The sequence below is a fragment of the Paenibacillus sp. FSL P2-0136 genome, assembly GCF_037975325.1.
Taxonomy (GTDB): domain Bacteria; phylum Bacillota; class Bacilli; order Paenibacillales; family Paenibacillaceae; genus Paenibacillus_AQ; species Paenibacillus_AQ silagei.
Map to the genome: position 1 here is coordinate 5245182 of NZ_CP150244.1, position 57671 is coordinate 5302852.

54 protein-coding genes and 1 other RNA gene (2 of these 55 cut by a window edge) are annotated in these 57671 nt (G+C 53.0%); 6 read left to right on the plus strand and 49 right to left on the minus strand.

The annotated features are described in order from the left end of the window. The 18 genes from mraY to NYE26_RS22360 form a co-directional block, all read right to left on the minus strand. Positions 1-660, minus strand: the 5' portion of a protein-coding gene (gene mraY, locus NYE26_RS22275) for a phospho-N-acetylmuramoyl-pentapeptide-transferase (protein ID WP_036724278.1). 306 nt of this gene lie to the left of the window's left edge; 660 of the gene's 966 nt are visible here — the first part of the coding sequence; its start codon is at positions 658-660; the stop codon falls past the left edge of the window. Between the two features lie 14 nt (positions 661-674). Continuing rightward, positions 675-2087, minus strand: coding sequence for a UDP-N-acetylmuramoyl-tripeptide--D-alanyl-D-alanine ligase (murF, locus tag NYE26_RS22280; protein ID WP_339250209.1), 1413 nt, complete (start codon positions 2085-2087; stop codon positions 675-677). Continuing rightward, entirely contained in the window at positions 2084-3571 is a 1488-nt protein-coding gene (locus tag NYE26_RS22285; RefSeq protein WP_339250211.1) for a UDP-N-acetylmuramoyl-L-alanyl-D-glutamate--2,6-diaminopimelate ligase, read from the minus strand. The genes murF and NYE26_RS22285 overlap by 4 nt, the downstream gene beginning before the upstream one ends. A 247-nt stretch (positions 3572-3818) precedes the next feature. Next, on the minus strand, positions 3819-5747 hold the full coding sequence (locus NYE26_RS22290) for a stage V sporulation protein D (protein ID WP_036724385.1): 1929 nt from the start codon (positions 5745-5747) through the stop codon (positions 3819-3821). Positions 5748-5837: 90 nt separating this feature from the next. Beyond that, positions 5838-8069 carry a penicillin-binding transpeptidase domain-containing protein gene (locus NYE26_RS22295; protein WP_339250213.1) on the minus strand — a complete coding sequence of 744 codons (2232 nt, stop codon included), beginning with the start codon at positions 8067-8069 and terminating at the stop codon, positions 5838-5840. Positions 8070-8111: 42 nt separating this feature from the next. Then, the gene (locus NYE26_RS22300; protein ID WP_036724284.1) at positions 8112-8510 is read right to left on the minus strand and encodes a hypothetical protein; all 399 of its coding nucleotides are present in this window, start codon (positions 8508-8510) and stop codon (positions 8112-8114) included. A gap of 23 nt (positions 8511-8533) precedes the next feature. Further along, positions 8534-9487 carry a 16S rRNA (cytosine(1402)-N(4))-methyltransferase RsmH gene (rsmH, locus tag NYE26_RS22305; RefSeq protein WP_339250216.1) on the minus strand — a complete coding sequence of 318 codons (954 nt, stop codon included), beginning with the start codon at positions 9485-9487 and terminating at the stop codon, positions 8534-8536. A 39-nt stretch (positions 9488-9526) separates the two neighbouring features. Further along, on the minus strand, positions 9527-9964 hold the full coding sequence (mraZ, locus tag NYE26_RS22310) for a division/cell wall cluster transcriptional repressor MraZ (protein WP_036724286.1): 438 nt from the start codon (positions 9962-9964) through the stop codon (positions 9527-9529). A 209-nt stretch (positions 9965-10173) separates the two neighbouring features. After that, positions 10174-11445: an adenosylhomocysteinase gene (locus tag NYE26_RS22315; RefSeq protein ID WP_339250218.1), complete on the minus strand. Its 1272-nt coding sequence runs from the start codon at positions 11443-11445 to the stop codon at positions 10174-10176. Positions 11446-11470: 25 nt separating this feature from the next. Next, positions 11471-13102, minus strand: coding sequence for a bacillithiol biosynthesis cysteine-adding enzyme BshC (gene bshC / locus NYE26_RS22320; RefSeq protein ID WP_339250220.1), 1632 nt, complete (start codon positions 13100-13102; stop codon positions 11471-11473). 194 nt (positions 13103-13296) lie between these two features. Further along, entirely contained in the window at positions 13297-14217 is a 921-nt protein-coding gene (locus tag NYE26_RS22325; RefSeq protein ID WP_036724386.1) for an ATP-binding cassette domain-containing protein, read from the minus strand. 8 nt (positions 14218-14225) lie between these two features. Next, positions 14226-14450 carry a hypothetical protein gene (locus NYE26_RS22330; protein WP_051477945.1) on the minus strand — a complete coding sequence of 75 codons (225 nt, stop codon included), beginning with the start codon at positions 14448-14450 and terminating at the stop codon, positions 14226-14228. Between the two features lie 333 nt (positions 14451-14783). After that, on the minus strand, positions 14784-15731 hold the full coding sequence (locus NYE26_RS22335; RefSeq protein WP_036724290.1) for an ABC transporter permease: 948 nt from the start codon (positions 15729-15731) through the stop codon (positions 14784-14786). 3 nt (positions 15732-15734) lie between these two features. Beyond that, a complete protein-coding gene (locus NYE26_RS22340; protein ID WP_036724388.1) occupies positions 15735-16667 on the minus strand; it encodes an ABC transporter permease in 933 nt (310 codons plus the stop codon). 226 nt (positions 16668-16893) lie between these two features. Further along, positions 16894-18612 (minus strand): peptide ABC transporter substrate-binding protein, encoded by a 1719-nt coding sequence (locus NYE26_RS22345; RefSeq protein WP_036724292.1) that lies wholly within the window; start codon positions 18610-18612, stop codon positions 16894-16896. 150 nt (positions 18613-18762) lie between these two features. Next, positions 18763-19149, minus strand: coding sequence for a DUF3397 domain-containing protein (locus tag NYE26_RS22350; RefSeq protein ID WP_036690228.1), 387 nt, complete (start codon positions 19147-19149; stop codon positions 18763-18765). Between the two features lie 6 nt (positions 19150-19155). Further along, positions 19156-20136 carry a ketopantoate reductase family protein gene (locus NYE26_RS22355; protein ID WP_339250224.1) on the minus strand — a complete coding sequence of 327 codons (981 nt, stop codon included), beginning with the start codon at positions 20134-20136 and terminating at the stop codon, positions 19156-19158. A 137-nt stretch (positions 20137-20273) separates the two neighbouring features. Beyond that, a complete protein-coding gene (locus NYE26_RS22360) occupies positions 20274-20921 on the minus strand; it encodes an RsfA family transcriptional regulator (protein WP_036724294.1) in 648 nt (215 codons plus the stop codon). Between the two features lie 345 nt (positions 20922-21266). On the opposite strand from NYE26_RS22360, the gene NYE26_RS22365 reads away from it, so the two are divergent. Both NYE26_RS22365 and NYE26_RS22370 read left to right on the plus strand, forming a co-directional pair. Beyond that, positions 21267-21503 carry a DUF2626 family protein gene (locus NYE26_RS22365; RefSeq protein ID WP_036724295.1) on the plus strand — a complete coding sequence of 79 codons (237 nt, stop codon included), beginning with the start codon at positions 21267-21269 and terminating at the stop codon, positions 21501-21503. A 173-nt stretch (positions 21504-21676) separates the two neighbouring features. Then, positions 21677-22813, plus strand: coding sequence for a hypothetical protein (locus NYE26_RS22370; RefSeq protein ID WP_339250226.1), 1137 nt, complete (start codon positions 21677-21679; stop codon positions 22811-22813). Here NYE26_RS22370 and NYE26_RS22375 read toward each other — a convergent pair. Together NYE26_RS22375 and NYE26_RS22380 are read right to left on the minus strand one after the other, a co-directional pair. After that, complete coding sequence (locus tag NYE26_RS22375; protein ID WP_339250228.1) at positions 22805-24037, minus strand: extracellular solute-binding protein; 1233 nt, start codon at positions 24035-24037, stop codon at positions 22805-22807. The genes NYE26_RS22370 and NYE26_RS22375 overlap by 9 nt on opposite strands. Positions 24038-24422: 385 nt before the next feature. Continuing rightward, a complete protein-coding gene (locus NYE26_RS22380) occupies positions 24423-25754 on the minus strand; it encodes a PhoH family protein (RefSeq protein ID WP_036724299.1) in 1332 nt (443 codons plus the stop codon). Positions 25755-25860: 106 nt separating this feature from the next. Here NYE26_RS22380 and NYE26_RS22385 point away from each other — a divergent pair, with 106 nt between their 5' ends. Continuing rightward, entirely contained in the window at positions 25861-26436 is a 576-nt protein-coding gene (locus NYE26_RS22385) for a YhcN/YlaJ family sporulation lipoprotein (RefSeq protein WP_339250230.1), read from the plus strand. Between the two features lie 34 nt (positions 26437-26470). On the opposite strand, the gene NYE26_RS22390 is transcribed toward NYE26_RS22385, so the two are convergent. From NYE26_RS22390 to NYE26_RS22415, 6 genes are all read right to left on the minus strand, one after another. Further along, positions 26471-26923: a pyridoxamine 5'-phosphate oxidase family protein gene (locus NYE26_RS22390; RefSeq protein WP_036690242.1), complete on the minus strand. Its 453-nt coding sequence runs from the start codon at positions 26921-26923 to the stop codon at positions 26471-26473. A 100-nt stretch (positions 26924-27023) separates the two neighbouring features. After that, positions 27024-28127: an LCP family protein gene (locus tag NYE26_RS22395; RefSeq protein WP_339250232.1), complete on the minus strand. Its 1104-nt coding sequence runs from the start codon at positions 28125-28127 to the stop codon at positions 27024-27026. Positions 28128-28214: 87 nt separating this feature from the next. Next, positions 28215-28511 carry a YlaH-like family protein gene (locus tag NYE26_RS22400; protein ID WP_036724304.1) on the minus strand — a complete coding sequence of 99 codons (297 nt, stop codon included), beginning with the start codon at positions 28509-28511 and terminating at the stop codon, positions 28215-28217. A gap of 151 nt (positions 28512-28662) precedes the next feature. Continuing rightward, positions 28663-30507: a translational GTPase TypA gene (gene typA / locus NYE26_RS22405; protein ID WP_036724305.1), complete on the minus strand. Its 1845-nt coding sequence runs from the start codon at positions 30505-30507 to the stop codon at positions 28663-28665. A gap of 255 nt (positions 30508-30762) precedes the next feature. Then, a complete protein-coding gene (locus NYE26_RS22410; RefSeq protein ID WP_076075875.1) occupies positions 30763-31275 on the minus strand; it encodes a hypothetical protein in 513 nt (170 codons plus the stop codon). A 212-nt stretch (positions 31276-31487) separates the two neighbouring features. Continuing rightward, on the minus strand, positions 31488-32147 hold the full coding sequence (locus NYE26_RS22415) for a TerC family protein (RefSeq protein WP_209872023.1): 660 nt from the start codon (positions 32145-32147) through the stop codon (positions 31488-31490). A 183-nt stretch (positions 32148-32330) separates the two neighbouring features. On the opposite strand from NYE26_RS22415, the gene NYE26_RS22420 reads away from it, so the two are divergent. Further along, positions 32331-33020 carry a TerC family protein gene (locus NYE26_RS22420; RefSeq protein WP_339250237.1) on the plus strand — a complete coding sequence of 230 codons (690 nt, stop codon included), beginning with the start codon at positions 32331-32333 and terminating at the stop codon, positions 33018-33020. Here NYE26_RS22420 and thiI read toward each other — a convergent pair. The 6 genes from thiI to NYE26_RS22450 form a co-directional block, all read right to left on the minus strand. Then, positions 33002-34243 carry a tRNA uracil 4-sulfurtransferase ThiI gene (gene thiI / locus NYE26_RS22425; RefSeq protein ID WP_339257586.1) on the minus strand — a complete coding sequence of 414 codons (1242 nt, stop codon included), beginning with the start codon at positions 34241-34243 and terminating at the stop codon, positions 33002-33004. The genes NYE26_RS22420 and thiI overlap by 19 nt on opposite strands. 57 nt (positions 34244-34300) lie before the next feature. After that, positions 34301-35452: a cysteine desulfurase family protein gene (locus NYE26_RS22430; protein WP_339250239.1), complete on the minus strand. Its 1152-nt coding sequence runs from the start codon at positions 35450-35452 to the stop codon at positions 34301-34303. 114 nt (positions 35453-35566) lie between these two features. Next, positions 35567-36277 carry a lytic transglycosylase domain-containing protein gene (locus NYE26_RS22435; RefSeq protein ID WP_339250241.1) on the minus strand — a complete coding sequence of 237 codons (711 nt, stop codon included), beginning with the start codon at positions 36275-36277 and terminating at the stop codon, positions 35567-35569. Between the two features lie 155 nt (positions 36278-36432). After that, positions 36433-36843: a hypothetical protein gene (locus NYE26_RS22440; RefSeq protein WP_339250243.1), complete on the minus strand. Its 411-nt coding sequence runs from the start codon at positions 36841-36843 to the stop codon at positions 36433-36435. A 13-nt stretch (positions 36844-36856) separates the two neighbouring features. After that, on the minus strand, positions 36857-37081 hold the full coding sequence (locus NYE26_RS22445; protein WP_339257588.1) for a DUF1540 domain-containing protein: 225 nt from the start codon (positions 37079-37081) through the stop codon (positions 36857-36859). Between the two features lie 246 nt (positions 37082-37327). Beyond that, positions 37328-37825 carry a YpuI family protein gene (locus tag NYE26_RS22450; RefSeq protein WP_036724316.1) on the minus strand — a complete coding sequence of 166 codons (498 nt, stop codon included), beginning with the start codon at positions 37823-37825 and terminating at the stop codon, positions 37328-37330. Positions 37826-38112: 287 nt separating this feature from the next. On the opposite strand from NYE26_RS22450, the gene NYE26_RS22455 reads away from it, so the two are divergent. Continuing rightward, positions 38113-39984 carry a S8 family peptidase gene (locus tag NYE26_RS22455; RefSeq protein ID WP_339250245.1) on the plus strand — a complete coding sequence of 624 codons (1872 nt, stop codon included), beginning with the start codon at positions 38113-38115 and terminating at the stop codon, positions 39982-39984. 17 nt (positions 39985-40001) lie between these two features. On the opposite strand, the gene NYE26_RS22460 is transcribed toward NYE26_RS22455, so the two are convergent. After that, on the minus strand, positions 40002-41435 hold the full coding sequence (locus NYE26_RS22460) for a PLP-dependent aminotransferase family protein (RefSeq protein ID WP_339250247.1): 1434 nt from the start codon (positions 41433-41435) through the stop codon (positions 40002-40004). A 96-nt stretch (positions 41436-41531) separates the two neighbouring features. On the opposite strand from NYE26_RS22460, the gene NYE26_RS22465 reads away from it, so the two are divergent. Continuing rightward, the gene (locus NYE26_RS22465) at positions 41532-42746 is read left to right on the plus strand and encodes a PLP-dependent aminotransferase family protein (RefSeq protein WP_339250249.1); all 1215 of its coding nucleotides are present in this window, start codon (positions 41532-41534) and stop codon (positions 42744-42746) included. A gap of 154 nt (positions 42747-42900) precedes the next feature. On the opposite strand, the gene rnpB is transcribed toward NYE26_RS22465, so the two are convergent. From rnpB to NYE26_RS22545, 16 genes are all read right to left on the minus strand, one after another. Then, positions 42901-43316, minus strand: an RNA gene (gene rnpB, locus NYE26_RS22470) — RNase P RNA component class A. Between the two features lie 63 nt (positions 43317-43379). Then, complete coding sequence (locus NYE26_RS22475) at positions 43380-44495, minus strand: Nif3-like dinuclear metal center hexameric protein (protein WP_339250251.1); 1116 nt, start codon at positions 44493-44495, stop codon at positions 43380-43382. Beyond that, positions 44471-45250 carry a class I SAM-dependent methyltransferase gene (locus tag NYE26_RS22480; RefSeq protein ID WP_339250253.1) on the minus strand — a complete coding sequence of 260 codons (780 nt, stop codon included), beginning with the start codon at positions 45248-45250 and terminating at the stop codon, positions 44471-44473. The genes NYE26_RS22475 and NYE26_RS22480 overlap by 25 nt, the downstream gene beginning before the upstream one ends. Beyond that, the gene (locus NYE26_RS22485; RefSeq protein ID WP_339250255.1) at positions 45247-46164 is read right to left on the minus strand and encodes a hypothetical protein; all 918 of its coding nucleotides are present in this window, start codon (positions 46162-46164) and stop codon (positions 45247-45249) included. Before NYE26_RS22485 ends, NYE26_RS22480 begins: the two co-directional genes overlap by 4 nt. A gap of 47 nt (positions 46165-46211) precedes the next feature. Further along, positions 46212-47345, minus strand: coding sequence for an RNA polymerase sigma factor RpoD (gene rpoD, locus NYE26_RS22490; protein ID WP_036690273.1), 1134 nt, complete (start codon positions 47343-47345; stop codon positions 46212-46214). Positions 47346-47385: 40 nt separating this feature from the next. After that, positions 47386-49221 carry a DNA primase gene (gene dnaG / locus NYE26_RS22495; protein ID WP_339250256.1) on the minus strand — a complete coding sequence of 612 codons (1836 nt, stop codon included), beginning with the start codon at positions 49219-49221 and terminating at the stop codon, positions 47386-47388. A 24-nt stretch (positions 49222-49245) separates the two neighbouring features. Further along, on the minus strand, positions 49246-49725 hold the full coding sequence (locus NYE26_RS22500) for a YaiI/YqxD family protein (protein ID WP_339250257.1): 480 nt from the start codon (positions 49723-49725) through the stop codon (positions 49246-49248). Between the two features lie 177 nt (positions 49726-49902). After that, on the minus strand, positions 49903-51984 hold the full coding sequence (gene glyS, locus NYE26_RS22505) for a glycine--tRNA ligase subunit beta (protein ID WP_339250258.1): 2082 nt from the start codon (positions 51982-51984) through the stop codon (positions 49903-49905). Further along, a complete protein-coding gene (glyQ, locus tag NYE26_RS22510; RefSeq protein WP_339250259.1) occupies positions 51977-52864 on the minus strand; it encodes a glycine--tRNA ligase subunit alpha in 888 nt (295 codons plus the stop codon). Before glyQ ends, glyS begins: the two co-directional genes overlap by 8 nt. Positions 52865-53310: 446 nt before the next feature. Next, on the minus strand, positions 53311-54066 hold the full coding sequence (gene recO / locus NYE26_RS22515; protein ID WP_036724335.1) for a DNA repair protein RecO: 756 nt from the start codon (positions 54064-54066) through the stop codon (positions 53311-53313). 36 nt (positions 54067-54102) lie between these two features. Then, complete coding sequence (locus NYE26_RS22520) at positions 54103-54246, minus strand: YqzL family protein (protein WP_076075837.1); 144 nt, start codon at positions 54244-54246, stop codon at positions 54103-54105. A 110-nt stretch (positions 54247-54356) separates the two neighbouring features. After that, positions 54357-55247 (minus strand): GTPase Era, encoded by an 891-nt coding sequence (era, locus tag NYE26_RS22525; RefSeq protein ID WP_036724337.1) that lies wholly within the window; start codon positions 55245-55247, stop codon positions 54357-54359. Between the two features lie 662 nt (positions 55248-55909). Further along, positions 55910-56329 carry a cytidine deaminase gene (locus NYE26_RS22530; RefSeq protein ID WP_076075831.1) on the minus strand — a complete coding sequence of 140 codons (420 nt, stop codon included), beginning with the start codon at positions 56327-56329 and terminating at the stop codon, positions 55910-55912. Positions 56330-56575: 246 nt separating this feature from the next. Continuing rightward, on the minus strand, positions 56576-56971 hold the full coding sequence (locus NYE26_RS22535; protein WP_036724339.1) for a diacylglycerol kinase family protein: 396 nt from the start codon (positions 56969-56971) through the stop codon (positions 56576-56578). Then, positions 56971-57471, minus strand: a complete 501-nt coding sequence (gene ybeY, locus NYE26_RS22540) for an rRNA maturation RNase YbeY (protein WP_339250260.1) — start codon at positions 57469-57471, stop codon at positions 56971-56973. Before ybeY ends, NYE26_RS22535 begins: the two co-directional genes overlap by 1 nt. Further along, on the minus strand, positions 57443-57671 hold the end of the coding sequence (locus tag NYE26_RS22545; protein ID WP_339250261.1) for an HDIG domain-containing metalloprotein. The gene runs 2051 nt beyond the window's last position; 229 of the gene's 2280 nt are visible here — the last part of the coding sequence; its start codon lies off the right edge, out of view; the stop codon is at positions 57443-57445. The genes ybeY and NYE26_RS22545 overlap by 29 nt, the downstream gene beginning before the upstream one ends.

The following is a 57671-nucleotide window of genomic DNA, read 5'->3' on the forward strand; positions in this document are numbered from 1 at the left end:
ATGGGCATTGAATACGAGAAAGCCAAGCACTGCGCCAATCATCGCAGCGGCACAGACACCAGCGGCAATCGAGGTTGCCTGCATCGCTACCACCGCGAAGGCAGCGAGCGCAATTGCGCTTACGCCTGATAACAGACCATCCACACCGTCCGTGAAGTTAACGGCATTCGTGACCGCCATCATCATCAGCACAATGAACGGATAATAGAACCAGGGGCCCCAGTCGAAGCTGAAGGAGGTTCCCGGAACGCTGATATTCGTACTATGCCCGGCCGAGATCAGCAGGACGCTGAGCACGACACCGACCAGCAGCTGGCCCAGCAGCTTCTGGCGCGCCGTAAGGCCGAGGGAGCGCTTGAACACAATTTTGATATAATCATCCAGGAATCCAATGAGTCCATAACCCAGTGTAGCGGCCAGCAGTACATAGAAATCCGAATTAATGACCGAGAATTTCAGAAAAGACAGCGTGAACGCGACCATGATAATTACGCCGCCCATGGTAGGGGTTCCCGCCTTTTTCAAATGAGTCTGGGGCCCGTCGTCACGAACCTGCTGTCCCAGCTTAAGCCGGCGCAGCAGCGGTATGATCAGCGGAGCGGCAATGACCGCAAGGATAAAGGACACAGCAATAGTCAGCAGAAGTAATTGATAATCCATGGGTACACCCCTCCTTAGTTAGCATTCGCTTCAGAATGTTCTTTCAAGCGGTGGAGCACTTCTTCCAGCCGCATCCCTCTGGATGCTTTGAACAACACAACATCATCATTGCCGCACATCGCAGTCAAGGCATTGATCAAGGCTTCTTTATCTGTAAAAGCATAGATATGCCCGGCCTCGAACCGCTCCGAGGCCGCCGCCGCAAGCTGCGCCGACAGCGGCCCGAAGGTGAATACATCATCCGTCAGCTCCGGGTCGAGATAGCTGCCGATCTGCCGGTGGAACTGAAGCTCCTCCGGCCCGAGTTCCAGCATGTCCCCCAGCACCGCGATTCTGCGGCCGCTGCATTTCATGGACTGCAGCACATCAATCGCCGCTCTCATGGACGTAGGGCTGGCATTATAGGCATCATTCAAGAGCACCAGCCCGCTTGCCGCCTGAATAACCTCAATCCGCATACCGGTCAGCTTGAGGCCGCTTAGTCCTTCTGCCATATTCTCATCGGTCACCTTATAATGACGCGCCACTGCAAGCGCAGCGAGCGCATTAATTACATTATGCTGCCCCGGCAGCGGAAGGGTGAAGGCACGCTCCCCATGCTGCAGCGAGGTGAAGGTCATTCCCCCGCTGTGGGTCATCAGGCCGGTCGGATAATCATCATTGTCATCCGACTGCCCGAAGCGGAAGGTTAGCAGCCCTTCAGGCGTGCGGAAGCCTGGCTCTGCCAGAACCTCGGCAAGCAGCGGCTCATCCCCGTTATAGATCAGCAGCCCGCCCGGCTGAAGTCCGTCCACAATCTCCAGCTTAGCTCTGGCAATCTCCTTGCGGGAGCCAAGCTGAAGCAGATGGGATTCGCCGACATTGGTAATTACCGCTACGTCAGGAGAAGCGAGCAGAGACAGCAGGGCGATCTCTCCCCGTGAGCTCATGCCCATCTCCAGCACAGCGATCTCAACATCGCTGTCCATGGAGAGAATCGTAAGCGGCAGGCCGATATGATTGTTGAAGTTCCCTTGGGTCTTGTGTACCTTGTACTGCACTTCCAGCAATGCCGTAATCATATCCTTGGTCGTCGTCTTGCCGTTGCTTCCCGTTACGGCAACCACCTGGGGGGCCACCTCGGCCAAATAGGCGGAGGACAGCTTCTGAAGTGCCGCTAAAGTGTCCTCTACCAGAATAACCCCGCCGCCTGCGGGTGCAGGCCCCTTATCCCTCTGCCAGAGGGTAGCGGCAGCTCCTGCCGCCAGCGAAGCGGCCGCATAGTGATGGCCGTCGAAGTTCTCTCCAACGAGCGGGACGAACAGGCAGTCCTGCGATATTTTGCGCGAGTCGGTTACGACTCCCTTAATCTCTATATCCTTAGCTTCGGACGAGGACAGCTCTCCTCCGCACATTTCCGCGACGTTATGCAATGTTCTAATAATCAATAGCTTCGGCCCCTTATCACTTCTTTGGCAACGATGCGGTCATCGAAGTCATGAACGACTCCCTTGATCAGCTGATAGGTCTCATGACCTTTCCCCGCAATCAATACTACATCGCCGGGGCTTGCCATTTCAATAGCTTTTGTGATGGCTTCCCTCCGGTCCGGAATCATCTCATAGCGCTCACGCGCCACGCCATCCTCACGCAGGCCCGCCTCAATATCAGCCAGAATCTGCAGCGGTTCCTCCGTCCGCGGGTTGTCGGAGGTGACTAGCACATGGTCGCTGTATTTCGCAGCTATTTTGCCCATGAGCGGCCGTTTGGTCGTATCGCGGTCCCCGCCGCAGCCGAAGACAGTAAGCACCTTGCCCGCAGCGAATTCACATACCGCCTTCAGCACATTCTCCAGACCGTCCGGCGTATGCGCATAGTCAACGATTACCGCGAAATCCTGCCCGGCATCCACCGATTCGACACGGCCGTCCACGCCGGCAACCGACTCCAGACTGGCCTTGATGTCCGCAAGCGGCACATCCTCCAGCAGCGCAGCCGTAATAGCCGCAAGCGCATTATAGACGTTGAACTTGCCGACCATGCGAAGCGAAATATCCGTCTCACCCTTAAACGTCTCCACGTGGAAAAAAGTTCCTTTGGCGGTGATCGATATTTGCGAGGCCCGGACATTAGCAGCCTTGTCGATACCATATGTAATGACCTCCGCTGCGGTCTGGGCGGCAAAATAGGCGCTGGCTTCATCGTCGGCATTCAGCACGGCATACTTGCGTTCTTCCTTCCACGGAGAGATCACGTTGCCGAGCCGCGAGAAGAACAAGCCCTTCACAGCACGATACTCCTCCATCGTATGGTGGTAATCCAGGTGATCCTGGGTCAGATTCGTAAAGATCGCGGTGCGGTAGTCAGTCCCTTTCACCCGGCCCTGCTGGAGTGCATGGGAGGATACTTCCATTACACAGCACTGCACGCCCTTAAGCGCCATATGATTCAGGCTGCGCTGAAGCTCCAGCGACTCCTGTGTCGTACCGGACATCGGATAGCTCTGACCGTCATACCGCATCTGGATTGTACCGATCAGGCCGGTCTTCACCCCATGATCCTGCATGATCCGTTCAATCAGATACGTAGTCGTGGTCTTGCCGTTGGTACCGGTGATGCCGATCAGCTTCATCCGGCTGCTCGGTGAACCGAAGAAGGCATTGGACAGCACAGACATGGCATACCGGCAGTCATCCACCACGATCTGCGGCAGGTCAATGTCCAGCTTCCGTTCGCAGACCAGGGCAGCCGCGCCCTTGGTAGCAGCCTGAGGTGCGTAATCATGTCCGTCCACTGTATGTCCGGGCAGACAGATGAACAGATCGCCCGGACCCACCTTGCGTGAATCGGCCTGCAAATCCGAAATTTCTATGTCTCCGTCCCCATATAGATGGGCAGCGGCCAGACAAGAAGAGAGTTCTTTAATTAACATACCTATCCCTCACTCTGCATTTGTACTTGTAAGTTTTTCAGTATGGGATTACCGTGACTCCAGAGAAGTTTTGGGCTTCCGGCCGCTGTTGTCCCCAGATTTCTCTTAATCAAACCGCTGCTTGCGGTAGAAATCCGGTGACAAAGGCGGACGCTACCGCTCCTACAGCTCCAAAATTCCCTTCCGCCACTTTTCCCTGTCTGTATATTTTCAAGTTCAATTTTTTTAAATCATTATATAACAAATTTCAGGGTTCACTTGGCGTACCCATGTAAATCCGGATCGTAGAGCCCTGCTGCACTCTTGCCCCCGCCTTCGGAGCCTGATTGATCACGGTGTTGCCGGTGCCGGAACGGACCAGCATGAAATTCATATTCAAATCCTCATAGATATCCTGAACGGTGGCTCCCGTAAGATCAGGAACCGTCACTATCGGGGTCTCGCCGTATTTATAGGTTCTTGGCAGCTGATCCTTACGCTCTGGAACCTTCAGATACAGAAGAGAATCCTCAAGAATATTCTGGACAATCGGAGCGGCTACTACACCCCCGAACTGAATTCCCTTCGGGTTATCGACTGCCGTATAGACCACGATCTGCGGATCATCCGCCGGGGCGAAGCCGATAAAGGAAACGATATGCTCCGTTGGAGAATACCGGCCGTTGATTACTTTCTGTGCTGTCCCTGTTTTGCCGCCCACACGGTAGCCGTCAATAAATGCCGGTCGGCCTGTGCCTTTGGCAACCACGCTCTCAAGGGCAGCCCGCACTTTCTTCGAGGTCTCCTCCGAGATCACCTGCCGCACTTCCTCCGGCTCAGTCTCGGAGACAACATTCCCGGTGTCCGGGTTAATCCAGGCCTTGGCCACATGCGGAGTATACAGCTTGCCGCCATTGATGGCTGCCGATACCGCAGCAATCTGCTGGATTGGCGTGACGGATACCCCCTGGCCGAATGCAGTAGTCGCCAGCTCCACCGGGCCCACCTGGGCCGGCTTGAACAGAATTCCGTTCGCTTCACCGTTCAAATCAATGCCCGTCTTGCTCCCGAAGCCGAAATCCCGGATGTACTTGAACAGCGTATCCTTACCCAGACGCTGTCCCAAGGCTACAAATCCCGGGTTGCAGGAGTTCTCGACCACTTCAAGGAAGGTCTGGCTTCCGTGTCCGCCCTTCTTCCAGCAGCGCAGCTTAGCTCCGCCAACCTCAATGTAGCCCGGATCAAAAAAATGCTCATGCTGCAGATCCACCTTCCCCTCCTGCAAGGCCGCAGCCAGCGTGATGATCTTGAAGGTGGAACCCGGCTCATACGTCATCCAGATCGGAAGATTCCGGTTATATACTTCGGCATCGTATTCCTGGTAAGCGCCCGGCTCATACCCCGGCCGGCTGGCCATCGCCAGAATCTCGCCATTGCGGGGGTCCATGGCAATAGACCAGGCCCCCTGCGCCTGATATTTCACCATGGCCTGATCCAGCTCGCGTTCCATTATAGATTGAATCTGCTTGTCGATAGTCAGCTGCAGGCTAAGTCCATCCTGCGGCTCGGTGTACTTCTCGGAGGACCCGGGCATCAGCCGGCCTCCCGCATCGGAGAGATAGGAGATATTGCCCGCGCTCCCCTGAAGCAGCTTATCATAGATGCTCTCAATTCCGGTAATCCCCTGATTGTCAATTCCGGTGAAGCCCAGAATATGTGCGGCCAGATCCCCGAAGGGATAATACCGTTTGTTATCCTCAGCGACAACGATGCCCGGCAGCTGCAAATTACGGATGCTCGCGGCAAGCTCCATCGTAATTTTGCGGCCGCCGGGCTGCAGTTTCACTGAGGCCTTCTTTTGGGTCAGCAGCTGAACCAGCTTCTCCTCGGTCATGCCGAGCAGCGGAGCCAGCTGCTTCGCGGTCTGTTCCTTCTCCTTCACCTGTACAGGAATGGCATAAATCGTAGGTGAGCTGATGTTGTAAGCCAGCGCCACCCCCTCCCTGTCCAGGATCTCGCCGCGCTTGGCGGTGAAGGGGATGTTCCGCCGCCATAAATCCTCGGCCCTCTCGCTCAGCTTCTCACCCTGGGTTAATTGTACATAGGCAAGACGCACAGCCAGCGCGCCGAACAACACGGCCAGTCCCAGCAGCGTCCACAGCATTCTCCGCCGGCTAACGACTTTCGATACCTTCATTGTGTTCTCCCCGCTTTCACTCATAGACATGATCTCTTACCTTCATGACTATTCGGGACAAACAGGGGTTAGAACAAGCCTATATGGGTGTTATTCTGCAGCTTCTTCTTTCTCTGCATCGCCCGCTAAAGCAACAGGAATATTCTCGCCATATTCATTGAGAGGGCTAAGCTTCAGCGCTACCTGCGTTTTTCCCTTATTCTTGGCCTGGCTCTGTTCTGTGACATAGCCTTCTCCCTCAACGGAGATTCCCACCTTCAGCAGGTTCAGAATCTCCAGGGCATCGCGCAGAGACTGGCCGCGCAGATCAGGAAGCGTCACATTCTCTCCCTGCTCGCTTAACAGATAGATCCGCTGCCCGGCGGTCAGGGCGGTGCCTTTCTCAGGGTACTGACTGACCACATTTGCCCCTTGGCCTACAGCTTCGAAATCAAAGCCCTGATTAATGAGCAGCTGTCTCGCCGCCTTCACCGTCTTGCCGGTCAGATCCGGCGCTTTGCGCTGGGTGGCAGCCTCGGCCTTCACCGTCTTCTTGTCGGCAGGACCTGTGACATCCCCCGCTTTGGGCACGCCCATATAAGGAAGCGCCTGGGAGACGATATCTTTGAAGACCGGACCCGCCGCAGCACCGCCGCCGGCCGCATCGGCAGGTTCGTCAATAATGACGAAGACTGCGATCTTAGGGTCATTGGCTGGTGCATAACCGAGGAAGGAGGAGCGAACCTTATCGCGGTCATACCCGCCCTTACCATCCGGCTTAATCGCCGTACCTGTCTTACCTGCTACCCGGTATCCCTCAATGTAGGCATGCCGGCCGGTTCCGTGCTGCTGATCTGCCACTACCTGCTCCAGATAGCTGCCCGTCTCCCTTGCACTTGCTTCGGAGAGCACCTGCCGCACAACCTCCGGTTGGGTGACCGTGGTCTTGCCGGTGTTCGGATCGGTAACCTCCTTCACCACATGCGGCACCAGCAGCTTGCCGCCGTTCGCAATCGCAGCGACGGCTGTGAGCTGTTGAATCGGAGTCACCAGCAGCTTACCGTGTCCATAGGCAAGCGTCGCATTCTCTACCGCCCTGTTCGGATCAGGGTTGACAATACCCTTAACCTCTCCCGGGAGGTCAATGCCTGTCTTTTCCGTGAACCCGAAATCCGTGATATACTGCAGCAGCTTCTCCTTGCCCAGCATCTCATAACCGAGCTTGACGAACGCAACGTTACTCGACCGCTTAACTCCTTCGAGGAAACTAATGGTTCCGTAACCGGCTCTGTTCATATCATAGATAGGCTTGCTGTATCCCTTAATTCGGACGGAACCAGACTTGAAGCTGGCATTCGGATTGAACAGCTTCTCCTGCACGGCACCCGCCAGCGGTACAATCTTGAACGTTGAACCCGGCTCGAATCTCGTCATAATAGCATGGTTAAAGAAGCCGGCCGCATCCTGATTCAGATCATAATACTCATTCGGGTTAAAGGTCGGCATATTCGCCAGACCCAGAATTTCCATCGTCTTCGGGTCGGCCGCAATAACACTGATCGACTTCGGCTTATACTCCGCATACGCCTTTTTCATAGCCTCTTCAATGTAGAACTGAATCGTGCTGTCAATCGTCAGCTTGTAGTTGCTTCCATTCACCACAGGCTTGAACGTATCCTTCGAATCGGGCAGCTTGATGCCCCTGCCGTCACTCTGGTAATTCAGCTGGCCGTCCGTACCGGAGAGCTGTTTGTTCAGGAGCTTTTCCAGTCCCATCATCGCTTTGCCGTCCCTGTCGGTATATCCCAGAATATGTGCAGCGAGCGAACCCTTCGGATAATAGCGCTTCTGCTCCCGGACGAGTCCGACTCCGGTCTCCAGCGTATTATGCTCCTTCTTGAGCTTCTCAACGAAAGCCGTCACTTTATCTTTCATTTCCTCATCGATTTTCCAGCCCTCATTACGGATTTCCCGGTTCGTCAGATATTTCCCTTTTTCATTCTTGGCCTCCACCAGCTTCTTCAGCTCATCCACCGGCTTACCAAGCAGCTCATGCAGGCCTTGAATCACCTCTTCACCGATCTTTTTCTCGGCAATGACCTCTGGGTTAACCACCACCGTGTAGGCCGGCACATCGCTGGCCAGAACATTGCCGTTACGGTCTTCGATCACCCCGCGGACAGCCTTGATGGTTGAAGTATGAGCCCACTGCTTAGCTGCGGTCTCCTGCCACTCCTTGCCTTGCAGAACCTGGATCCAGAATACTCTGGCGACTAAAACAAGAAAAAAGAGGGTAATACACCCTCCTATAAACAGCGTGCGAAGTTTGATTCTCTTAACCATAAGGTACCTCACAACCTCTATTATTGCGATTGCCGTTCATCGCTATTTTTTACCGGCTTTGTCAGTAGCCTGGCTGCTAAGCGGAACATAGATAGTAGACTCCTCAGAAGGGACCACAAAGCCCATTTCCTTCGCCCGCGGGACGATTGTCTGCTCCAGCGTCTGCTTCTCCATCTGATAGGTGGCAATTTGCTTTTTGTTCTTAGCGATTTCGCTGTCCAGCTTCTGGGCCTGCATATTCAAATCGTAAATATGGACGTAACGCCAGATCAGGGAGGCTGCTACCAGAATAAAGGCTCCCAGCGTCAGCATGTACAAAAGCTTCTCTTGCAGCGGCAGCACTCTGCGCCTGGTGACAACTTTCGTTTTCTCACGGTACAGCGGGTTTGCCTCTTCTTTTCTCTTTGGTTGAACTGCTAAATTTCCGCGGGTATAAGCCATCTCTGATTCTCCTTTATCGTCATCTACAATTTCTCTGCGACACGCAGCTTGGCTGAACGGGCACGCGAGTTAAGCTCCAGCTCTTCTTCCCCCGGCACAATTGGCTTGCGGTTAATTAGCTTCAGGGTGCCTTCGGCACCGCATACACAGTACGGCAGGTCAGGCGGACAAGTGCAACGGCTTAGATAGCTGCTGAAGATCTGCTTGCAGATCCGGTCCTCCAGCGAGTGAAAGGTAATAACGGATACCCTGCCCTCAGGCGCCAGGCAACGTACAGCAGCATGCAGGCCTTCCTCAAAAGCTCCCAGCTCATCATTGACGGCAATCCGCAGCCCCTGAAAGCTCCGCTTCGCCGGATGTCCCCCGGTCCTTCTTGCCGCCGCAGGAATGCCTTCTTTAATCAGTTCGGCCAGCTCTCCGGTGGTCTCCACCGGGCGTTCTTCCCTGCGCTCTACAATCTTCCGGGCAATCCGCCGTGAGAATTTCTCTTCTCCATATTGGAAAAGCACCCTGGCAATGTCCTGCTCACTCCAGGTGTTAATGATATCCGCCGCGCTCAGCTGCGCCGACTGGTCCATCCGCATATCCAGCGGGGCATCATGATTGTAGCTGAAGCCTCGTTCCCCTTCATCAAACTGCGGAGAGGATACACCCAGATCAAAGAGAATCCCGTCTACTTGGGGAACTCCGTCCTTTTGCGGAACAAACGGCAGTCCCTTCAGCACCTGCTCCAGATCGCGGAAGTTGGTCTTGACGGTCACCACCTTGTCGCCGTATCCGGATAATTTCTCCTTCGCATTGTTCAGCGCCCAGTCGTCCTGATCCAGACAGATCAGCCGTCCCCCGCCGCTAAGCTTGGATGCGATAAGGGCGCTGTGCCCGGCTCCCCCGAGCGTACAATCTACATATAGGCCATCCTTCTTGATGTGCAGCCCTTCTGTCGCTTCTTCTTTTAGTACCGTGATGTGGTGAAACAAGCTGCATCCCTCCAAGGCAGTAATTCGAAATGTTATGTTTTATAGATCAAAATTGAAATCCACCAATTTCTCGGCGATTTCGTTGAACGATTCCTCTGACTGTTCGAAGTACTGCTCCCATAGCTCTTTGTTCCAGATCTCCACCCGGTTCGAAACGCCCAGAATAACACAGTCCTTGTCCAGCTTGGCATATTGCCGCAAGTTTCCCGGCAGATTCACTCTGCCTTGCTTGTCCCATACACACTCAGTCGCTCCCGAGAAAAAAAAGCGGCTGAAGGCACGGGCATCCGATTTCATCAGTGAAAGGCTTTTAAGCTTTTGCTCCATGATTCCCCATTCTTCCATGGGATAAACAAACAGGCAGGAGTCCAGGCCGCGGGTCGCCACGAAGGAGGTTCCGAGCATGTCACGGAATTTGGCCGGGATAATGATCCGTCCTTTATCGTCAATGGTATGCTGGTATTCCCCCATAAACATGATCTATTCCCACCTCTACATCCCGATTCCCCACTTTGCCCCACTTTTCACCACCTAAGCATAATAGATTCGCCATTAAAAATCAAAAACCTTTTTCCGGAGCAAGGTAATTTTTTCTTATTTGTCAAGAGGCTATTCTTGCATCCCCTGCGGACACGTAAAAGCCCGGGCCAATGTGATTGGCTCCGGGCTCGTGCAGATCCATATCCTTAGTCGTTCAGATTCCAGCTGTCCAGATACTCGACTTGCGCCTGTGTCAGGCTGTCGATGGATATCCCCAGACTTTCCAGCTTGTAACGCGCTACCTGCTCATCCAGCTCATAGGGAACATTCTCCACTTTGACACCAATGCTCTTATAATTGTCATTCACATATTTAAGGGACAATGCCTGAAGTGCGAAGGTGGTATCCATAATCTCTGCCGGATGACCATCAGCTGCGCCAAGATTCACCAGACGTCCTTCGGCCAGGAGGTACAGCTTGCGTCCGTCCTTCAGCTGATACTCTTCGATATTCTTGCGTACCGTCCGCTGCGACAGGGAGCGCTCGGCCAGCTCCGGCTTGTTGACTTCCACATCGAAATGTCCGGCATTGCAGAGAATCGCGCCATCCTTCATCACATCATAATGCTCACCACGGATCACATAACGGTTACCTGTGACTGTAACGAAGAAATCACCCTGCTTCGCAGCTTCCAGCATCGGCATGACATGGAACCCGTCCATGTGGGCTTCTACCGCCTTGATCGCATCCACTTCCGTTACAATCACATTCGCTCCAAGACCCTTGGCCCGCATTGCTACACCTTTACCGCACCAGCCGTAGCCCACCACAACCACGGTCTTGCCGGCCACAATCAGGTTGGTGGTGCGGACGATACCGTCCCATGCCGACTGTCCTGTACCGTAACGGTTATCGAACAAATATTTGCAATAAGCGTCATTTACCGCCACCATCGGGAATTTCAGCATGCCCTGCTTCTGCAGCGCCTTCAGGCGGATAATGCCGGTCGTTGTCTCCTCAGCTCCCCCGCGGATATTCTCCATCAGGTCGGGGCGCTCGGAGTGCAGCAGTGTGGCGAAATCGCCGCCGTCATCGATAATGAGATCCGGCTTGCTCTCCAGTGCCTGGATGTTCAGTGCCTTGAACTCTTCCGGAGAAGGATTGTACTTGGCAAATACGGTAATGCCGTCCTCCACAAGCGCAGCACACACATCGTCCTGGGTAGATAACGGGTTGGAGCCGGTAATCGTGACCTCAGCGCCACCAGCCTGCACTACTTTGGCCAGATAAGCGGTCTTGGCTTCCAGATGAAGGGTGATCGATACCTTGAGCCCCTTGAACGGCTGCTCTGCTTCGAACTGCTCACGGATACGGTTCAGTACCGGCATATGCTGGCGAACCCAGTCGATTTTGAGATGCCCCTCGGGTGCAAGCGACATATCGGCAACAATACTGTTTTGCTTGGATAATGAACTCATGGTAGGACCCCCTAGAATAATTTGCTTACATATAAATAATACGGTGTGTTCCGCTGTAGTCAGCAGGCACAGCCATCAATTCCTCCAGCCATTCCAGCCCATACCGGTTCAGATAATACATCATATTATAGACACGCTCCTGAAGCTTACCCAGCGGCATTAGCGATAGCTCGATCCGTTCCCACTGGCGAAGTGCAGCCTCATTCTGCTTCTCCATCGCATCCAGAGCTTTGCCCTGCAGGAAGGAGATCTGGTCAATAATCTTATCCTTGTTATTGCCGCCCAGCTTCAGCAGACCTGCCTGAATGCTGCCAAGCTGCTCGATCAGCGGCTCATACATCCCGGAGAATACTGTCTTAATCTCTTCGAATTTGTCTTCGAGCTTCAGCTCATCCTGAGCGCTCAGCCACGCTTTACGTTTATCATCCAGACCCGTCTGCACATCCGTGAAGGACAAGCCGTATTTATCCATATGCTTGCGAAGCGTTCCCTCAATCACTGTAAAAGACATACGCGGAATAATCAGCGGCATCTGTCCGTCCAGCACCCTGAAGGCTTGATGCGGAATCGCCCAGTAAGCCATTTCCCCTTGTCCGAGCACCGTAGCGAGTACAGGAAGTACATAATCCTGCATCAGCGGACGGGTTAGCACATTGTTGCTGAACCGTTCGGGATGGCTCTCCAGCAGCTCCAGCAGCTCGGAACGGGAGAACGAGACAGTAGCTTTCCGGTCTGAGAACCGTCCCTCCACCTTATGGAGCAGAAGCCGTGCACCTTCATGGATATAGAAAAGATTCGCATTGCCGGGCGTCACATCCGCCTGCAGCTCATATCCGCTGGCCGTAATCCGTTCAGCTGCTGCAAGATAAGCTGCCTCCAGCTCGTCATTCCGCTCAATTATGGAAGCGAACATGGGCGCTTCCAGCCTGCGCAGAGCAGGATCGGCCGAATCCAGCAGAATCAGTCCGAATTTGCCGAACAAAGACCCCATTAGCTTCGCAAACGCCTCCGTCATATTCCCGGCACCTGTGGATGCAGCCGTAACCAGCTCCATCAGCAGCGGTTTGAATTCACTGTCCTGCAATAAGCCGTCCAGCTGCGTAACCGCCTGAAGCCAGCTCTCGGCATCTACCTGGATCTCGCTGACCGAGGACCGGGGACCTTCGCCTTTATCCAGCTTAATCCGGGTAATTTCGCCTGTCCGGTTCAGCACATACGTATGATTGACCTCATCCCAGTCATGATCCTCACCCGCAATCCAGAACAGCGGAACGACCGGCCGGCCAAGCTGGGCCGCTGCCTCCCGGGCCGCCTGAATGGTAGTAATGGCCTTATAGACCACGAATAGAGGCCCTGTGAACAAGCCGCTCTGCTGGCCACCTGTCACCACCAGGGTATCCGGCTGTTCCAGCAATTCTATCGAGCGGAGGACGGCTTCATGGGTATTGTGTTTCCCGTTGTAGCTGCGCAGGTACGATACAACCTCTGCGCGGTCTGCCCGCAAGCTTCCTGTACGATCAAGCCACGCTGCGCGTTCAGCCCGGCTCTCCGGGCTGCGGAAGTCCCCGCCATACAAATGTCCTACTGTTTCGTATTGATGTATATAGTCACTGGCGAGCGCAGATCCGCCCGGCAGTGGTTCCGGTACAACATTCATCGATAATGGCCTCCTTGTTCTGCAATAACCCGCTGCTATATGTAATTCATAAATCGGTAAACCCTTTATGATTGTATCCAAAGTTGGGTGCGGCGTCAAAGTAATATACGCCATCCTTATGAAGGATATCCGTAAATCGAAAGAATAGGCGAGAGCTGAATGCTCCCGCCTACGTTCTACTTGCCCTTTTAAGTTTAGGCAAATTGCTTGGCTACGAAATGTCCCTTGGACACTTCAACCAGTTCATAATCGCTGTCATTTGTTTTCTCGCCGGCCGCATAAATCGGGCTGCCCAGCTCATCATGCAGATGAATGCGTTTTTTGTTCGCTTCAACCTCTGGGTCTGGAACCGGAATCGCCGAGAGCAGAGATTTGGTATATGGATGGATCGGATTAGCATACAACTCTTCGCTTTCCGCCAGCTCTACCATTTTGCCCAGGTACATAACGGCCACACGGTCACTGATATGCTTAACCATGGACAAGTCATGCGCGATGAAGAGATAAGTAAGTCCAAGACGATCCTGCAGCTCCTTCAGCAGGTTAACGACCTGCGCCTGGATGGATACGTCGAGTGCCGAGATCGGCTCGTCACAGACGATGAACTTAGGGTTCACGGCGAGCGAACGGGCAATCCCGATACGCTGACGTTGTCCGCCGGAGAACTCATGCGGATAACGGGTGGCATGGTCATGGTTAAGTCCAACCATATCCAGCAGCTCTTCAATCCGCTTCTTGCGTTCCTGCCGGCTTCCAGCCAGATTGTGAATATCCAGTGCTTCACCGATGATATCAGACACCGTGAACCGCGGGTTAAGCGAGGCATACGGGTCCTGGAAAATCATTTGCATATCACGGCGCATAGCCTTCATCTTGCCGCCGGACAATTTGTAGATATCTGTACCATTGTATTTCACGCTTCCCGCAGTCGGTTCATACAAGCGGAGAACTGTGCGGCCGGCAGTAGTCTTGCCGCAGCCGGACTCCCCTACCATCCCCAGGGTTTCGCCTTCACGGATCGAGAAGCTAATATTATCAACTGCCTTAAGAACTCTTCCTTTGCCCACATTGAAATATTTCTTAAGACCTTCTACTTCAATCAGATTCTTGCTCAGATTCTTACTCAAACGAACTGCACCTCCTTGGCCATCGAATGCAGATTCCAGCAGCGCGCTATAAGCGTATCACTGAACTCTGTGATGCCGGGATCAATCAACTCCTTCACAGGAGGCACTGCTTCGCTGCAGTACGCTGTGAACGGATAACCGACCGGCGGCTTAATCAGATCCGGGGAAGCTGAAGTGATCGGAATCACCTGCTCGCCCTTCTTCGGGTCTTGTGCTGCCATGCCGCACAAGACCCTTGGTGTATTACGATAACCGTCCCGGCAACTACGCCGGGGTTCAGTGTATTCAGGATGATGGAGATCCCAAGCGAATTGCTGCACTTCGCCGGAGAATTCGTGGGGATATTGGTTAAAGCGAGCCTACGCTTTCATAATGCCTACTAGCTTCAGCATTTCAACAGCTTAATGATTCGCTTCGGCCGCTAGCATATTCTGATGTTAATCAAAACTTCGGTTATCTGATTGCCCACTTGGATCATTGGGTTCAAAGAAGTCATCGGGTCTTGAAATATCATGCCAATATCTTTGCCGCATGGGTTCCACCATTGTTAATATCTATTTCTTCAGCTTAGGATCAAGCGCATCACGCAGGCCGTCACCAAAAATATTAAAGGAAAGCATCGTTAAACTGATAAGAATCGCAGGGAACAGGAAACGCCACGGATAGTAAAGCCAGCCGGTCAGCGAGTCATTGATCATCGAACCGAGTGAAGCTACCGGGGCCTGTACACCAAGACCGAGGAAGCTCAGGAACGCTTCGGCAAAGATGGCATTCGGCACGGACAGCGTAATCGTTACAATAATCGGTCCTACAGCATTCGGCAAAAGATGCTTGAACAGCAGACGCTTGGACCCTGCACCCATCGAACGCGAAGCCAATACGAACTCACGGTTCTTCAGCTGCATAATCTCCCCGCGCACAATCCAGGACATCGTAATCCAGCCCGTTATCGTCAGCGCCAGGATAATGGTACCAAGGCTTGGTTCAAGTACGACCAGCAGCAGGATAACTACCAGCAGGTATGGAATGGAGTACAGAATTTCAGAGATCTTATTCATGATATTGTCTACACGGCCACCGAAGTAACCCATGATTCCGCCGTAGATGACCCCAATGAAAAGGTCAATGGCAGCAGCGGCAAGGCCGACAATCAGTGAGATTCGTGCGCCGTACCAGGTACGGACAAAGATATCGCGTCCCAGATCATCTGTACCGAACCAGTGGTCGGATGATGGGGGCTTATTCGTGTTGAGCAAATCGTTAGAGTAGTAATTGAACTTTGAGAAGAACGGCGCAATTATTGCAGCCAGTACAATCAGTCCAAGAACCCCCAGAGCTGTCATTGCCATTTTATTCTGGCGCAGACGTTCCCAGGAATCCCGCCAGGCGGACAGACTTTCGCGCTGAATGACTTCAGCCTGCCGTTCATCAACTCCGACCTTACGGAAATCTTCCGGTTTCAGGTTCGCATCCTGCGATACCAAGTTTTTATCAGAAGCCACTCGTTAGCCCTCCTTTCCGCCAGATAGTTTGATACGCGGATCTATAAACACATAAGCAATGTCAGTGATAAACCGCGCTACCATAAGCAGTACACCATAGAAGATGGTAATCCCCATAATAACGGTATAATCACGGACGCCAATCGCTTCGACAAATTGCTTGCCGATCCCGCCGACACCGAAGATCTGCTCAATAACGACCGAACCGGTTACGATGTTAGCCGTCATAGGTCCCATATAGGTTACCACCGGCAGAATTCCGTTACGCAGCACGTGGCGGCTCAAGATGGCTGCCCAGCTTAGGCCTTTCGCCTTAGCTGTCTTGATGTAATCTGCATGCAGGACCTCCAGCATACTGGAGCGCGTCAGCCTCGCTATGAAGGCTATAGGCTGCGCCGATAACGCGGTTACAGGCAAGACATAATACATCGGCCCTTTGAACCCGGAGACCGGGAACATATGAAATTTGTAGGCGAACACATACTGCAGCAGCGAGGCGACTACAAAGCTCGGAACCGCAATCCCCAGCACCGCCAGCACCATTGCTGCACTGTCAATAAACTTGCGGTGATAGAGTGCCGCCATCATGCCGAGGAAGACTCCGACAATAACCGACACAAGAATTGCGATAAGCCCCAGCTTCAGAGACGCCGAGAATGTCTGACCGATCAGATGTGTTACATCCTGATTCAGACGCTTCATGGATACACCCAGATCGCCCTGGGCGATTTCACCCAAATACTTAAAATATTGATGATAGAGCGGCTTGTCCAATCCATATTGCTCGTATAAACGCGCTTTTATTTCTGGTGGAATCTTCTTTTCAGAAGTAAACGGGTCCCCCGGAATAGCTTTCATCAGAAAAAAGGTCGCTGAAATCAGCACAAACAGCGAGACAAGCATATAGAAAAACTTATTGGCAATATAACGAACCATCCCCATCAACACCTCCTTTGACTTTTTTTAAGACACATAATTAGATTTTATGAAAAAAATGGCCATTTGTCTAATTTCTTATTTTGTAAGTTCGTGAAATGTTTAACAAAATGCCCGAAATGCAAAAAAAAGGGATATATATGGAATTCCACATATATATCCCGAAGTGTAAAGCTCCCTTCAGACTATCACTATTCAGTTATATAAGCTGAAGGTTCTGTCATTCTTAGTGCTCGAGCAGGTAAGCGCGAGTGAAGTCAATTGCACCGCTGAAGTCAAGAGTTACACCTTTGAGGTACTCTTTAGTCAGGGAGTTGTTGGTGTAGTAGTAGAACGGAATCAGGATCATGTCATCCTGAATGATCATTTTCTCAGCCTTAGCAAACAATTCTTGGCGTTTTGCCAGATCAGAGCTTGTTTTGGCTTCTTGGATCAGCTTATCGTACTCAGGGTTAGCATAACCAGTATCATTGTTACCGCCGCCTGTTACCCACATATCCAGGAAGGTCATTGGATCATTGTAATCCGCAGTCCAGCCGGCACGTGCGATCTGGTAGTTCAGGTTCTGACGGTTGTCGATGAATACTGCCCACTCCTGGTTCACCGTGTTAACAGTGATATCCAGAGCTTTTTTCCACATATCAGCTACAGCCAAAGCAATTTTCTTGTGGCCTTCACTTGTGTTGTAAGACAATTCAACCGGTGGCAGTGCAGTCAGGCCTTCTTCAGCAAGACCTTCTGCCAGCAATTTTTTAGCTTCTTCTGTATCTTCTTTGAAGTAATCGTCTTTAACTGCAGTACGGTATTCACCGTCAGCGCCCGCGATACCTGGAGGTACATACCCGAATGCCGGAAGTTGTCCGCCCTGTGCTACGTTGTCAATCAGCGATTGACGGTTAACAGTCATAGCCAATGCTTTACGGATTTTAACGTTATTGAAAGGTTTTTCAGTGATGTTGAATTCATAGTAGTAGGTACTTGCGATACCTTTTCTCTGGAATTCGTTAGGAAGCTCTTTCTGTACGATTGGCACCTGTTCTTGCGGGATTTCACCGTGAGGTGCACCAGCGCGGTCAAGCTCGCCGTTCTTGTAGCTCAAGAGTTCAGTTGCTCCACTGTTAACCAGGGAGAAGTCGATTTTAGCCAGCTTGATGTTGGCAGCATCCCAGTATTTATCGTTCTTGCTTACTTGCAGGGATTGGCCGGTAGTCCACTCAGTCAGTGTGAACGCGCCGTTAGTGATCATAGTGTCTTTGCTTGTAGCCCATTTAGCATTACCCTCAACGGATTTGTGTACAGGGTAATAAGTATAGAAGGACAGAAGTCCAAGGAAGTAAGGAGTTGGAGCTTTCAGCGTAACTTCAAGAGTTTTCGCATCTACAGCTTTTACGCCCACTTGACTGAAATCTGTAATTTTCTTTCCATAATATTCTTCAGCGTTCTTCAGGTAGTACAATTGATAAGCGTAAGGTGCAGTAGGATCTGTGTTAGGGTCGAGCACGATTTTCCATGCGCGAACGAAGTCAGCAGCCTCTACAGGGTCACCGTTGCTCCACTGCGCATCACGCAGGTGGAACGTATATACCAGTCCGTCAGCGGAAATATCCCACTTCTCGGCAATACCTGGCTCAGCTTGGCCAGTTTCATCATTCATGCGGGTCAAGCCTTCATACATTGTCTTCAGGACGGTGTTGGCTTGGCTGTCCTGAGCTTGTGCAGGGTTAAACGTAGGTGGTTCTGCAGTCAGGTTGACTCTAAGTGTCTGGTCAGCAGCCAGCTTCTCGTCACCTGTTGTTCCTGTGTTCGTGCTGCCCTCTGGTGCAGTCGTCGCCGCTGCATTGGTGCCGCTGTTCGCATTGTTCTTGTTTCCGCCGCAGCCAGCAAGCACTGTGCCGATCACCAGAACTATTGCAATCATGAGCAATAGACTTTTACTCTTCTTCATCTAGCAGTTCCCCCTAAATAGAATGTGGTATATGGTTTATGATTATACAACCAGTGGTCAAAAAAATCTAGAGCAATATTTTCTGAAAACGAGTTTTTTTTAATTCTTTAAAATTTTGTGACGTTGACGCTTCACCGGAGCAATGGAACGTTACATCGCTTGTGATATGTATTGAATGAGGCCTACCACCATAAATAATACGTAACCTACGCCCAGGAAAAAGAAAGAAAGCCGCCACACAGCACGAAGTAACCGTTTTCCGTCCACCCCTCCTTTGAGGCGGTTTTGCGCGCCGCCAATCAGTCCGGCGGATATTAATACAATAAGTAGTATAAGAAAGAATCCAAAGGTTGAGTCAAAAATAATATTAAACAGTCCCGAAACTGACAGCAATAAAAATAAAGTAGTTACGTCCATCGCCAGCATCATCGTTTTCCTCTTATCATGCCTCAGCCCGATTCCTGCGAAATACACAATCAAAAAAGGAACAATCGGAATAACGCTTAACACGCCGAACGAATTCCGGAGAAATTCCAAACAGCCTCACCCCTCCCTCACAGTCATGCCTTCTACCAGTCCGCAGATCCAGCGGTGCAGCGGAGCCTGAACGCCCTGCCGCAGCCCCATATCTACAATGCTTCCGTTAATCCAGCGGATTTCCGTCTCCCTTGCAGCAAGTACATCAGCAAGCATCGATGATGTATTGCCCGAGGTCGCGCGGCACACTTCAAGAATGGCCTCCCAGGCACCGTGCTCCAGGGAAATCCCGCAGGCCTCTAATATCCCGGCTGCCTCTGTATACAGTTCCTTCATAAGCTGTACACGTGCAGCGGAGGCCAGTAATTCGCCGTTCCGGACCCGCCAAATGGCGGTTAGAGGATTAATGACAGCATTGATCAGAAGCTTCCGGTAAATGATGGTATCCACTTCTTTCGACAGAGAAGCGTGAAATCCTGCTGAGGCAAGAGCTTCTATGAAACTAATTATCGCCGCAGGCTCAGATGCCTGCCGGTCAGTTTCATGAATATTTATAGGAGAGCTGCTCTTCCCTATACATATTTCCCCTTTGCCGGCATGAATAACCTCTGTTAATGTTTTCCTCTTTGCCGCCTCTGTCGTTACAGCCGCCCAGAGGGATGATTGCGGCAGCAGCCCCCTGAGCAATTCCAGATGTCCGCAGCCGTTCTGAAAGCCTATGATTACAAGCTCTCTGTCTCTGAGCGGCAGGAGAATCTCAGGCAGAGCCTCATGAAGCACCTTCTGCTTGACCGTTAACAGCGTAACCTCCCCGGGCTCGGCGAGCTGACGCTGTGTATATTCTTCTACCGGTGCAGCGGAGAAACTCCCGCCTGGAAGCTGTGTTGCCTCCCTGCCATCTTCATAGCTGACAGTCAGCCCCCGTTCGGATAGTGCCCTGCTCTGCTCTTCCCCCCTGCACCATATCCGTACTTCAGCCCCACCGGCGATCAGCCGCCCTGCAAGCAGCAGCCCCAGTGACCCCGCACCTATCACATCTATTCTCACTAACCCTGCCCCCTGCCATGCTAAGCTCCAATAATTTTCCTAATTATATCCTGCTTGTCTCTGCAAAAGCAAAACAAAAAGCCCTGCTAATCCGTTGCTGTTACGCACTCGGACGCAGGGCTTGCTGCATAAATCTTCTATTCAATCCGTTCCAGGTTTCCGTTCGCATCCATTTTGAATCGGGGCTTCTCTTCATCCTCTTCATTAAGAAAAGCCAGCCTGCGGGCACGGTCCATAATCTGGATCAGTGCCTTGTAATCATCATTGACCACACGGTAATCGCTCTGGGCAAGATTAACCTCTCTGGATAAGCGTTCATTCTCCACTCTCAGCTCTGAAAGCTCTTCTTCCTTCTCCCGCAGATCGCGCTCCAGCATCTTAAGCTGTCTTCCAGCCTCCTGAAACGTTCCTTTCCATTGCCGCAAAAAGCGGATGACGGCATCGATGGACAAGCTGTTCTCGCTTAATCCTTCGCTGCGGCTGTAGTCTTCCTCAATGTCACCAAGAATCAGTCCGGCTACCTGCGCCCCGCGCGAAGCAGGCTGTTTTTTCAGATAGCTCCGTTTCTGGCGCTGGCCTTTAGCAATACCGATGGCATCCTCGTAGCTTTTGCGCACGCAGCTGTTCCAGCGGAAACCGCAGGCAGCCGACGTTCTGCCGATTTTTTCACCCACCTCTTCAAAAGCAGCAAGCTGTGTGCTGCCCTCGCGGATATGACGCAGCGTTATTTCTGCCAATATCAGATCATCTTCTGCACTCCAAGCATCCTGTCTAACGGCTGTCATAAAGCCTAACCCTCCTAACAACATCATGAAATAACCATCTTCAGAACCGGCAGCTCCGCCGGGTAGTGAATAGGGATAAAAGCTGCTTACTCCATTTCTATGCCTCTATTAGAGTTCATAGAATCTATTTGATACTAATTTGTATTGCCAATTTGTCTGCACCTCATACTACCTTTGCTATAAATTCTCTTTTTCGAAACAAAAGGCTTGTGTCAATAATAAAAATCATATTTTTTATGAAATTTTGTATTTTTTCAATGAATTCGTTTACAGTGTTTTGGAGAGCCGTTATAATAAAGTTAAAGCAGCTGTTAGCCGGATTCATATTGGAAGGGGGACCCTCTCTTGGACCGCATGTTTCGCGTATTGGGATTTTTTACACTTACCATCGGACTTATGGCTTTTGCCGGCAATCTCACGGAAATGGCCCTGTTATTCTTTTTGCAAACCGCTTTTTTTGTGATTTTGGGGTACATGAAGTTTACGGAAAAGACCTACATCCTGCTCTTTTGGGGGTATATGATCCTGACGTTTACGGGCTTCAGCTATTGGACGATATTTGAGATGGAATTGCCGCTCTAACGCATATATATAGAAATGAACGGATATGGCTTCTTGCTTTAAGGGAGCATTTCCGTTCTTTTTGTTTGCAAAATTGTAGTTCGGGGAGACGCAAAACAGGGTATGATATTTTAACAGGCTGAAACATATTAATAGTACATACCTGTCTAACTCTGTTCAAGGTGGTGGTGCAAGTGTTATCCCGTAATACGGTTCGCCGGTTATTCGCAGCAATATTGATCCTCACCTGCATCGCTATGCCGCCGGCTTCTCCGGTCTATCTGTCCGCCGGTTCCGGCTCCGCTTCAGGAGTCAGCGCTCCGCCGCCCTCTATGCCGGATGATGAAGAGACGCGCAAGCTGCTGGAGCAGACGCTGTCCTCCGCAGAGCTTGAACGTGAGATTGCCCGGATTACTGCAGAGCAACAGACGCTGGAGCACAAAGCCGCCGAGCTGGAGGAGCAAGCTGCTGCCAAGCAGAGTAATATCGCGGATCAGCAGGAACGGGCAGGTGCTGTTGTGCGGGCCTATTATATGGGGGAACGGGATGGACTTCTTACCGCATTCCTCTCCGCCAAAAGCATCAGCAGGCTAATCGCTCTATTCGATTATTATGAGATTATTATGGGGCAAGACCGGAAGACGCTCACAGAATATGAGACCCAGTACAAGGATTTGAAAAGCACACTCACGGCCGCCCGGCGCAGCAGTCAGGAGCTGGCAGAGCTCAAAACGGCGCTCGAAGAGCAGCAGAAGCGTGTGCTTGCCTTAGATAAGGAGATTGCTGGCGGGATTCAGGCCAGTACAGATCCTCAGAGTATGGAGCGGCTGCTGGAGGAGTTCAGTAAATATTGGGAGAATATCGGACTGCATGAGGTGCGGAAGTATTTCAAAGCGCTGGCTTCTGCGATGAAGCAGCTGCCGGAGTTCGTTCAGAGCCGGGATGGCGTGCTGGTGCGCAAGGGGATGACCTATAATCTGGCCCTGTCCGAAAAGGATCTGAATGAGTTCCTGGTAACCCAGAACCCGCTGTTCCAGGATTTCCGGTTTGCGTTCAAGGACAATTCAGTCTCGGCAACGGGTAAAAGCGGGGGCTTGTCGCTGTCGCTGACCGGCCGCTATACCATACAGCAGGAGCCTGTCAACGGCTTGATGTTCCATGTTGATCATGTGGTATTCAATGGCCTGGAGCTGCCGGATACCACCCGCCAGGCTCTGGAGGAAGAATTCGATCTCGGCTTCTATCCGGCGAAGATCGTCTCCTTCCTGCAGGCCACCGAGGTCTCAAGCTCTGACGGCATCCTGCATGTGAAGCTGTCCCTCTCATTCTAAAGGAGGCTGTACCACCGCTTCATAAGCGGCGGCATTCAGCTTGCCGGTTAACAAACCAAGCGCCGCCTCCGCCTTCCGGCTCCACTCTGCCTCAGAGCCGGGACCGGGGGTGTTATCCTCTGCAAGGAACCATCCGGCTTCCATTGGCAGCTTCCCAATCTTGGGCTGAGCGGAGCGGTACAGCTCATCCAGTGCCGGTAGACGGTCCGTGTTCTCCAGCCATTCCAGCTGGGCCGTGCTTGAAGTCACGTAGGCAAGCCATTTGACCGCAGCTTCCGGACTGCCGGATTGTGCAGGAAGGGCAAAAAAGCGGCTGTGAATAACCTCGTAGCTCGGTATACCCTCCTGCTTCTTCGGCATCTGCACCGCCAGCGTCGAATTCCCGTGCTTCTCCCACTCCGAGAGCGGCACAGCCGCCACCGCAAGCTTCCCATCCTGCAGCAGTTCCCAGATCTCCTTATTGAACCGGCTGGTCAGATACAAATAGCTGCGCGCCGCTTCTGTCCACTGAGCCTGCTCAAGACTGGCGGAGCGCAAACTGCTGCCCATGCTATGCAGCACGGCGGCATAGCCGTACGGATTCTGCGTATCCATAGCCAGCAGATAACGTTTCTTCTCCGGGTCCTCCTTCAGCCGGCCTAGCAGCATATTCCACTGCTCCAGGCTTGCGGGCACCTCCGTAAAACCCATTCCGGCAAGCCGCTCCGGCGAATAGACAAGGACATAGGGATCGATATCCAGCGGCACTCCCCAGTTATATCCGTTCCACTGCATCTGCGGAATCAGCATCGTAAGCGGCGTGCTCCCGGGAACACTTTGGTAGATATCTACAGGCAGCAAATAGCCCCGGGTCGCCAGATCATAAATGCTGTGGCCGTCCAGCATCACGATATCCGGGCTTGTCCCAATGGTTAGCTCATCACGCACCTGTGCTCCCCCGTCTTCCGCCTCTACATTCTTAAGGATCACGCTGACTCCGCTGGATAAAGCGTACTCTTTGCTAATCTGCTCCAATACGCTGAACTCCTCCGTACTGAGTGAGACGCGGATCTGGAGGCTCTCGATTTCTCCTGCTTCCCCTGAAGGAGGACGCTCTGATTGGTCCAACGGCTGTCTGGGCTGATAGCTTCTATGATCCGTATTCAGCTCCATGCTGGGTGACAGGCTTGTCAGCGCCAGCAGCAGAACTGCAAACAGCAGCCAGTAATTTTTGCGTTTCAGCACATGCGCTCTCTCCTTCAGCGTTTCTTATTCCTCATTTTAGCAGAGATGCAGACACTTGTCTTGGGTTGTGAAACCGTTCTCTTATATAGAAGGAAAAGGCGGGATTGTTCAGTGCAGGTCTAAACCCAGGTGCGCAAGACGCTGCGTGTGCGGATTATTCTTCCGATCGCTGTTAAAGCCAGATTTCTTATCAGATAACCATTAGAGGTAAAAATCCGTCTTTAAAGGCGAACGCTACGCTTCTCCAGAACAATTCCGCTCCCTCCGCTGAACGCACCTTTTAACTGCACAAAAACTCTCCCGCCCCTTCCGGGGGCGGGCAGGCAAAAGCCGGGAGTGGTGATCTCCCGGCTGGAATAAGGTTTGTTGGGTGTTGTTTAGCGGGTTACAGCAGATCGGCAGCCAGCTGCGCCAGATGCGAACGCTCACCCTTCTCAAGAGTAATATGTCCGCTAATCCCCTGCTGCTTGAATTTCTCCACGATATAGCTGAGGCCGTTACTCGCCGCATCCAGATAAGGGTGGTCAATCTGCTCGGGGTCACCCATCAGGATCACCTTGCTGCCCTCGCCGGCCCGGGAGACAATCGTCTTCACTTCGTGGCGGGACAGGTTCTGCGCCTCATCAATGATAATGAATTGCGACGGGATGGAGCGGCCGCGGATATAGGTCAGCGCCTCAACCTGGATACTTCCCAGACCCATCAATATTTTATCGATATCCCCTGCCTTCTTCGTGTCGAACAGGAATTCGAGGTTATCATAAATCGGCTGCATCCATGGACGGAGCTTCTCATCCTTCTCTCCCGGCAGATAACCGATATCCTTACCCATCGGAACCACCGGGCGGGCAATCAGCAGCTTCTTGTATTTGTGTTCATCCTCTACCTTGAACAATCCGGCCGCTAACGCCAGCAGCGTCTTACCTGTTCCCGCTTTGCCGGTAATGGTCACCAGCGGAATATCATCATTCAGCAGAAGCTCAAGCGCCATCCGCTGCTGCGCATTCCGGGCGCTAATGCCCCATACCGCATCATTGCCCAGATAGAGCGGCTCCAGGCGGGAAGCATCGCTGTTGACCTTCAGCAGCGCTGATTTGCCGCTGCCGATCTCATCCTTCAGAATGACGAATTCATGCGGATACAGCGGATAGGAAAGCGCCAGCTGCTTCGTGGGCAGGAACCGGTGACTGTAATATTCATCAATCAGTGAAGGATGGGCCATCAGCGACTGGCAGCCGGAGTAGAGCTCATTCAGATCGCCGGTGCGGTCAGACAAATAATCCTCCGGCGTTATACCAAGCACATCCGCTTTAATGCGGACGAGAACATCTTTACTTACAAGTACCACAGGACTCGGGTCAGCCTTCTCATTCTCCTCATGGAGATAATTGAGCGCTACAGCGAGTATCCGGTTGTCATTGGAGACTTCGCCGAACATCTCCTGTACCTTGACGAAGCTGCGGTGGTTAAGCTCCACCTTCAGCGTGCCTCCGTGGTCCAGTACCACCCCGCTGTGCAGGTGGCCCAGCTCCCGGAGCCCGTCTAACAGACGCGATACGGTGCGGGCGTTGCGGCCGATTTCATCGGCATTACGCTTCTTGGAGTCGATTTCTTCCAGGACTACAGCAGGAATGACCACCTCATTCGCCTTGAAAGCAAAAATCGAATTGGGGTCGTGCAACAGCACGTTAGTGTCCAGTACGAATATCTTTTTCATGTTATCCCCTCCACAGCGCCTGGTTTGATTGATCATACATAACTCTTTTCAGCAAGGGCAAGATAAGGTAAATCACTAATTCTCAGGCTGAAAGGAGTACGCACATATGAGAAAATCAATGTGTCTGTTGCTGGTACTGCTGCTGCTGACAAGCTGCGGTATCGCTAATAAAGAGACATCACCCTCTCCTCAGGATAAACAGTCGGCTGAAGCGGTGCACAGCCAGGGGAACCGCGGAGTGCGGACTTTGTCGGAAGATGGTACAGCCGTACAGGAGCCCACCCCGGATTCGGGACAACCTTCAGCAGGCAAGCGCGACAGCGATGTGGCACTCAAGGATCATTTTGAACAATTAGCGCGAAGAGTCCCAGGTGTAGAAGGCGTCCACTGTGTCGTCATGAACAACCTTGCCGTGGTCGGCATTGATGTGGACGGCGCCCTTACCCGTTCGCGGGTCGGAAGCGTGAAATATTCGGTAGCTGAAGCGATCCGCAAGGACCCGAGGGGCGTAAGAGTCCTGGTGACTGCCGACATGGACCTCAGCAGCAGGCTGGCCGAGATGGGCAAGCATATCTCCAAGGGCAACCCGGTCTCGGGCTTCGCCTCCGAGATGGCCGATATTATCGGCCGGATCATTCCGCAGCTGCCGGAGGATATAGAGCCGCAAGGCAATACCCGGTAGGAGCTAATTTCAAAAAAAGCCTAGTGATAGCACACTAGGCTTTTTGCATGGCGGCAAACACTTGTCCGTCCAGCTTCTCGGCCGCACGTGCATCGTATACCTTCGCATATTTCGGAGCAGATTCCAGGTGCGCACCATAGAACAGCGCATTGCGGACCGCTTCAATCTCAATATCAAAACAACACATCTTAAACGGAACATCCGGCAACGGGTCCAGCCGAACCGCAGCATGACCGTTAATGGCATGCACCGTCCCTTCGCCAAACACAGTAATCGTTACCCTCGGGTTAACCTTCATATTGTTCACCAGTCTGGAGCGGTGGTCCACAGCCAGCCGGACAATGGAAGGGCTCACAGCATAGATCCAGGAGATCGCAGTCGACGTAGGTCCGCCGGATTCTGCATCCACAGTGTTAAGAAGAACAAACGTCTCCGATTGCAGCATAGCTAGCAGAGTTTCATTGAGCTGAGCAACGGCTTCAGACATAGTTACAGGCCCCCTATGCGGCAAGAATACATTCAATTTATTATATTATAGCACAGGACGAAACTTGCATTCAATTTACAGATTGTACCCTGCCTGCTGCTCAAGGCTGGCCTGAGACCACTGCAGCGGACACTCCGGATATCCGGTCCTGAAGGCTTTTCTTGGCTGCGTCCAGCTCCTTATCGTTAATATATACATAGGGGCTGCGCCAGGTTCCGGTTACCGGTACATATTCGACACTCTCCTTGGAAATATCCCAATACGTAGCGATCAGGCTCTTAATCTGCGCATTCTCAATATCGCTCTCCAGATTATCGTCCACCGCATCCAGCACCCGGCCGATTTTGAGAACACCGCCCAGCGACTGCATCTGAGAGATTAATGAAGTCAGTACCTCGTTCTGGCGCTTATTGCGTTCAAAATCATCCGAAGGCTTCGTCGCCGGCTTGCAGTTGGACTTGCGGTAACGCACATAATCCAGCGCTTTATCTCCGTTTAGCTTGGCTTCGCCTTTTTTAAGATTAATATTGGTGCCGTCCACACTGTCCGTGTAACACATATTGGCACTAATATTAACGTCTACGCCGCCGAACTCATCCACAATATCCCGGAAGCCCTGGAAATCCAGTACGGTTGCGTAATCGACCTTAATGTCCAGATATTTGCCCATCATCTTCTTCATCTCATCCTCGGCCAGAGTCCCGGAGGTCTTCTCCTTGCTCTTGAAGCGGGAGTAAAAGGCATTGATCTTCGTCTTCTTGTATCCGCCAAGCTCGACATATGTATCACGGGGTAATGAGACCACCGTAGCTGATTTGGTCTCCGGGTTCAAGGCCGCGACCATGATCACATCCGTCAGGTTGGACGGGTGCTTCGGACGGTTGTCCGTTCCAAGCAGCAGCATCGTCAGCGGCTTCTCCGAGGCGGATTGTCCTGCCGCAACCGGCTGGTCCACGCCGAATCCTCCGTGGTCCACCTTCCAGTACAAATATCCTGCGTAACCTAATGCTGCTATAACAGCAATCAGGAGAATGATGAGCAGCACCCTCATCAGCCGGGCGAAGAATCCGCGCTTTTTCGGTTTCCGCGCTTTTTTCTTTGCAGTTGTAGCTGAAGCAGCAGACCTCGGCTGCTGCCGGTTAGTAGTGGTGCTTCCTTGCTGGCTGTTCCTTCTGGGTGGCAAATTGCCCTTGCTTGTATTCATAATCCTTTTAGTTCCTTTTCATTCAACTGGAGTTGAAGTAGATAACTTCGTAATAACTTAGACGAGCCCTGTCATCAAAAGTTGCGCCTACTGCCGTTTTGCAGCCGCTGCAGCCTTCCGCTTCTGCCGGGCCTCCACCAGGTAGCGGACCCGCACAAGCAGCATCAGCCCGACCGCTACCAGCAGGCACTGGATGATCGGCAGCTTGTCATGCTGGAAGATCAGAAGCATGCCTGAGCCTGCCGCCATCATCACATACAGTACGATCTCTTTGCCGATCGGCAGCTTCTGATTGACGCGGAATACTCGGTTATACACATAAGTGAGTAAGATAAAAATGACAATGTAAGCGATAACTGGATGCTCAGCGAACCAGCTTTGCATAGCCCGTCACTCCTTCCGGATCATAAGTTACGCTTACATTATATCACCCGCAGCCGTTTTATACTGCTATTAATCCCTGCAATTTGAAAGATCCCCGCCTGTAAAATGAGAAAAGCCGCCGGAATAATCCGGCGGCTTCATTGTTATCAGCTTACGCTTGGCTGGCTTGCGCCGCCTTACGCTGCTTCTCTACACGCTCGCGCTCGCCCTTATTCAGGATCTTTTTGCGCAGACGTACAGATTTAGGAGTGATCTCACAATATTCATCATCATTCAAGTATTCAAGCGCGCCTTCCAAAGAGAAGGTACGTGGGGTCTTCATTTTTACAGTATCATCTTTGCCTGAGGTACGCATGTTGGTAAGTGCTTTTTCTTTACAAATGTTAACGATAATATCGTTATCACGGGTATGCTCGCCAACAATCATACCTTCATAAATTTCTGTACCTGCATCCAGGAAGAGAATACCACGATCCTCAACACCCACGATTCCGTATTGGGTTGTTGTGCCACTTTCACTTGCTACAAGCACACCCTGATGACGTCCGCCAACTTGGCCGCCAACCAGTGGAGCATAGCTGTCGAAGGCATGGTTCATTACACCGTAGCCGCGTGTCAGCGTCAGGAAATGTGTGTTATAGCCGATCAGGCCGCGTGCCGGAATCAGGAATTCCAGACGGACTTGGCCGGTACCGTGGTTGATCATGTTGACCATCTCGGCTTTACGGCTGCCCAGACTTTCCATAACGGAGCCCATGCTTTCTTCCGGAATGTCAATCATGAGGCGCTCAAGCGGCTCGGATCTGACACCATCGATGTCTTTAATGATTACTTGCGGTTTAGACACTTGCATCTCATAACCTTCACGACGCATATTCTCGATCAGAATACCAAGGTGAAGCTCACCGCGTCCAGAAACGATAAACGCATCAGGACTGTCTGTCTCATCTACACGCAAGCTCACATCCGTTTCCAGTTCTTTGAACAGACGCTCACGAAGCTTACGGGAAGTTACCCATTTACCTTCTTTACCGGCAAAAGGACTGTTATTCACAAGGAAAGTCATTTGCATCGTTGGCTCGTCAATCTTAAGAACAGGCAATGCTTCAGGGTGCTGCGGATCAGCAATCGTCTCACCGATGTTGATGTCCTTGATACCGGCAATAGCCACGATGTCGCCTGCTCCGGCCTCTTCTGTCTCCACACGCTTCAGACCCTGGAAGCCGAACAACTTCTCGATACGGGCAGTCTTGCTCTTGCCGTCACGCATGATGACTGTAACGGACTGGCCTTGCTTGATTACACCGCGGTTCACGCGGCCAATGGCGATACGGCCCAAGTATTCGTTGTAGTCCATCAGTGTTACCAGGAACTGCAGCGGTTCTTCAACCTTCTCGGTTGGAGCCGGGATATGCTCAACGATTGTTTCGTATAGTGAAAGCATGGTCTCATCCTGCTTCTCAGCATTCATGCTCGATGTGCCGTTAAGCGCAGAAGCATAGACTACAGGGAATTCAAGCTGATCGTCACTGGCTTCAAGCTCAATGAACAAGTCCAGCACTTCATCAATAACTTCCTTCGGACGTGCAGCCGGACGGTCAATCTTGTTCACGACTACGATTGGGGTCAGGTGCTGTTCCAGCGCCTTGCGGAGTACGAATTTGGTCTGCGGCATGCAGCCTTCATATGCGTCAACAACGAGCAGTACGCCGTCAACCATCTTCATGATCCGTTCTACTTCGCCGCCGAAGTCAGCGTGTCCAGGTGTATCTACGATGTTAATCAGGAACTCTTTATAAGTGATTGCTGTATTTTTAGCTAGGATTGTAATTCCACGTTCCCGTTCGATATCGTTAGAGTCCATGGCGCGTTCTTGAACGTGCTCGTGCGCGCTGAAAATCCCGGACTGCTGAAGAAGCTGATCGACGAGTGTTGTTTTACCATGGTCAACGTGGGCAATGATCGCAATGTTACGGATATCTTTTCTTGAATGCATGATTTGTATCCAAATCCTCTCATTTATCAAATTAAAACTGTTTAAATTCTTAGCATGTCACGGCAGTCTCACAAAAGAAGCGCCAGGCAGAAAGCCGACGCTCCAACATTCCTTAATTTTATAGTGAAAGTACTATGAAAAGCAAGTCTTTTTCTGAAAAAAAACGTTGCCAAGTCCGCTTAAATTTTCTAATTTTGCTTCATGTCCGGCTCAGCGGTCTTGAATTGTCCTATCAGGGCGTGTAGACGACCTGTCCTACCAGCCACCGTTCCACTTCTTGCGGCTTCCCGGTCTGCCTCTTCCCAGCATCAGCCACAGTCCCGCAGCAACCAGCACAGCGCCGAGCAGATAAAGCGCACCAGTACCCAGCAGGGTGAAGATAACCAGCACTACACTAAGCAATCCAAGGATCACAGCGGCTGTAGTTAACCCTCCGGTTCTGCCTGAAGCATACAGCGAATATTCGTACAGTCCCACTGCGATCCCCAGCAGAAGAACAGGCCATAAGTATCTCATGAGGTCCCAGCCCCAGGTATTGCATAAGCCGAAGAGCAAGCCGTACACCGATAGTATGCCCGCAGGAATGAGTACAGATGCAGAAGCGCGGCGGGTGAAAAAGAGCACATGCAGGAACAGGCCCGGAACCAGAATGATGAGCGGCCATAAGGCCCGTCCCAGAAAACCGAACACCCCCAGCTTGCCCAGCAGAATCACGAGCCCGGCGGCGGCGATGAACACACCCAGTTTCATGTCATTTTTGGAAGACATCTTTCACCTATCCCTTCAAAATTTCGTGTCTTTTCACCGGTCGGTGCCCCTTCAGCAGGCAAATCCGGCGACAGGTTTTCCTTTATTTTATCTGATAAACGCATAAAACACCATCATTCTTCACGCATCCCGGCGGGGCATTCTCGAAAAAAAAGAAATAAGGCTGCACCAAAGCCTTCCAGCTTTTGGTACAGCCTTATTATTGCCGGTTATCAGCCTGCGGATACTTTCCTGTGCTTCAGCATGCCCGTGACAACCACAATAATGCCCAGCAGCATTGGCAGTATGGTATGAAGCGTCGGCAGCAGGAACGAAATCACCGGGCCGAATTTGGCATCCTGCAGCAGCATGTTCCCGGCGGTATACGCCAGAATATAGGCACCGATGAAGATCAGCACCGGGAAGCGGTGCAGCCAGCCCACGATGATGCCGCTCCCCCAGACGACAATCGGAATGCTGATCGCAATCCCGATCACAATCAGTGCCAGATCCCCTTTGGCCAGCCCGGCAATCGCCAGTACATTATCCAGGCTCATGATAAAGTCCGCCAGCAGGATGGTGCGCACCGACTTCCAAACGCTAGGGCTTCCCTCAATTCTCAGCTCTTCCTCGTCCTCGAGCAGCAGTTTGAAGGAAATCCAGAGCAGCAACATGGCCCCTCCGGCTTCAATATACGGAATCTTGAGCAGCAGCACTGCGGCGAAGGTCAGGATACAGCGCAGCGCGACTGCTCCAGCGGCCCCCCACCAGACTGCCAGCTTCCTGTGCTTCTCCGGCAGATTCTTGCTGGCCATTGCAATGACCATGGCATTGTCTCCGCTGAGCACCAGATTAATCATTAGAATTTCACCAAGCAGCAATAATGAATCCATCCACCTCAGCCTCCCTGAACTCCATGTATCTACATGTATGCCGGGGGGCGACAAGCTATGCTTCTTGTCCCGCTATTTTAGAAACTGCGCATGTACGGCCGGATTGCAGCGTATATCTATAGTCTCCGGCCAGAATGGCCGCAAGGGGAATGCAAGCCACCAAACCTATAGGAGTGACCCGGGATGAATACATCCGCTGCGGATTTCATATTATCTCTGCTGAATATCGTGTTCCTTGATCTTATTCTGGCGGGCGACAATGCCATCGTCATCGGCCTGGCCGCGCGGAACCTGCAAGGACAACGGCAGAAGCAGGCAATTCTTCTTGGCACAGGCGGAGCGGTAATCTTGCGGATCATCGCCACGATTCTTGTGGTGTGGCTGCTAAAGATTCCATGGCTGCTGGCCATCGGCGGGCTGCTGCTGATCCTTATTGCTTATAAGCTGCTGTCCGGCGGCAGTGCAGAGACGGATATTCAGGCCGGCGGAACGCTGTGGGCGGCTGTTAGGACAATTATTATAGCCGACGCAGCCATGGGACTGGACAACGTCATTGCTGTTGCCGGTGCAGCGAATCATAATATTACGCTGGTCGTACTGGGACTACTGATCAGTGTGCCTATTGTGGTCTGGGGAAGCACCCTGTTTATCCGGTTGATCAACAGATATCCATGGATTATCTATCTCGGGTCAGGCGTACTCGGCTTCACAGCCTCCAGCATGATTTCCGGCGAGAAGGTCATTGCCCCGTACTTCAAGTCACATCCGCTGCTGCATGTTCTGTTCATCGCCGCAGTCATTGCCGGTATTCTGGCTGCGGGACACTGGAAGCGCCGCCGGACACAACTCGCTGTTCAGAACCATTCTTCCTGAAGGCCTGCCTGCGCCGGTACCAAGTCCTCCGGCTTCTCGTTGCCATAAGGTGTAATGAGTACGGTCTCGGTTCCGGCAACCGCCGTATCGAGTAAGGCCTGATAGCCCGGCAGCGTCGCTTCAATCTTGTCTACAATCCGCAGGTTCGGATTCGTCGTCGGTGATTTGGGCACGAACAGTGTACAGCAATCCTCGTATGGCAGGATGGACAAGTCATACGTACCGATGGTCTTGGAGAGCTCCACAATCTCACTCTTGTCCATCATCACCAGCGGACGCAGCAGCGGCAGAGCCGTTGCACGCCCGATCACATTCATACTTGGCAGGGTCTGGCTGGCCACCTGGCCCAGACTATCGCCGGTAATCAGCGCAAGCGCCCCCTCCTTCTCCGCAAGTGCGGTAGCAATCCGCAGCATAGCCCGGCGCATGAGTGTAATAATCAGATTATCCTGCCCGATTCCGGTAAAAGAGGTCTGCACCTCCGTAAACGGAACCAGATGCAGCTTGATCACACCAGCATAACGTGACAAGATACGGGTCAAATCTACAACCTTCTGGCGGGCAAGCTCGCTCGTATAAGGATAGCTGTAAAAGTGAACACACTCTACCTCCAGCCCCCTGCGCATGGATGACCAGCCCGCAACCGGACTGTCGATCCCGCCGGAGAGCAGCAGCATCGCTTTGCCGTTCGTTCCCAGCGGGAAGCCGCCGACTCCGGCAATATTCTCACAGAAAATAAGAGTATGACCTTCCCGAATCTCAATCTTCAGCTCCAGATCGGGAGACTTCACATCTACCAGCAGCCCCGGATAACCCTGGAGCAGCGGTGTAGCTATAAGCTTATTCATCTCTATAGAGCCGTAAGGGAAGCCCTTCCACACCCGGCGCGCGCTAACCTTGAAGCTGGTTCCCGCCGCCGGAGCAATAAGGTGGAGGAAGGTCCGGCTGGCCGCAAGAATATCGCCGAATTCCGGCCGGGAGACCTTTACCGGGCTAATCGAGGCGATCCCGAATACTTTTACTAGCGCCTCTGTTAATTCTCCTGCCGGTTCACCGTTCAATTCGACGTAGATCCGCCCGAATTCCCGGGTCAGCTTCACGTTCGGATAAGGCTTCACCATCTCCTTCACATGCCGCAGTACGGTCTTCTCGAACCGGCTGCGGTTCTTCCCTTTCAGAATGAACTCCCCGAAGCGCAGCAGGAGCATATCGGCATAGTCCATGCTGCTTCCGTATCCGCCATTCTGTGCTCCGCTACCTGTCTCTGTTGTTGTCATTGGTTATTTCATGCCTCCTTCTGCAATCTTCAAGGATTGAACGGCTGCCAGCAGCGCCTGCTCCAGCCGGCTCACATCCTGCTGCGTATGACTGTCCCCCAGGCTGATCCGTATGCCGCCAAGCGCAGCAGCGGTATCCCTGCCCATGGACAGCAGAATCCGGCTCGGCTCGGCCAGTCGCGAGGAACAGGCGGAGCGTGTGGCGACCGCCATCCCGAGCTCTTCCAGCCTGCGGGCCAAGACCTCCCCCTTCATGCCGGGGTAAGAGAAGTGGACAATATGCGGCGCCCCGTCCTCCATGCTGTTCAGTACAAGCTCCGGTATCCCTGCTATATAATTCTCCAACTGCGCCTTGAGCGGACGAATTCGGGCGCTGAAGGCCTCCCGCTGTTCTCCGCTCATCCGCATGGCCTTGGCTGAAGCTACAATATTCGGCACATTCTCTGTCCCGGCGCGCTTGCCCTGTTCCTGGGAACCGCCAGTCAACAAGGGAAACAGCGTGACGCCTTCTCTGACATAGAGAATTCCCGTCCCGCGCGGCCCGCGTAATTTATGCGCGGACAGGCTGTACAGATCTGCCTGCCAGTCCTTCAGTGGAGCCTCAAGCTTCCCGTAGCCCTGCACGCCGTCTACATGGAAGAGCGTCCGGCGGTTCACCGCCTTGACCAGTTGTCCGATCTCACGCAGCGGCTGTACCGTGCCGATCTCATTATTCACATGCATCACACTGACCAGCACCGTATCCGGCCGGACCGCAGCGGCAATCCGCGAGGGTTCGACCACCCCCTGAGGGTCAGGGGCTACGAAGGTAACCTCCCAGCCCAGCTTCTGCAGCTGAAGACAGCTCTCGTAGACCGAAGGGTGCTCCAGCTCCGTGGTCACAATATGCCGCCCTCTGCTCTGATACTGCAGCGCAGCTCCTTTGACCGCCAGATTGTTGCTCTCGGTAGCACCCGAGGTGAATATAATTTCCTGCGGCATCACATCAAGCGCAGCTGCGCACACCTCACGCGCCCGCTTGATCAGCTTGTCCGCCTCTTCTCCCGCCCGGTGCAGGGAAGAGGGGTTGGCGAAGTGCTTCCTCATCACCTGCTCCAGTGTCTGCACAACCTCCTCATAGGGAGGGGCAGCAGCGGCATAATCCCAATACAGCATATATCTGCGTTCTCCTTTGTTGATCAGAATTCATAACTGCTTATATGTTGCAAAAAGGATCAAACGGCCTGCCTCCCAAAAGAAGCAGGGGGCAGATTCCGTTTGATCCTTATATTATACCGCGAATTGCGCGCGGGCGCGTTCTATTTTGGCAATGTAGGCCTGTGTCTCCTTCGGAAGCCCGGAGAGATTCGCCATAAGCTCAGCATCGCTGCTGACTCCAAGCTTGTTCACCCGGCCCGGTCCGGCATTATAGGCGGCCAGCGCCATCTTCTCCTGTCCGTCATACCGCTTAAGCTGGTACGAGAGGTATCGTACGCCGCCGTCAATGCTCTGAGCAGGATCGAAGGGATCAGAGACACCCAGTCCGTTAGCCGTTCCGTCCATTAACTGCATCAGTCCCTTGGCACCGGCAGAAGATACAACATTCGGATTGAAGGAGGATTCCGTATCAATAACCGCCTTGATCAGATCAACCGGAACACCATATTTCGCGCTGGCAGTCTGAATCAGCTGTTCATAATCCGTCGGCACGGTCTGCGTTATTTCCCCGGAAATGCCGCTATTCGCCCCTGCTGCTTCCCCAAGCTGCTGCCAGAGCAGATTATCCATCGAAGAGGTACCTGCAAGAGCAACGTATGTGCTTTTATTGCTGCTGTCAGTGGCTTGAGACGTCCCGGCTGCCTGATGAAGCATTGCAGTGAACGCCGCTGCCGAGGCACCGGTCACTCCGGGGTTCGATTTGGTATCCTCACGCTTCATGCTTGAGCTTCTCAGGTCTACCCATTTCAACTGACCGCTTGGCGCAGCGGCATTGATTGACATGCATTCATTCCCTCTTTCACGCGAAGTCTTATATTTGAACTTTACTATTTATTCACAGCAATTACTATATGCCTAAGCGAAAAAACAGACCTCAGACCTGCATAGTTAGGTCTGATAGCCTGTTTTGAAAATCGGATGTGCAGATTCAGCCGGCGCTAACGGGCAAAAGGAATTAAGACAAAATAGCTTAAAGTGGATACAATCCCCAGCCCCATCGACCAGGCCCCGGCTGATTTTTGTCCTCTGGCATACGCATAATACCCCAGAACAGCGGCGATCGGCCCCAATATAATGGACCAGATGAATAAGGATACTACACCGAAGCCCAGGCCGATATAGCCAATACTCCTGTCCTCTCCCTCTCTTACACGGCCTGATGTCCGCTGAGCTTCGCCGCTCCGTTCCATAGTGTTCTGAAGCTGCGAGGGGAGCGGACTGAGCTCGGCGGCATACTCCTCATTGTGGCTTCGGTCCCGGCGGGGGTAATCGACTCTGCTGCGCGGGCGCAGGATCACCTTTCGGCGGGCGGAACGGTCCACTTTGGGTTCATCATTCGGATTATCCATAAGGGCCTCCTTCTCAGGCGTTCGGCTTGAACGTCAGACAACAGGTTGCGGACGAGGTTCCGGCATGATCATGATGATTACCCGCCGTCAGCTCCTCTGCGTATTCCTCCATGTAACGGCTGCCTGCATGCTGATCGATCTCAATGACAATTTCCTCGGCACGGCACAGGTTCTGTTCTCCCCAAAAATGACAGTTGCTTACACTACACTTCACAAGCGGTTTAGCGTTTGTCATAATGATCACCTCGTCATGTATTATGCCCGCTGGTGAAATCGGCTATGCGGCTGAAGGCTGCTCACCTGAACACACAAGTGGAAACGGCTTTGCCGTCCTTTTAAAGGCTGTTACCGTTTCGGCGAGAAATTGATTTATTGCGTGAAACACATAAATGCTTATATTTACAAAAAAAAGACCGCCCCAACCAGCCATATCGGCAGTTTGGACAGTCTTTTACAGAAATAAGATGATAGACCGGACAATGGATTACACCTGATTCTGCATCCGCTTCTCTGTCAAATAATCATTCTCATAATAAGTCAGATCATCACGCAATTCTTCATAGACCTTGGTGATCTCCATAATGATATCGCGTGCCGGACGCACAGGCTTCTTACGGAAACGGATCGCATCCTGCCCGGTATAGGCGTAACGTCCATCCTCCGAATAACTCTCATTCTTAGGATAGAAGAAGTTATTAACTCCTAGATGATATACATTATATAGCGCTTTTTGCGCGAAAGGTTCATCGAAGGTAGCGCGGCGCAATGCAAGCCCAAGCTTCTCATAAGACATTTCCGAGAACACCAGCAGATGGCGGAGATCAGACAGGAACCCCCGATAGAAATGCAGCGTTTCTTCATCCTCTTCGGTAACAAGCTGCGGAAGCGCATGCTCATTCAGGAACAGTTCCATTTTGTCGATAACGGATTTAAGCTTCTCTCTCGTCGATTCACACAATTTCTGCACACTTACTGCTGACATGGCGGTTGCTCCCCCTTATTGTTCCTTGCATTAGTAGTTGTTAATGACACTTAGACATTGCAGTTGTACTCTCTTGATAGTATCACAAAATCTCCTAAGCCTCCACCGTACGGATACCGGAAAAGAATCCTTCTTCTAAAAAGAAAAGTACAAGCCCCGGAAGGCGCTTTCTTTTTGATATTAACATAAAACCAAGGACGGCGGTAGCCTTTTCGTAAGATGAATAAAACCAGCTTCAGCTCCGAACCCTAACAGGTATATGAAACGACAAGGAAGGAGCGGAAATCATGTCACGTAAAAATCTAACCGTCGCCGGTATAGTCACTGCCGCGCTGACCGTACTGCTGCTCACCTTCGCCCTGCGGCCGGAAGGCAGCGGCGGCACCCTTCGGCAAGCGTCTGTGCCTAAACCCTCTCAGGAAAAAGCGATCAAAAAAACCACCCTTGTGCAGGATGTATCGGCCACTGACAAATTGAACCGAGTCGATGTGCACAGACATCTGAGCACACTGCTGGCCGATATGCATCATGCTTCCCCTGAAGCTATCTCAGCTTATGCCGAGAGCCTTCAGCAGGGGCACGGGCATATTACCATGCTGATGATGGTTGATTTCAACACCCGTAAGACAACCACCTTCAAATCTTCACTGCCGGAAGGAACCGACCAGGAGAATAAGCAGCTGCTTCATTATCTGAACACCGCCAAAGCTGCGATTAAAGGCCACCAATCCTATGAATCCCCCTCGTTCATCATCGGCGACAAAAAGTATTATTTCGTAGCCCAGCGAAACCGGGAGGGACAAGTGGCTGTCATCGCTCTAATTAACCAGAAGATTCTGGACCGCGTTGCGCTGCATCAGCTGAAGAATCTGCGGCTCATTCCGTACCCGAAGGAAGGCAAGTACCGGGTAGAATCCGTCCATGCCGATACCTTGAAGGACATCACGGTCAAGACCGGACATGACAATGAGAATGCCAGCCATTACTACGAGAATGAGATTGTCGTCCGCTTCCCGAATGGACATCCCACGGCGGCACAGCTTCAGATCATCGCTGCCGATATCCGCTGCAAGGAGCCGCGCAAGCTGGGGTATGCCTTTATTTTCCGGTCAGACAAGATGAGTTACTCCCAGCTCAAGACTTACTTCGCCAATAAGTGGCATCCGCTGTACGCAGAGCCTCACTATATGTACTTAACCAATGATACGGTCAGTGAAAATACGGGAGCTAATGTGATTACCCCTAACGACCTGCTCTTCTCAACTTACCAGTGGAATCTGCCGGCGATTGAAACCCCGCAAGGCTGGAATCTGTCCAAGGGCAGCAAGGAGGTCGTAATCGCCGTTGTGGATACCGGTGTTCAAGCGAACCACCCGGATCTGAAGGGGCAGCTGCTCAAGGGCTACAATGCGATTACCAGCGGCAGCACGCCGGATGACGATGTTGGACATGGCACTCATGTGGCCGGCATCATTGGAGCGTTAACCAATAATGAAGAAGGGGTCGCCGGCATCAGCTGGTACAACAAGATCCTTCCGGTAAAAGCGCTGGATAATTCCGGGGCGGGCACCACCTATTCGGTAGCCGAGGGCATTATCTGGGCGGCAGACCAGGGGGCCAAGGTGATTAATCTCAGCCTGGGCAACTATGCCGATTCGCAGTTTCTGCATGATGCGATTAAGTATGCCTATGACCGGGATGTAGTGATTGTCTCCGCTTCCGGCAATGACAATACGGAGCGGCCGGGATATCCCGCAGCCTATGAAGAGGTGATTGCAGTCGCCGCAACGAATGCGGCGGGAGAGCGTGCTTCCTTCTCCAATTACGGGGATTACATCGATGTGGCTGCACCCGGGGAGAGCATTGCCAGCACCTATCCCGATAATCAGTATGCGGCGTTATCCGGCACCTCGATGGCCAGTCCCCATGTAGCGGCGCTGGCCGGACTGGTGCGCTCCTTGAACCCTGCGCTGACGAACAAGGAAGTGACCGCGCTCTTGACCTCTAATGCCATCGATCTGGGCACCGCCGGCCATGATAAGTATTACGGCTGGGGCCAGGTGGATATCTACCGTACCCTGCAGGCGGCAGGAGGAGGGCAGGTTCCGCTCCAGCTGTTCCCGCAGCAGGTCGGCAAACAGCTCGATTCTATACAATAAGCTGCGGCCGTTAGCGGTTAAGAGCGCAGATGCCGTTCCAGCAGCAGCAGGAACCGGCGGAGTCCGCGCTCCATCCCCTCCTGCGTCAGCTGCGAATAGCTCAGCCGGATATGCCTGGAGGGGATATCCCCGGCATAGCAGACATCGCCCGGCAGGAAGAAGATCCCTTCCTGCTCGGCCAGAGCATGCAGCTGCTCAATCCCGGGGGATTCCGGCAGCTGCAGCCACAGATTTAGCCCGCCCCCCGGCAGCTGCCAGGTTACCCCGGCCGGAGCATTCTGCTTCAGCAGCCTCGCTGCCGCCTCCTGGCGGGCACGCAATGCTGACCGCAGCTTCGCTGCGTACTCGTCATACTGGCGCTCGATGAAGGGCAGCACTGCCCGCTGGGTCAGCAGCGGACTGCCCAGATCACTGGCCGACTTGGCGGCGATCAGCCGGGAGAGAATATTGCCCTCAGCGGCGACACAGGCGATCCGGCAGCCGGGGGCGAGGACTTTGCTGAAGCTCTTCATGTAGACTACATGCCCGGCGGTATCCAGCGATTTAATGGACGCCGGGGGCGGCTGATGGAAATACAGGTCACTGAACGGATCATCCTCCACAATGAGACAGCGGTAGCTGCGGGCAAGCTCCAGCAGACGCTGTCTTCTTGGCATGCTCATCGTGACCCCGCTCGGATTCTGGAAGGTCGGATTGGTATAGATGAGCTTAGGCGGCCTCCGGTCACACATCGCTGTAAGCCGGTCCACCCGCATGCCCTCCCCGTCCATCGGAACGAAGATCATCTCAGCCCCCCGCCCGGCAAAAACATCAATCGCCCCCGTATAGCTGGGCGCCTCCAGATACACCGTATCCCCCGGACCGACAAAGGTCCGGGCGACCAGATCGATCCCCTGCTGGGCGCCGCTTGTGATCATCAAATCATCCGCGCCCAGCTGGATTCCCCGGTTCTGCAGGTGCCTGCGCATCACCTCGCGCAGCTCCGGGTCACCCTGGAAATTACCATAGGTGGCCATCAGCTCAGGCTGCTCCTTCACAAGTGCAGCCATGGTCGTGCCAATCGGCCCGAGCGGAAGCAGGCTGCTGTGAATGGAGGCCAGATGAAAGGGATAGTCCACCTCAGAATAATCGAAGTTACGCCAGAGCTGGGCCCGTGGCAGATAGTCATCATAACCGTCCTGCCACCTTGCTTCTGCCCCTTGCCTGCTCCGGTCCCGTTCTGCCACATAGCAGCCCTTCCCCTGGCTGCAAAGAATATGTCCGCGCAGCTCCAGGTCAGCATAAGCCTTGCTTACCGTTACCTGGCTTACCTTCAAGGAGGAAGACAGACCTCTAACGGACGGCAGCCGCGTGCCCGGCTGGAGCAGTCCCGAGGTGATACGCTGCGCGATCGTCTCACTGATCTGCCGGGGCAGCGATTTGTCACCGCTGCGGAGTAAATCAATATGCATGGTCCGTCTCCTCCCAACTGTTATATTTATCGCTTTACTGTTATACCGCTATACCGTTATGATACTACAAAATTCAGAATAGCAGGGAGCATGAATATGAAGATCAACTATGCGGATATGACGAACCATCTGGGGTCCTCCGCAGTCCGCGATATCCTTAAGATCACACAGGGTAAGGACATCATCTCGCTTGCTGGCGGGCTGCCTGCCGAAGAACTGTTTCCGGCAGAAGCGATCCGGGAAGCTTACAGCCGAGTTCTGAGCGGCGACAGTTCTGCGCTGCAATACGGACTGACAGAAGGCTATCTTCCGCTGCGTGAACAGATTGCCGCCAGACTGGGGCAACAGGGCATCCCTGTCTCCTCCGATGAAATGATCCTCACTACCGGCTCCCAGCAGGCCATAGATCTGCTCTGCAGAATTCTGCTTGATCCGGGAGACACCGTACTTGTAGAGGCACCGACCTATCTCGCCGCCTTGCAGGTACTGGGCTCTTACCGGGCAGACATCCAGGTTGTAAAGAGCGATGAGGAAGGGCTGCTGCCGGAGCATCTCGAAGAGCAGCTTCGAGTGCACCGCCCTAAGCTGTTGTATGCCGTCCCCACTTTCAACAACCCGTCAGGCGCAACCTGGAGCAAGGTACGCCGTGAACAAGTGGTGGAGTTATGCCGGAAATACGGCGTGCTGATGCTAGAGGATAATCCGTACGGAGAGATTAGGTTCGATGAATCCCCGGAAGCGTACCCGCCAACCCTCGCAGCCATCGACAGGAATCTGGGCGGGGATACCTGTGTGGTCTATACAGGTACCTTCTCCAAGATCGTAGCTCCGGGACTGCGGACAGGCTGGATCATTGGCCCCGCCGGGCTGGTCAGAGTGATCGCCAGAGCCAAGCAAGCCGCCGATTTGCACTCCAGTACCATCGATCAGCGCGCCCTGCATGAGCTGCTGCTGTCCTTCGACCTTGAAGCCCATATCCGGCTGGTCTCCCGGGAATACAAGTCACGGATGAAGCTGCTATCAGCAGAGTTGGCTTCACAGAACTGGCAGGATACATCCTTCCTGGAGCCGCGCGGCGGCATGTTCCTGTGGCTAAGCCTGCCTGCCCGGATACATACCGCCGAGCTGCTGCCGCTTGCTGTGGAGCAAGGAGTTGCCTTCGTTCCGGGCGAAGTCTTCTATTCGGAGCAGCCCATGAAGAACACGATGCGCCTGAATTTCACCCATACCCGGCCGGAGCTGCTCCCGCTCGCAGTGCAGCGCTTGTCCACCGCGCTGTCCCGGTATGAGGAGCGTTTATTGCCTCTGTAACTCCATCCGCCCGCAGCAATTGAAGTATCCATACTCTCGTTCAATGCTCCGGATAACCCAACATTTTCTCACAAAAAGGCGGCCCCCATCAGGAGGCCGCCGTCTTATTGTTCATATAGTGTGATTAGTGCAAGGTCTTGTTAAAGTTGTCAGTTAGGAAAGTTTGCCGTAAGCCGGGTTCTGTGCTCGTTGTGGTTCAGCCGGGAACTACCCTCCCACCATAAGCGACAATCATCTATCTAGGCCATACATTACTGCACAGCTCCAGCGACCAACCTAGACACGCCTCAGGCGAAGGCTGCGGCTTCCGTGAAGAAGACGCTGCGTCTCATTAGGTCTTGCTCCAGATGGGGTTTACCAGGAACGAAGTCACCAGCGTTCCTCGGGGTCTCTTACACCTCGGTTCCATCCTTGCCTGTGCCGCCCGAAAGCGGCCATCGGCGGTCCATTTCTGTGGCACTATCCTTCAGCTCGCGCCGACTGGACGTTATCCAGCACCCTGCCTTGTGGAGCCCGGACTTTCCTCCCGCATACGCTCTCACGCATACCGGCGATTGTCTGTCAAACTTTCCGAAACAACATTGTATATTATACAGATATGCCGCCCAGCGCACAAGTGTAAATAATAACAGCCTACAGGAATGTAAAAGGCTCGGTATCCGGCTGCGAGGCATGCACCGCCGTGCCGTACTTATGCTCCGTCAGCTTGCCGGCCAGAAACTCCGCTACCTTCACCTTCATGATCTTCTCCGCATTATGGCCCGGATCGATCAGGGCGATTCCCGCGAGGTGCGCATCCTGTGCGGTATGGTAATCGATATCGCCGGTCACCAGCACATCCGCTCCCTTGAAGATAGCGCTGCTGTAGTACTTGGCACCGGACCCGCCCATGACTGCCGCCTTGCGGACCTTGCGGTCCAGATCTCCAACTACCCGCACGCTCTCCACATCCAGCCCGCGTTTGACCGTATCAATGAACTCACCAAGCGTTGTTGGCTCCTTAAGCTTCCCTACTCTTCCAAGTCCAAGGCTGCGTCCCTTGAGGTCCATGGAATACAGATCATAAGCCACCTCTTCATACGGATGAGCCTTCAGCATGGCCTGTACCACCTTGTTACGGATCGTATGCGGCACAATCGTCTCGATACGGACCTCCTCAGCCCGCTCCAGCTTGCCAGGCGTGCCGAGGTACGGGTCCGTGCCCTCCTGCGGAATGAAGGTGCCATAGCCTTCGATATTGAAGCTGCAATGGCTGTAATTGCCGATCCAGCCCGCTCCGGCGTTCAGGATGGCATCCAGCACCTTCTGGTGATGATCCTTCGGCACGAATACCACCAGCTTGGACAGCTGCTCGGTATGAATATCCTTGATCGGTGCACCGTTCTCAATGCCCAGCGCCTCGGCCATCCAGTCGTTCATTCCGCCTTCGGCCACATCCAGATTCGTATGGCTGATATACACGGCAATGTCGTTTTTGATCAGCTTCTCATATAAGCGGCCCGCCGGGGTATCTGTCAGAATCCCTTTGATCGGCCGGAAAATCACCGCATGATGGGCAATAATCAGATTACAGCCCTTCGCAATCGCTTCGTCCACAATGCTCTCATTGACATCCAGCGCCACCAGCACCCCGGTGATTTCCTTCTGGAGACTGCCGACCTGAAGCCCGACATTATCCCATTCCTCAGCCAGATGCTTCGGAGCAAGCTGCTCCATGTATCCAATTACGGTCTGTCCTTTGGCAAACATTCCAGCACCTCCGCAATCCGTTTAATCTGAAGCTTGATTCTGCTGCGCTTCTCCTCAGCTGCCTCCAGCTCCGAACGTGCGAGCGAGGCCAGAATGCTCTCCAGCTTGGAGATTTCACCCTGCCATTTGGCAGCGAATACTTCATTCGGCGCTTGTAGCAGCAGCGGTCCCATCTCCAGCAGCAGCGCCTGATCAAGGGCTACCTTTCCTCCGGTAAGCAGACGTCCGCTGTACAGCTCTTCATTCGTCCCCGCCGCTTCAGCGCCCTCTGGGACAGCGGTCAGGATCTCGTAGATTTTGCCGTCTTCCTCCAAAATATGCTCCGAGACCAGCACCCAGCTGTTAGCCAGCAGCCAGCGGCGCAGAATATCCTCGCCTACATTGGGCTGCAGCGCGAGCGTCTTCACCCCGGCCAGCTTGCCGAGCTTCTGCCCGCGGTCCAGAATCGCCGCGATCAGTGAGCCGCCCATCCCGGCAATGGTAATGCAGTCCGTTTCCCCCGGCTCCAGCACCTCCAGCCCGTCTCCGCGCCGTACAGCGATCTTAGCACCGAGTCCTGCTTCCGCAACACCACGACGCGCCGCTTCAAAGGGTCCCGGATTTACTTCTCCGGCAATAGCTGAAGGCACCCGGCCGCTTTTCACAGCGGCAACAGGCAGCAGGGCATGATCTGAGCCGATATCGGCAAGTCTGCTGCCCGCAGGGACCTGCTCCAGCAGCAGCTGAAGCCGGTCAGATAATTTTACGTTGTTCATGAGGCCACCCACGTTATCCATTTTTTTCTGAAGAGGAACAGCAGCGCAAGGCCCACTGCAATCTTCAGTATTAATATCAGCGAGGTCCATTCCGGGAATCCCGCTCTGAGCCATAGCGCATCCACCTCCGGCATCAGCCAGAGGGCAGCACCCGCCCCCAGGTACACCCCAGAGACCCCGCTAACCTTGTGATACATCAACCAGCTCATCCAGATCATAAGCACACACAGCGGAAGCCAGAGCAGCTCCAGCTCCAGAAGAGAGGCGTCCGGCCGGACATGTCCGAAGAATCCTGCATAGAGCAGAGCCCAGAAGGCATATCCGCAGAAATGAAGCAGTCCGATGCGCAGAAAAAAACCAAGCACACACCACAGCAGCCCGCAGGCCGCAATCAGCAGCGGTGTCCAAAAATCAGCATCCAGCTTATGCAGCTCAATCAGCCACAGTCCGAATCCCAGCGTTAAAATGCTGCCGATTCCCGCCAGCATCAGACTGATTGTCTTGTTGCGGTTCAGGTAAATCGCTGAATATCCATAACAAATAATTAGGACGCTGAGCGCTGTAGCAAGTTGCAAAGGCCAGGGAAAAACGCTAAAATAAAGACTAATCAAGAAAATCAAGGAAATAATTCCAAAACCAAACAGCCAAATTTTGATGCTTCCCTGCTGGAGATTCCGTAACGATACCGGGTTGCTGTCCTTCACCTCTGCCTGATCATCATACAGGTTAGTCAGGAAGTCACAATATTGCTCGGGCAACAGCTTGCTTCTTCTCCAGTATTGAATTTCTCTTAATATAGTATCACGTTTCTCCAGGTTCAACCGGCATCCCTCTTTCCAGAACTTGCCTTCACTTTCATTATAAGCTCCCGCACACGGCGGGGCTCCAGCATTGGTGAATCCCCTTGACAACATAATAGGACCTCCTGCCACCGTGCAGCAGAAGGTCCCGGTTGTACGGTCTATTCGAGGAAATCCTTCAGCCGCTTACTGCGGCTGGGGTGACGCAGCTTACGAAGCGCTTTGGCTTCGATCTGGCGAATCCGCTCACGGGTTACGCCGAACACCTTGCCCACTTCCTCAAGTGTTCTCGTCCGTCCGTCATCCAGTCCGAAGCGCAGACGGAGCACATTCTCTTCACGCTCAGTCAGCGTGTCCAGCACATCCTCCAGCTGTTCCTTCAGCAGCTCATATGCCGCTGCATCCGCAGGCGCCAGCGCCTCCTGGTCCTCAATGAAATCTCCCAGATGCGAATCATCTTCCTCACCAATCGGTGTCTCCAGCGATACCGGCTCCTGGGCAATCTTCATGATCTCTCTAACCTTCTCAACGGTAAGCTCCATCTCCGCTGCAATCTCTTCAGGCGATGGCTCGCGTCCCAGCTCCTGCAGCAATTGGCGGGAGACCCGGATCAGCTTGTTGATGGTTTCAACCATATGCACCGGAATACGGATCGTACGCGCCTGGTCGGCAATTGCACGCGTAATCGCCTGACGAATCCACCAGGTTGCATAAGTACTGAATTTGAAGCCTTTGTTATGGTCAAACTTCTCAACGGCCTTGATCAGACCCATGTTTCCTTCCTGAATCAGATCCAGGAACAGCATGCCGCGTCCGACATAACGCTTGGCGATACTGACCACGAGCCGCAGATTCGCTTCTGCCAGTCTCCGCTTCGCTTCCTCATCACCATTCTTGATCCGCATCGCCAGTTCCACTTCATCGTCAGCCGATAACAGCGGCACGCGGCCGATTTCCTTCAGATACATCCGGACGGGATCGTTGATCTTGATCCCCGGAGGCAGCGACAGATCATCGTCAAAGCTGAAGTCGTCTCCTTCTTTGTCCTCATTGTCTTCGCTTGGACGGAGGCTGTTCACCTCTTCATCGTTCTCATTGACAACCTCGATCCCCAGATCGCTCAGCTGCTCGTAGAATTCCTCCATCTGCTCGGGGTCTTGATCGAATGGCGACAATTTCTCCATGATATCTTTGTAATTAAGTGATGATCTTTTCTTCCCGTGATCAATAAGCTGATCCTTAACCTGATCCAGAGTAAATTCCGCTTCCAGTTCAGTGTGCTGATCGTTCGCCATAATTCGACTCCCTCCTCCCTAGGTACATCCTGTCAACAGCTCATTGTCTCTCTAGGGCTAAAATTTCACTTGCTATTTGTGCTGCACGCAAAAAGTCACCGGATTTCTCCGCCTGAATCATCTCTTCACGCTTGGGTTCAATTTTGCGCTGCAGAGGATACTTCCGCACTTCACGAATACAATCGTCCAGAACCTGGGTATTCCAGTCTGGAGGGGTATCCATCATGGAGATGGCCGTTGCGGTCTTCTCCAGACGGTCGTCCTGAAGCGATGATAGAAACCGGCTGATGCCGGGTGGTTTGCCTTGCGCATAATAAGCATATAGATAAGCGGCGATTGCCGCATGATCATCAATATTGAACTCTTCCCCGAGCCGTTCACCCACATAGGCCGCTGCTTCCGGGTCTTGAATCATCAATGATAACAGGCGCCGTTCCGCAACATGGTAAGCAGGCAGTAAGGTAGGTGTCTGCACTTGCCCTTTTTTATGCCTACCATTATTCCACCTATTATCGTTATTATCCCCTTCGGGGTTGTTTTTTTGCATGGAAGCCCGAAGTAAATTGCAATCCTGCTTCAGACTGTCGTAGGACAGCTCAAGCTCGGAGGCGATTTCCCGCAGGTACACCTCCCGCTCCGTTGAAGAAGGGAGCCCGGCGATAATCTCCAGAGCCTCCTTGACATAGGCAATTTTGCCGTCTTCCTCTAGGAGTATATGGTTTTTTTTCAGATATATAAGCTTAAATTTGATGGATGACACGGCAGAGTCAATCACCTGTTCCCTGAATCTGTCCCCGCCATGCCGGGAGATGAATTCATCCGGGTCGAGGCCGCTTGGAAGCAGGGCTACCTTGACCCGCAAACCGCTGGCTTCCAGGATAGGAATGGCCTTAAGGGCGGCAGCTTGTCCAGCCTTATCTCCATCATAGGCAAGCACAATCTCATCTCCAAGGCTCTTCATCAGGCCCACGTGACCCTCGGTGAGCGAGGTTCCCATCGTGGCTACCCCGTTCTGTACACCTGCCTCCCAAGCCGAAATGACATCACCGTATCCCTCGAACAGGACGATTTGCCGCGTTTTGCGGATGGATGCTTTGGACTGGTGCAGATTGTACAGAATGCGGCTTTTGTTGAATAAACGGCTCTCGGGAGAGTTCAAATACTTCGGCTGCCCCTCCCCGAGAATACGTCCGGCGAAGGCGATCGTCTTACCCATGCGGTTCGCAATCGGAAAAATAACCCGGCCGCGGAAGCGGTCCAGATAGCCTTTGCCTTCCCCTCTGGCAGACAATAGTCCGCCCTTCTCCATCTCGGCGAGATCGAAGCTGCGCTTCTCCAGAAACTGCAGCAGCGTATCCCAGCGGTCCGGCGCGTAGCCGATCTGGAACTGGTCAATCATTTTGTCGCTGAAACCCCGGGTTCTTAAGTAATCCATGGCGGCAGTGCCGTATTCCGTGTTCTTCAGCAAAAAATGATAAAACTTCGCCGATAATTCATACGCCTGAATCAGCCGGTCCCGCTCAGGATCGGGGGCAGCAAGCGCCCCGCCTCTCCCCTCAGGAACAGGGATATCACTCTCTTCCGCCATGATTCTGACTGCTTCGGGGAAGGATAATCCTTCGATTTCCATCCTGAATTTGATGGCATTTCCGCCCATACCGCAGCCAAAACAATGAAAGACTCCCCGGTCAGGGGTGACAGTGAAGGAAGGGGACTTCTCCGAATGGAACGGGCAGAGGCCCCATAAATATTTACCCTGCTTGGACAAATGGACAACCTTGCTGACTGTATCGACAATATCATGCCGCGCCAGCACGTTCTCGATAACCTCTTCGGGAATAGGACCATGTCCGCTAGCCACTTCAACCACCTTCATCTCTTAACAGTTAAATATAATTCGCTATAGCTGGACATTCTCCTGCAAAATTGTTAAAAGTTTTGTCAGTTTATGTTGAAAAAGATTTTTTTCCTCTGCGGTAATCGCTTTGGGACCCTTGGAATAGTGGCCGCGCCTGCGTTCAACCGCCTTGGCATGCCTGCTCTCCAGCATAAAATCCATGGTAGAATTCTCATATTCCTGGCCCCGGTTCGAAAGTGCAAGGCAGCGTTTGCCCAGCGCCAGCGCAGCCAGTCCATAATCCTGCGTAATTACGACATCTCCTGCAGAAATATGATTGGCGATATAGAGGTCGGCACTGTCTGCCCCGCGGTCCACCTGAACCACCGTAACGCCTTCTTCCGCCCGCAGCACATGATCATAGGAAGAGACCATCAGCACCGGAAGCCCGAACCTGCGCGCCACGGTAATAATTTCCTGCTTAACCGGACAAGCATCACCGTCCACAACAATCTTCCTTAGCCGGAAAGTTCCCAAGCTCACCCTCACCAAATTCCTGTGTAATATATATTACGCTCTAACCGTTCAAAAATCCTTCTTTGGTAAAGCATAAATACGGAACGAATGTCAACTTACGCATTGGCACCGTTCCGTATATTTATACCCTAAACCCTCGATCTATACCATAAAATCGCAAACATTACTTAAAACCTGCCTGAATTACCACACCAGCTTGCCAAAATCGGCAAACAGTTTGGAATCCGCATGAATGCCGGCCAGCAGCGCCAGACGGGTCGAGCGGACAGCTTCGTCTTCAGCCATAACCATAACCGAATCGAAGAATCCGGTAACGGCTGCTTCGAGTCCCGACAGAATCTGCAGGGCTTCAGCGGCATGTCTGGAAGCAAGGGCTGCGCGGTAAGGCTCATGAATACTCTGCCAGGTCGCGTACAGCTTCTGTTCCGCTTCTTCCTTAAGCAGAGCCGGGTCGATAACTGCACCTTCCGGAGCTTTAGCGGCCAGATTGCTGACACGGGTCAATGAATCCACGGTGATTTTGAAATCAGCCAGATCCGTCACGGCATTCATCAAGGCAAGACTTCTGCTTACTACATCAACGATGTCATCGAATCCTGCGGCAAGCGCTGCATCCACAACATCATAGCGTACATTGTTGTCGGCTAACAGGCGTTTGACACGCAGACCGAAGAACTCGTACAGAGTTATACGCAGTTCAGGTGTGAAATGTTTCTCTGTACGGAAACTTTCATGGACTTCCAGTGCTGCTGCAAAAATCTCCTGCAGACTTAGGCTCAGCTGATGCTCCAGCACGATCTGGACAATACCTGCCGCCTGGCGGCGCAGGGCATACGGGTCCTGGGAGCCGGTTGGAATAATTCCGATGGAGAAGCAGCCGACAATCGTATCGATTTTATCAGCAAGACTGACTACAAGACCTGCCTGTGTAGAAGGAACGGCATCTCCGGAGAAGCGCGGCTGATAATGCTCGAAGACCGCTTTGGACACCTGCTCTGCTTCCCCGGCCTTGCGGGCATAATCCTCACCCATCGTGCCTTGCAGCTCAGGAAACTCACCCACCATCTGGGTCACCAGATCGAATTTGCAAATATCCGCTGTACGGCTCACTTCCGCAGCAGCCTCTGAAGACAGCTCAAGCTTCACAGCCAAGCGGTCAGCGATGGCACGGATGCGGCGCACTTTGTCACCCACACTGCCCAGCTCTTCATGGTAGACGATATTCTCCAGCTTGGCCAGAGCATCGTTAATCTGCAGCTTCTGGTCTTCTTCATAAAAGAATTTGGCATCCGACAAGCGGGCGCGCAGCACCTTCTCGTTCCCCTTGGCGATGACATCCAGCGATACCGCATTCCCGTTACGTACCGTTACGAAGAACGGCAACAGCTTGCCGTCTTCACCAAATACCGGGAAATAACGCTGATGCTCACGCATCGAGGTGATCAGCACCTCCTGCGGAATATTCAGGAAGGCCGGATCAAAGGTACCGAACAGCACTGTCGGCGTCTCTACCAGGAACAGGACCTCTTCCAGCAGATCCTCCTTGATCGCAATCTTCCAGCCCTTCTCTTCCGCAAGCTTATGAATACCGCTTAGAATCAGCTCTTCGCGCTCCTTCACATCCACGAGCACATGCTGGCTGCGCAGAGCTTCAACGTATGCAGCAGGCTCTGCGATCACAGCTTCTTCACCGAGGAAACGGTGGCCACGGCTTACATTGCCCGCCTTAACTCCGGTGATTGTAAGGTCAATGATCTCCTGGCCGAAGAGAGCTACCATCCAGCGGATCGGACGGACGAACTTGAAATCATAAGCGCCCCAGCGCATGTTTTTCGGGAAGGTCATACTGCTCACAATGCCTGCAAGGCCTTCGGAGAGAAGTGAGGCTGTCTCGATGCCGGTGCTGTTCTTAGTCACATAGATATACTCTACGCCTGCCAGTTCCTTGAACGTGAACTGCTCCGGCGTGGCGCCCTGACTGCGGGCAAAGCCCAGTGCCGCCTTGCTCCATTCGCCGCTGGCATCCAGCGCGATTTTGCGTGACGGGCCTTTGACCTCTTCGCTTACATCCTCCTGCCGCTCAGCGGCATCCTTCACCAGTACGGCAAGGCGGCGCGGTGTTGCATATGCGCTAACGCCCTGATGACTGATCCGCGAGGCTTCCAGCCATTTCGCCGTTCTGTCCTTCAGTTGCTCCATCGCCGCCCGGATAAAGCGTGCAGGGATTTCCTCCAGACCGATCTCGAACAGAATATCCTTAGACATGGTCAGCACCTTCTTTCTTCAGCAGCGGGAAGCCCAGCTTCTCGCGTTCCTCCAGATATGTCGCCGCTACGGTGCGGGCCAAATTGCGAACTCTCGTGATGAAGCCTGTGCGTTCCGTTACGCTGATTGCGCCGCGCGCATCCAGCAGGTTGAAGGAATGCGAGCATTTCAGCACGTAATCATACGCCGGGAAAACCAAATGATTCTCCATCGCCCGGCGTGCTTCCTCTTCGTAGGTATTGAACAGAGTGAACAGCATTTTGACATCCGAGACTTCAAAGGTGTAGGTGGAATGCTCAACCTCCGGCTGATGGAATACATCTCCGTACGTCATGCCGTCTACCCACTCCAGGTCAAAGACATTTTCCTTATCCTGAATATAGGAGGCCAGACGCTCCATCCCATAAGTAATTTCCACCGCTACCGGACTTGCTTCAATTCCTCCGACCTGCTGGAAGTAGGTGAACTGGGTAATTTCCATACCATCCAGCCAGACTTCCCAGCCGAGACCCGCGCAGCCCAGGGACGGATTCTCCCAGTTGTCTTCGACAAACCGCACATCATGCAGCAGGGGATCTACGCCAAGTGCCTTCAGACTGTCCAGGTACAGCTCCTGAATATTGTCCGGGGACGGCTTGATAATCACCTGGAACTGGTGATGCTGGTACAGGCGGTTCGGGTTCTCCCCGTAACGGCCGTCGGACGGACGGCGTGAAGGCTCCACATAAGCAACCTTCCACGGCTCCGGACCCAGGGACCGCAAAAAAGTCATAGGGTTCATTGTGCCCGCCCCTTTTTCCGTATCATACGGCTGGACGAGAATACAGTTCTGGGCGGCCCAGAATTGCTGCAGGGTCAGAATCATCTGCTGAAAGTTCATAACTACCGGCTCCTTCGCTTTACAAGTGTGGTACTGCCTCTTGCGTATGACTGGCTCTTGCTGCTGCGCGATGGAGGCGGCACCCGCTTCTATGTACCTGCGGTCTGTGATGGAAGATGATCTCCCGCACAGCCACAAGCCAAAAAGCTCCCGCCCCCATGCCTGATGAACAGACATAGGGACGAGAGCTCAAATATGTTCTCCCGCGGTTCCACCCTACTTGATTACGCAAAAATCACGAAATCCACTTTTCATGCTGCCGCTTCCGTACTCCCGGGTGCCCTGTTCATGAACGTCGTCCCGCCAGGCTTCCACTACCCCCGGCTCGCTGCTGCGACAATACCGCCCACTACTTTCCCGATCCACGCACTCTCTCCAGTTCTGGAGCAAACACGGCAATCTTATAAAAGAAACTGAACTTATAGTAACGGATAATTCGTGATTCGTCAAATATTGTATTTATCAAGCTGGTCCAGGAAGCTCTGGGTCTTCAGTCTGAGTCCCAGCTGCATATCCATGAATCCCCGCATAACGGTCTTCAGCTCCGCACGGGTCTCCGGCTTCACATCCACATTTCCCAGCCTGGTCAGATCCAGCGCCGCGAAGATCCGCAGCAGCTTCAAGGCACGCGGGGAAATCTCCATGGCCGGAGGATCGTTATGCCGGCAACTGCGGCAGAGAACTCCCCCCAGACGGGGACTGATTCTAAGCTCCTCATCCGGCTTGTCCTTGCCGCAGACGATACAGGCATCGAGCTGAGGCCCATAACCGGCAGCTTGCAGCACCTTCATTTCAAATACATTATTGATAATGCCGGGCTCTTTGTCTTCCTCCAGTGCATTCAGGCAGGCGGTCAGCTGGCGGTACCAGAAGCTGCCTGTCTCTTCATCATGCAGCACCCGGTCCAGCAGCTCGCAGGCATAGGATGCATAAGCCGCCTTGACCAGATCCTCGCGCAGCGGATGATGGGACTTCGTGATCTCCCCGGCATTGAGTGTTCCCAGTCCGCCGTTGTTACGGAAGAACACGAACTCACCTGTTGTGAACAGCTGGATCAGGGCAGCATGACGGCTTTTGACCTTCTTGGCGCCCCGCACCAGAACCCCTACTTTACCCGCGTTCTCGGTGCAAAGCGTAATAATGGCGTTCCCTTCACCGTAGTCCATGCTGCGGATGACGATCCCTTCCACCCTGTATAGCATGCCTCTTCCCCCAACCACTCGGCAAGCAACCAGTCCTTATTGTGCTTCTTCATCGATGGCCATCTCTTCCTCCGCCGGCAGCGGTCCGCTGCCCTCGGGCGAATCCCCAGCTTCCCTGTACAGCAAATACGCATCGAGATCTCCAGTCATTGCAAAATACTTCCACGAAAAATTCCGCATTCGTATTCATCCTTTCTTCGGAAACACGATGTCTCTTCAGATGTAGGATGTGCGATGCCCCAGGATCTATCCGTGCAATTCCTGCCATGTTGAGGCGGCGTGAGAGGTGATCATTCTTTATGGAAGCCCAAATCCCGCAGGACGCGGTCCTGGTTACGCCAGTCTTTTTTCACCTTCACCCATAATTCCAGGAAAATCTTCGAGCCCAGCAGGTTCTCAATATCCGTCCGCGCCCGGCGTCCGACTTCCTTCAGCAGCGCTCCCTGCTTACCGATAATGATCCCCTTCTGGGAATCGCGCTCAACAAAGATAACCGCCGAAATATGCACAACCCCATTCGGTTCCACGCTCATATCCTCAATCGCCACTGCGATGGAATGCGGCACCTCTTCACGGGTCAGATGCAGAATCTTCTCGCGGATCAGCTCCGCGCAGACGAACTGCTCGGGGTGATCGGTAATCTGGTCGTCCGGGTAATACTGCGGGCCTTCCGGCAGGTATTTCTGCACCTGCTCCAGCAGCGTGTTGACGTTATTGCCCATTTTGGCAGAAATTGGTACGATTTCGGCGAACTCATGCAGCTTGTTGTATTCCGTAATCATCGGCAGCAGCGCTTCCGGCTCAATCTTGTCAATCTTGTTCATGACCAGAATGACCGGGGTCTTAATGCTGCCAAGCTGTTCCGCGATAAAACGGTCGCCGCCGCCCATACCCTCAGAGGCATCCACGAGGAACAATACCGCTTCCACTTCATGCAGAGTGCTCATCGCCGTCTGATTCATGTAATCACCCAGCTTGGATTGTCTTTTATGGATACCCGGTGTGTCCAGGAATACGATCTGTGAGTTATTTGCCGTGTATACTCCGTGAATTTTGTTGCGGGTGGTCTGCGGCTTGTCCGACATAATGGCAATCTTCTGGCCGATTACCTGGTTCATGAGTGTTGATTTGCCTACGTTTGGTCTGCCGATAATGGCGACAAACCCTGATTTGAATTTCATATGATCCTCCTATTTATCTTACAACTTGGTCAAAAGCGTTTCGGTCAAAAGCGTTCACCCTTAAAAGCGTTCACCCTTAAAAGCGTTTCGATCCCCCTAAATCCCCCTTCGCCAAAGGGGACCCCAAGGGCCCCGGCCCTCTGGACACCCGGAACTGGCGTGGGCGCAGCACTTGGCGCGGTAAGAGACTTTGGAAGTATGAGCGCTGTTCGTTCCCTGCGGGAACACGCTTGACTGCGGCGCGGTTGATTGGCGGTGACCAGCATGCGGCGCGGGACAGGGAGCTGTGGAGCACGAGCGCTTTTCGTTCCCTGCGGGAACACGCTTGACTGCGGCGCAGTAAGAAACTGGTTACTTTGAACCAAAAAATCGAACGGCCTTGGTAACTATACACCCGATAACATTTTTTAGTTGTATTTTGTACACTTATTCTGCTCAAAATCAGAGGTTTTTGCAGTTTAGATGTAATTTGTACATCTATTTTCCTCAGCAAAGTCACTTTTGGCAATATACCGTGAATTTAGATGTACATTTTACACTTAAACCTTATTTCACCTATCCTCACGGAAATATAGTTGTACCATATACACTTAAAGCCGGCTCATACGGTATGCATTTACGATCCTGCTACCGTACAGCAACCGTCTTTACAAGCTTGCCGTTTACTCCGGAGCCTGCCCCTGCGTAAGATCCGCAGGACCGAAGGCGCCGGGGAGCAGGTCACGGACCGTAGTCTCCATAATATCGCCCTTCAGGTTGCCGAGAATGACTGGCATATCGGGGCCGCATAGCTCGACCATCACCTGGCGGCAGACGCCGCAAGGCGATACGGGGCCGTCTGTGTCGGCCACGACTGCGATAGCTTTGAAGGTACCGGGCTTATGGCCGTCCGCAATGGCGCGGAACATGGCCGTCCGCTCGCCGCAGTTGGTGGGACCGTAAGCGGCGTTCTCGATGTTGCAGCCGTGGTGGACTTTTCCGTCCTGATCCAGAAGGGCTGCCCCTACCCCGAAGCGGGAATACGGTATATATGCATTGGCTCTTGCCTTGATCGCTTCCTGAAGAAGTAGCGCATAATCCATAATTGTCCTCCTAAAAGTTTTATCAAGCATCCTCTTCATTGAAATCCCTTCGAGATAAAACTCACTTCGTAAGCATAAGCCTAGTTTTATTGAGCAATCCTCTTCATCGAATCCCTTCGAGATAAAACTCGCTTCGTAAGCATATCCTTAGTTTTGGGAGCATGGATCGAAAATATTATCCTAATTAAAGATGACGGAGCGCGCAAAGCGGGTCCGCCTCTTCCACCACCTGAAGTTGTAAACTGATTATGACATAATACCTGTGATCCAGTCCATCACGGGATGATAAAAAACATAGATTCCGGCAATCACGGCAAACACCGCCGTAAGCAGCACGGCGCCTGCGGCGGTATCTTTGGCCTTCTTGGCCAAGGGGTGAACCTCAGGCGAAACCAGATCAATCGTTGCTTCAATCGCCGTGTTCAGCAGCTCGGCTGTCAGCACCAGCGTAATGGCCAGCAGCAGCAGCATCCAGCTTGACAAAGGAAGCCTGAAAACAGCTGCGGCAATCACAACGATAACCGCAAGGCCGCTATGCACCTTCATGTTCAGCTCCGACCGGAATGCTGCCGCAATGCCGTGTGCGGCGAAGCGAAAGGAGTGCCAGAATTTTTTGTGGCCCACCGCCGTATTCTTGACCATTAGCGTGTCAACCCGACCTGAGCCAGAGCCTGCTCCTGCTTGGACATCATTTCGGCCTCAGCCTCCGGCTCCTGATGATCGTAGCCCAGCAAATGCAGGAACCCGTGCACGAACAGGAAGCCCAGCTCCCGCTCCAGCGAATGGCCGTATTCCTCAGCCTGCTCCTGCGCCCGGGTAACCGAGATGATAATATCCCCAAGCACATTCGGTATTTCCTCCAGCTCATCGTCCTCATCTGCCAGGCCGTACCGGATCTCCAGCTCATCTTCTCCGGCTTCATTCATCGCGAAGGAGAGCACATCGGTCGGACGGTCAATGCCGCGGTACTCGAGATTCAGCTCATGAATGCGTTCGTTATTGACGAAGGTCAGATCTACTTCCCCCGAGTCAATCCCTTCTGCTTCCCCTGCTGTCTGCAGAAGCCTCTCCAGCAGTTCGATCAGATCGCCGTTAATTTCATGTTCATCCTGTTCATTGTTCCAAACGACGCTCAGGCTCATTTTTGATGGCCCCTTCCTCTTTTTTGGGCTTGCGCACATCCTCGGGGTATTCAATCCGGGAATGGAATATGCCCATTACCGTCTCTTTCAGTGTCCGCGAAATAATATCCAGCTCCTTGAGCGTCAGGTCGCATTCATCGAACTGATGGTCATCCAGCCGGCTTTTGATAATTTTCTCAATCATGGTCTCGACCTGCACC

Coding starts and splice junctions, on each gene's coding strand:
- NYE26_RS22455 (WP_339250245.1), top strand. CDS start 38,113: ATGTCACGTAAAAATCTAACCGTCGCCGGTATAGTCACTGCCGCGCTG.
- NYE26_RS22450 (WP_036724316.1), bottom strand. CDS start 37,825: ATGTCAGCAGTAAGTGTGCAGAAATTGTGTGAATCGACGAGAGAGAAG.
- bshC (WP_339250220.1), bottom strand. CDS start 13,102: ATGAATGTTGTACCGGAACCACTGCCGGGCGGATCTGCGCTCGCCAGT.
- NYE26_RS22400 (WP_036724304.1), bottom strand. CDS start 28,511: ATGCAAAGCTGGTTCGCTGAGCATCCAGTTATCGCTTACATTGTCATT.
- NYE26_RS22465 (WP_339250249.1), top strand. CDS start 41,532: ATGAAGATCAACTATGCGGATATGACGAACCATCTGGGGTCCTCCGCA.
- NYE26_RS22345 (WP_036724292.1), bottom strand. CDS start 18,612: ATGAAGAAGAGTAAAAGTCTATTGCTCATGATTGCAATAGTTCTGGTG.
- ybeY (WP_339250260.1), bottom strand. CDS start 57,471: ATGAGCCTGAGCGTCGTTTGGAACAATGAACAGGATGAACATGAAATT.
- NYE26_RS22480 (WP_339250253.1), bottom strand. CDS start 45,250: ATGAACAACGTAAAATTATCTGACCGGCTTCAGCTGCTGCTGGAGCAG.
- NYE26_RS22410 (WP_076075875.1), bottom strand. CDS start 31,275: ATGTCTTCCAAAAATGACATGAAACTGGGTGTGTTCATCGCCGCCGCC.
- NYE26_RS22360 (WP_036724294.1), bottom strand. CDS start 20,921: ATGACAGCCGTTAGACAGGATGCTTGGAGTGCAGAAGATGATCTGATA.
- NYE26_RS22430 (WP_339250239.1), bottom strand. CDS start 35,452: ATGCTGTATTGGGATTATGCCGCTGCTGCCCCTCCCTATGAGGAGGTT.
- NYE26_RS22440 (WP_339250243.1), bottom strand. CDS start 36,843: ATGGATAATCCGAATGATGAACCCAAAGTGGACCGTTCCGCCCGCCGA.
- NYE26_RS22460 (WP_339250247.1), bottom strand. CDS start 41,435: ATGCATATTGATTTACTCCGCAGCGGTGACAAATCGCTGCCCCGGCAG.
- NYE26_RS22340 (WP_036724388.1), bottom strand. CDS start 16,667: ATGGTTCGTTATATTGCCAATAAGTTTTTCTATATGCTTGTCTCGCTG.
- NYE26_RS22530 (WP_076075831.1), bottom strand. CDS start 56,329: ATGGATTATGCGCTACTTCTTCAGGAAGCGATCAAGGCAAGAGCCAAT.
- glyQ (WP_339250259.1), bottom strand. CDS start 52,864: ATGAACTTTCAGCAGATGATTCTGACCCTGCAGCAATTCTGGGCCGCC.
- glyS (WP_339250258.1), bottom strand. CDS start 51,984: ATGTCTAAGGATATTCTGTTCGAGATCGGTCTGGAGGAAATCCCTGCA.
- NYE26_RS22385 (WP_339250230.1), top strand. CDS start 25,861: ATGAGAAAATCAATGTGTCTGTTGCTGGTACTGCTGCTGCTGACAAGC.
- NYE26_RS22295 (WP_339250213.1), bottom strand. CDS start 8,069: ATGGTTAAGAGAATCAAACTTCGCACGCTGTTTATAGGAGGGTGTATT.
- NYE26_RS22315 (WP_339250218.1), bottom strand. CDS start 11,445: ATGAGTTCATTATCCAAGCAAAACAGTATTGTTGCCGATATGTCGCTT.
- thiI (WP_339257586.1), bottom strand. CDS start 34,243: ATGGACTATGCCGATATGCTCCTGCTGCGCTTCGGGGAGTTCATTCTG.
- NYE26_RS22300 (WP_036724284.1), bottom strand. CDS start 8,510: ATGGCTTATACCCGCGGAAATTTAGCAGTTCAACCAAAGAGAAAAGAA.
- NYE26_RS22435 (WP_339250241.1), bottom strand. CDS start 36,277: ATGTCAATCAATGCCGCTGCGCCAAGCGGTCAGTTGAAATGGGTAGAC.
- NYE26_RS22395 (WP_339250232.1), bottom strand. CDS start 28,127: ATGAATACAAGCAAGGGCAATTTGCCACCCAGAAGGAACAGCCAGCAA.
- era (WP_036724337.1), bottom strand. CDS start 55,247: ATGAAATTCAAATCAGGGTTTGTCGCCATTATCGGCAGACCAAACGTA.
- NYE26_RS22520 (WP_076075837.1), bottom strand. CDS start 54,246: ATGCGGAATTTTTCGTGGAAGTATTTTGCAATGACTGGAGATCTCGAT.
- NYE26_RS22285 (WP_339250211.1), bottom strand. CDS start 3,571: ATGTTAATTAAAGAACTCTCTTCTTGTCTGGCCGCTGCCCATCTATAT.
- NYE26_RS22535 (WP_036724339.1), bottom strand. CDS start 56,971: ATGGTCAAGAATACGGCGGTGGGCCACAAAAAATTCTGGCACTCCTTT.
- mraZ (WP_036724286.1), bottom strand. CDS start 9,964: ATGTTTATGGGGGAATACCAGCATACCATTGACGATAAAGGACGGATC.
- dnaG (WP_339250256.1), bottom strand. CDS start 49,221: ATGAAGGTGGTTGAAGTGGCTAGCGGACATGGTCCTATTCCCGAAGAG.
- NYE26_RS22415 (WP_209872023.1), bottom strand. CDS start 32,147: ATGGATTCATTATTGCTGCTTGGTGAAATTCTAATGATTAATCTGGTG.
- NYE26_RS22485 (WP_339250255.1), bottom strand. CDS start 46,164: ATGTTGTCAAGGGGATTCACCAATGCTGGAGCCCCGCCGTGTGCGGGA.
- recO (WP_036724335.1), bottom strand. CDS start 54,066: ATGCTATACAGGGTGGAAGGGATCGTCATCCGCAGCATGGACTACGGT.
- typA (WP_036724305.1), bottom strand. CDS start 30,507: ATGCATTCAAGAAAAGATATCCGTAACATTGCGATCATTGCCCACGTT.
- rpoD (WP_036690273.1), bottom strand. CDS start 47,345: ATGGCGAACGATCAGCACACTGAACTGGAAGCGGAATTTACTCTGGAT.
- NYE26_RS22475 (WP_339250251.1), bottom strand. CDS start 44,495: ATGTTTGCCAAAGGACAGACCGTAATTGGATACATGGAGCAGCTTGCT.
- NYE26_RS22290 (WP_036724385.1), bottom strand. CDS start 5,747: ATGAAGGTATCGAAAGTCGTTAGCCGGCGGAGAATGCTGTGGACGCTG.
- NYE26_RS22390 (WP_036690242.1), bottom strand. CDS start 26,923: ATGTCTGAAGCCGTTGCTCAGCTCAATGAAACTCTGCTAGCTATGCTG.
- NYE26_RS22380 (WP_036724299.1), bottom strand. CDS start 25,754: ATGAAAAAGATATTCGTACTGGACACTAACGTGCTGTTGCACGACCCC.
- NYE26_RS22420 (WP_339250237.1), top strand. CDS start 32,331: ATGAATACATCCGCTGCGGATTTCATATTATCTCTGCTGAATATCGTG.
- NYE26_RS22330 (WP_051477945.1), bottom strand. CDS start 14,450: ATGGCAGCACAAGACCCGAAGAAGGGCGAGCAGGTGATTCCGATCACT.